Here is a 57,671-nt window from a genome sequence, read left to right on the forward strand (position 1 = left end):
ATGGTCGGGGTAGGGGGATTCGAACTCCCGACATCCTGCTCCCAAAGCAGCGCGCTCACCGGACTGCGCTATACCCCGATTTGAAATTGGCTCCGTGACCAGGACTCGAACCTGGGACCCAATGATTAACAGTCATTTGCTCTACCGACTGAGCTATCACGGAACTACATATTTCAAGTTACTGCGGTGAAACTTGCAGCTTCTCGACATCGTTTTCGCATCGCTGCGTTCGTGTGTCTGAGGCGCGCCATTCTACAACCTGGATCACCTTTGTCAACCCCCAAATCGCTTTCAAGTTAATGATTTGCAACTTGTTTCGGATTTCAGCTCAGTGAGCTGAGACCCTGTGGGTGACTGACTGCGGGGCGCACTTTACAAGCCTTTTCCTTAGAGTTCAACAGCCTGGCGAAAAAAAAGGCCTCGCAGTGCGAGGCCTTCCAGTTTCAGTATCAGTTGAACGTGATCTCGTCGTTCTCCACGACACCGGTTGCAGTTTCGCCAGGCAGGAAACGCCCCGACAGAATCAACTGCGCCAACGGGTTCTCGATCCAGCGCTGGATCGCACGCTTCAACGGCCGTGCGCCATAGACCGGGTCGTAGCCGACGGCAATCAGCTTGTCCATCGCCTCCGGACTGAGCTCCAGCTTCAGTTCGCGCTCGGCCAGACGGCTGCGCAGACGACCCAGCTGGATCTCGGTAATGCCCGCGATCTGATCCCGAGCCAATGGTTCGAAGATCACCACTTCGTCGACCCGGTTGATGAACTCCGGACGGAAGTGCGTGGAAATCGCATCCATCACCGCTGCACGTTGTGCCTCACGATCGCCGACCAGTTCCTGAATCTGCATCGAACCCAGGTTGGAGGTCATGACGATTACGGTATTGCGAAAATCCACCGTACGCCCGTGGCTGTCGGTCAGACGACCATCCTCCAGCACCTGCAGCAAAATGTTGAACACGTCCGGGTGGGCCTTCTCGACTTCGTCCAGCAGGATCACCGAGTAAGGCTTGCGCCGTACCGCCTCGGTCAGGTAACCGCCCTCTTCGTAACCGACGTAGCCTGGCGGCGCACCGATCAGACGCGCCACGGAGTGTTTCTCCATGAACTCGGACATGTCGATCCGCACCATCGCCTCTTCAGTATCGAAGAGGAATTCCGCCAATGCCTTGCACAGTTCGGTTTTACCGACGCCGGTCGGGCCGAGGAACATGAACGAGCCACTCGGACGGTTCGGGTCGGCCAATCCGGCACGAGAACGCCGCACCGCGTTGGCCACGGCGACCACCGCTTCATCCTGACCGATCACGCGTTGATGCAACAGGCTTTCCATCTTCATCAGCTTGTCGCGCTCGCCTTCGAGCATTTTCGACACGGGAATGCCGGTCCACTTCGAGACGACTTCGGCGATTTCCTCTTCGGTCACCTTGCTGCGCAGCAACTGGTTTTCGGCCTTGCCATGCTGGTCGACCATTTGCAGGCTGCGTTCCAGATCCGGGATCACCCCGTACTGCAACTCGGCCATGCGGTTGAGGTCGCCTTTGCGGCGCGCAGCTTCCAGTTCCTGACGGGACTGTTCGATCTTCTGCTGAATCTGCGCAGAACCCTGCACCTCGGCTTTTTCCGAGTTCCAGATTTCCTCCAGATCCGAATACTCACGCTCGTGGCGATCGATTTCTTCCTGGAGCTTTTCCAGACGTTTCTTCGCCGCGTCATCGCTTTCTTTCTTCAGCGCCTGGGATTCGACTTTCAGTTGAATCAGGCGACGCTCCAGACGATCCAGCACTTCCGGCTTGGAGTCGATTTCCATGCGGATGCGGCTGGCGGCTTCGTCGATCAGGTCGATCGCCTTGTCAGGCAGCTGCCGATCGGTAATGTAGCGATGGCTGAGCCTGGCCGCCGCGATGATCGCGCCGTCGGTGATCGCCACCTTGTGGTGAACCTCGTAACGCTCCTTGAGGCCACGCAGGATCGCGATGGTGTCTTCTTCGCTCGGCTCGTCCACCAGCACTTTCTGGAAGCGCCGCTCGAGGGCTGCGTCCTTCTCTATGTATTGGCGGTACTCGTTGAGCGTGGTCGCACCGACGCAATGCAATTCGCCACGGGCCAGAGCCGGCTTGAGCATGTTGCCGGCGTCCATCGAGCCTTCGCCCTTCCCGGCGCCGACCATGGTGTGCAACTCGTCGATAAACAGAATGATCTGCCCTTCCTGCTTCGACAATTCGTTGAGCAGCGCCTTCAGGCGTTCTTCGAACTCGCCGCGATACTTGGCGCCGGCAATCAGCGCCCCCATATCGAGGGACAACAGACGTTTGCCGCGCAGGCCATCCGGCACTTCACCATTGATGATGCGCTGGGCCAGACCTTCGGCAATCGCGGTTTTACCCACGCCAGGCTCGCCGATCAGCACCGGGTTGTTCTTGGTCCGGCGTTGCAGCACCTGAATGGTGCGACGGATTTCATCGTCACGGCCGATCACCGGATCGAGCTTGCCGTCTTCGGCACGTTTGGTCAGGTCGACCGTGTATTTATCCAGGGCCTGCCGCGATTCTTCGTGGTTGGCGTCGTTGACCGCCTCGCCACCGCGCAGGTTGTTGATGGCGTTTTCCAGCGCCTTTTTGCTCACGCCCTGGCCGAGCAGCAACTTGCCGAGTTTGCTGTTTTCGTCCATCGCGGCGAGCAGCACCAGTTCACTGGAAATGAACTGGTCACCTTTCTGCTGAGCCAGACGGTCGGCCTGGTTGAGCAGACGCGCCAGATCCTGCGACATGTTCACGTCGCCGGTCGGGTTCTGGATTTTCGGTAATTGATCGAGCTCTTTGGTCAGCTCTTTACGCAGGCTGTTGACATCGAAGCCCACCTGCATCAACAGGGGCTTGATCGAACCACCCTGCTGATCAAGCATGGCTTGCATCAAGTGCGCCGGCTCGATGGCCGGATGATCGTGGCCGACAGCCAGGGATTGGGCATCGGACAGCGCCAACTGTAATTTGCTGGTTAAACGGTCTATACGCATGGGTCACCTTCCTTTTGAGCAGGCCGGACCTAAAAAACCATCCTGAATAAAGAAACCTGCCAGATACCGCTATAGATGCGGTCGATTCTGGAAGATTCAAGCGTCAGGGAGTTGATGCAGATCAGACAAGCTTAGCGGGCGCCGGGCGACTCAAGCCAGATAAGGGAGGCGAAGCGACCGGTGCGCGATGCACGGCGATAAGAGAAGAAGCGCGGATCGGTCACGGTACAGAAACCGCCGCCATAAACAGCAGTGACACCGCGAACCGCCAGACGCAGCCGCGCCAGCTTATAGATGTCGGCCATGAACTTGCCCGCGTTGTGGCTCGGGACAAAAGCTGTCTCGGCTTCGGGCAGTTGATCGATGAAGACTTCCCGGACTTCCGGGCCGACTTCGAAGGCTTGCGGGCCGATGGCCGGTCCGAGCCAGACCAGAATGTCTTCAGTCGGCACATCCAGGCTATCGAGGGAGGCTTCCAGCACGCCGGCCGCCAGCCCACGCCAACCGGCATGCGCCGCAGCAACGCGAGTACCGTCACGGTCGCAGAACAGCGCCGGCAGGCAATCGGCGGTCATTGCCGCACACGCGATACCGGGTGTTGCCGTCCAGCTGGCATCTGCCGTGGCCACCACGGACGGATCGGCATGCGCCACGTCCGTTCCGTGGACTTGCTGCAACCACGCAGGTTTTATAGAGAAGTACTCGGTCAGACGCCGACGGTTTTCGGCGACCGCTTGGGGGCTGTCATCCACATGATCGCCCAGATTGAGACTGTCGAACGGCGCCTCGCTGACACCACCCTCACGGGTGGTGACACAGGCCTTGACGCTGGCCGGCGCGGGCCAGTCCGGCGTCAGCCAGTTCATCCGACGAAAGCCTCGCGATCCTGCTTGAGCAGGGTCAGCAGCCAGACCAGATCTTCCGGCAACGGCGATTCCCAGCTCATGCGCTCACCGGTGGTCGGGTGATCCAGCTCCAGGAACCGCGCGTGCAGCGCCTGACGCGGGAAGTGCTTGAGGGACTCGACCATGGTCGGGCTCGCCGCCGGCGGGATGCGGAAACGACCGCCGTAGGCCGGGTCGCCGACCAACGGAAAGTTGATGTGCGCCATGTGTACGCGGATCTGGTGAGTACGACCCGTCTCCAGCTTCACCCGCACGTGGGTGTGGGAACGGAAACGCTCCAGCACACGGTAATGGCTGACGGCAGGCTTGCCGCCTTCCATCACTGCCATGCGCTGGCGCTGCTGGCCGTGACGACCGATAGGTGCATTGATCTTGCCGCCGGCCGTCACCACGCCGATCACGATGCATTCGTAGATCCGGCTGACACTGCGGCTTTGCAACTGCGCGACCAGTTTGGTCTGCGCCTGGATGGTCTTGGCCACCACCATCAGACCGGTGGTGTCCTTGTCCAGACGATGCACGATGCCGGCGCGCGGGACATTGATGATGTCCGGCACATGGTGCAGCAAGGCGTTGAGCAAGGTGCCGTCGGCATGGCCGGCAGCCGGGTGCACCACCAGGCCTGCCGGCTTGTTGATGACCAGAATGTCGTCGTCTTCGTAGACGATATCGAGCTCGATGTCCTGGGCGACCCATTCACCCTGGGCCTCCTGCTCGGCGGTCAGTTCAAGGACGGCACCGCCATGAACGATGTCGCGCGGGCGGATGACCGCCCCGTCCACAGTCAGGCGACCTTCTTTGATCCAGGCGGAAAGGCGCGAGCGGGAGTGCTCGGCGAAGAGTTGGGCGGCGACTTGATCGAGGCGTTGGCCGCCCAATTCGGACGGCACCTCTGCGCGAAGTTCAATTTTATCGGACATGCTCGGACTGGGCGTCGGCTACAGCCTTTGGTTTCGGCTGCGCGCTTGTGGTTAAATACGGCGTCTTTTGCCCCGGGGCTTTTCAACGGGGCGCTCATCATAACAGGACGGCCCCGCCCAAGACAGCGGCCGTCATAGGGACGCAAGCCGCCATGCAAGTGAAACACCTGCTGCTGATCGCCATCCTCGCATTGACCGCCGCTTGCTCATCGAAGGAAGTCGTTGACGAAAACCTGAGCGAAACCGAGCTGTACCAGCAGGCTCAAAAGGACCTGGACAACAACAGTTATACCAGCGCCACCGCCAAGCTGAAGGCTCTTGAGTCGCGCTATCCGTTCGGTCGCTACGCGGATCAGGCACAGCTCGAACTGATTTATGCCAACTACAAGAACTCGGAGCCGGAAGCTGCAAAATCCGCTGCCGAGCGCTTCATTCGTCTGCATCCACAGCATCCGAACGTCGACTACGCCTACTACCTCAAGGGTCTGACCTCGTTCGACCAGGACGTCGGCCTGCTGGCGCGCTTCCTGCCGCTGGACATGACCAAGCGTGACCCGGGCGCTGCCCGCGACTCCTACAACGAGTTCGCCCAGCTGACCAGCCGCTATCCCAACAGCCGCTACGCGCCGGACGCCAAGCAGCGCATGATCTACCTGCGCAACCTGCTGGCCGCCTACGAAATCCACGTGGCCGACTACTACCTGACCCGTCAGGCCTACGTCGCCGCAGCGAACCGTGGCCGCTATGTCGTGGAAAACTTCCAGGAAACCCCGTCGGTCGGCGACGGCCTGGCGGTCATGACCGAAGCCTACCAGCGTCTGCATCTGGACGAGCTGGCAGCCACCAGTCTGGAAACCCTGAAACTCAACTACCCGAACCACCCGAGCCTGAAAGACGGCCAGTTCGTACCGTCGGTGGCCGAAGCCGACAACCGTTCGTGGCTGAGCAAGGCGACTCTGGGTCTGATCGAGTCCCGTCCACCGCTGCCACCGGGAGAAACCCGCGCCAACCAGGACGTGCAGAAGCAGTTCCAGGACGCGAAAGACGCGATCCCGAACGAGCTCAAGCCCAAAGACGAAAACGGCGAAGTGATCGAGCCGCCGGAAACCGAGTCGAGCAACACCGACCGTTCCTGGTTCAGCTACATGACCTTTGGTCTGTTCGACTGATCAACTCAGTGATGTTGAAAAAAGGGAGATCTTCGGATCTCCCTTTTTCATTGCCACATTTTATTACGCTGTGCGCCTGTCGAGTCCTTGGCTAAACTGCCGGATCATCAGCCAAAAAGCCGCCCATCATGCTTCGTTTACTCTTCTGGATCGCCCTGATCGCTGCCGCCGTCTGGCTCTGGCGCAAACTCAAGGCCCCCGTCGCACCTGCGCCCTCCTCCCGCGAACAGGATGCCGCACCGATGGTGCGCTGCGCCCACTGCGGCGTGCATCTGCCCCGCGACCGTGCGCTGAACCTGCAACAACAGTGGTATTGCAGCCAGGCTCATCTCGAGCAAGGCCCCGGCTCCAGTGCTCGCTGAGGCCACCAGCGCCACTCGCAAACAGGCCCAGCGACTGCTGCGCCTTTATCACCTCTACCGTTTAAGCGTCGGCATCACCCTCGTGCTGCTGATCTCCAGCAACATGGACAACCGCCTGCTGACGTCAGCCGATGACGAGTTGCTGCGCAATGGCAGCTGGTTGTACCTGGTGCTGAACATCCTGCTGGTGGTGTTTCTGGAAAACATCCGCCGCCCCGCCCAGCTGTTCGGTCTGGCACTGGTCGACATCCTGCTGCTGTGCGGGCTGTTCTACGCCGCTGGCGGCGTCGCGAGCCCGGTCGGCAATCTGCTGATCGTCTCGGTGGCGATCAGCAACACCCTGCTGCGAAGAAGAATCGGCCTGTTGATCGCGGCCATCGGCGCGCTCGGCATCGTCGGTCTGAGTTTTTTGCAGAGTTTCGACCATCCGTTGAGCGCCAATGACTATCTGCAAGCCGGCACCCTTGGCGCTCTGTGTTTTGCCGGTTCGCTCATGGTGCAGGGGCTGATCCGCCGTCTCGAAGTCAGCGAGACGCTCGCCGAGCAACGGGCCAGTGAAGTGGTCAGTCTCGAGGCCCTCAATGCCCTGATTCTGCAACGCATGCGCACCGGCATTCTGGTACTTGATGAGCAACGCCGGATACAACTGGCCAACCACAGCGCCCGGACGCTGCTGGCGCAGTCGCCTTTGGAAGGCCAGTTGATCGACGAGTATTCGACCGCGCTGGTCGAGCGTCTGAATCTGTGGCTGAACAATCCGGCCCTGCGCCCGCAAAGCCTGAAAATCGCAGCCAACGGCCTGGAGCTGCAACCGAGCTTCATCGCACTGGAACAGAGCCCGAACCGCCAGACCCTGGTGTTTCTCGAGGATCTCGCGCAGATCTCTCAACAGGCCCAGCAGCTGAAACTCGCCGCACTCGGGCGTCTGACCGCCGGTATCGCCCACGAGATCCGCAATCCGCTGGGTGCCATCAGCCATGCAGCGCAGCTGCTGCAGGAATCCGAGGAACTCGACGGCGCAGACCGGCGTCTGACGCAGATCATCCAGGATCACTCCCAGCGCATGAACCGAGTCATTGAAAACGTCCTGCAACTGTCCCGCCGCCAGCAGAGCGCGCCGCAGCGGCTGGACCTCGCGCCCTGGCTGACGCAGTTCGTCGCCGAAGCCCGGGAACAGGCCGGCGAACGTCAGCGGATTCATTTGCGGATCGACAGCGGGGACTTCCGCACGCTGATGGATCCTGGCCAGTTGACGCAAATTCTCGACAATCTGTTGCGCAACGGCTGGCGACACAGCGCCCTGCTGCACGATCCGGCCGAAGTCTGGCTGACACTGTTCATCGACCGCGAAAGCCAGCTGGCCGTGCTCGAAGTGCAGGATAACGGCCCAGGCGTGGCGCCGGATCAGCAGTCGCATCTGTTCGAACCCTTCTTCACCACCAGCAGCCAGGGCACCGGCCTTGGGCTTTATCTGTCCCGTGAGCTGTGCGAAAGCAACCAGGCCCGCCTAGACTTCAAACCACGCCAAGGCGGCGGCTGCTTTCGCATCACCTTTGCTCATGGACGGAAACAAAGTTGAACACGAGCCCACGGCAAAAAATCCTCATCGTCGACGACGAACCGGATATCCGCGAACTCCTGGAAATAACCCTGGGACGGATGAAACTCGACACTTTCAGCGCTCGCAACCTCGGCGAAGCGCAGGCCCTGCTGCGTCGCGACACATTCGATCTGTGCCTGACCGACATGCGCCTGCCGGATGGCACCGGGCTGGAGCTGGTTCAGCACATCCAGCAACGCCACCCGCAATTGCCGGTGGCGATGATCACCGCCTATGGCAGCCTGGAAACCGCGATCAACGCACTGAAAGCCGGCGCTTTCGACTTCCTCACCAAACCGGTGGACCTCGCTCGCCTGCGCGAACTGGTCACAACCGCGCTGCGCATGCCGGCGACAGGCAACGTCTGCACGTCAATCGATCGCCGGTTGCTGGGTGACTCGTTGCCGATGCGCAATCTGCGCAATCAAATCGACAAACTGGCCCGAAGTCAGGCGCCGGTCTACATCAGCGGGGAGTCCGGCAGCGGCAAGGAACTGGCCGCCCGCCTGATTCATGAACAGGGGCCACGTGCCAGCCGGCCATTCGTACCGGTGAATTGCGGGGCGATTGCTTCGGAATTGATGGAAAGCGAATTTTTCGGTCACCGCAAAGGCAGTTTCACCGGCGCGGTTGACGACAAGCCAGGGCTGTTCCAGGCTGCCCATGGCGGTACGCTGTTTCTCGATGAAGTGGCGGACTTGCCGCTGTCGATGCAGGTCAAGCTGCTGCGGGCGATCCAGGAAAAAGCCGTACGCAGCATCGGCGGCCAGCAGGAAACCGTGGTCGATGTGCGCATTCTCTGCGCCACCCACAAGGACCTGGACGCCGAAGTCGCTGCCGAGCGCTTTCGCCAGGATCTGTATTACCGGCTGAACGTGATCGAATTGCGTGTGCCTTCCCTGCGCGAACGTCGTGACGATATCGAGGCGTTGGCCAGCCATATGCTCAAGCGTCTGGCGAACGGTACCGGCCAACCGGCTGCGCGCTTGCATCCACAAGCGTTGGAGGCATTGAAGAACTACCGTTTCCCGGGAAATGTGCGAGAACTCGAGAATGTCCTCGAACGTGCGCACACCCTGTGCGAAAACCGCGTGATCGAGGCCGACGACCTGCGTCTGAGCGAGGGCAATTGCGCAGTCGAGGGCGGTATGGCCGATCTCACGCAGATCGACAACCTGGAAGCCTATCTTGAGAACGTCGAACGCAAACTGATTCTGCAGGCGCTGGAAGAAACCCGCTGGAACCGTACCGCAGCGGCCCAGCGGTTGAATCTGTCGTTTCGCTCGATGCGCTATCGACTGAAGAAACTGGGCCTGGATTAAGGGCCCCTTCGCGGGCAAGCCCGCGAAAGCGATTTGTCAGTCATCAGAAGAGAAACTGACTAGATACGCCCGGTCGGGGCATAAGGCGCCGGATCGATGATCGGCGCTCGCCCCAGCATCACATCGGCAAACAGCTGACAGGAGGCCGGTGCCAGCACCAATCCGTTGCGATAGTGCCCGCAGTTGAGCCACAAACCATCGAATCCGGGCACCCGTCCAATATAGGGAATGCCTTCCGGCGAGCCCGGACGCAACCCGGCCCAGTGCCCCACCACTTCGGCATCCGCCAGCGCCGGCAACAACTCGACCGCCGAGGCCTTGAGGCTTTCCAGTGCAGGGCCGGTCGGGGTCTTGTCGAAACCTTCGTGTTCCAGCGTACTGCCGATCAGGATATGCCCGTCCCGTCGCGGAATCGCATATCGCCCCTTGGCCAGCACCATGCTCGGAAGGAAGTCCGCCGCGCACTTGTAGAGAATCATCTGGCCCTTGACCGGCTCCACCGGCAGCGAAAGATTCAGCGTCTTGAGCAGCTCACCGCTCCACGCCCCCGCCGTCAGCACCACCTGATCGCCGTTGATCACGCCCTTCGAGGTATCCACACCGACAACCCGTTCGCCCTCCCGGACAAACCCGCTGACCTCGCACTGCTCGTGAATCGTCACGTTCGGCAGTGCCTGCAACGCCGCTTTCAAGGACTTCACCAACCGCGGATTGCGCACGTTCGCCACGTCAGCCATGTAGATCGCCCGGGAGAATCCACCGCCAAGCACCGGCACCGCATCATGGGCCGCGGAGATATCCACAGCCCGCAACGGACGTTTTTCCCGCTCGGCCCAGGCCAGCGCTTCGGCTTCGTCATCCAGATCCAGCCAGTACAGGCCGGTGGTATGAACTTCAGGATCGACGCCGGTATCGGCAAACAACCGCTCGCCCAGCTGTGGATAAAAATCCTGTGACCAGTGCGCCAGCGCCGTGACCGCCGGGCTATAGCGCCACGGATAAAGAGGGGAAACGATACCACCGCCGGCCCAAGAGGACTCCCGGCCCACGTTCGAACGATCCAGCAGCACTACGCTGCGTACTTCGGAGGCGAGGTTGTACGCGGTCAGCAGGCCAATCACCCCGCCACCGACGATCACCACTTGCTGTTGCCTGGTCATGTTTGTTCCAACTGTAAAAAAGACAGCGGGTGCAAAAGGCACCCGAATGAATGCGCCTCAGCGGCCCCAGCAATCCTTGGTGGCGAGCCCGGCTGTCGCGTTGACCATGCTGCGCACACCCGTGTTGGTGAGGGTGAAGTCGCCGCACTTGTCGCCGGCCATGGTCGTGCCGGCCTTGCGGGTAGCGGTCAGCAGATAAGTCTGGTCAGCGATGGTCGGGGTGATGGTATAGAAATCATTGCCCGTGCTGAGCCCGGTGACACCGGTGTAAACGTTGTTCCGGGTGTAGAAGCGTTCGAGGATCTGCGCCTGCTCGTTCAGCAGCGAGGCCACTTCGGCGCGGCGCCCCTTCTTCAGGTATTCGGTATAGCTCGGTGCGGCAATGGTGATGATGATCCCGATGATCGCAATCACGATCATGATTTCGATCAGGGTGAAACCTCGGATGGATCTGCGCATGCCTCAACTCTCGCTTACTGTATTTGTCGCCACATGATACGACGGCTGCCACCGCCGGATTTTTCCACCAGGGTGGTGATCCCGCCACTGGAATCGTTCACGATCTTGCGTGATGCGCCGTTGACGATGGCGTTCAAGGTAGGAATGCCACCACTGAACACCACACCGCTGGAAATCGTGTCATTGGTGTCGACCACGCCGTCGGCGTTGGTGTCGAGGACCGCATAGTTGAGCATCTTACCGCTGAATGCATCGAGTTCGACCAGTTTGCCGGTACCGAAGCTGGAACACGGGTCGGTGGTATCGACACTGGCGGTGGTGAATACGATGCGCCCCAGCACCAGGCTGGCCTGGTTGATCACCCGTTCGCCGGTCAATACGTTGTTGTACACCAATGGCAGATACCAGCCCTTCTCCGCAGGATAAGTGGTGTCGTTCTGGGTCGTGGTAATGAACTGCCCAGAACTGCCCGAGAACACACCGGTGATGGCCTGCGCCTGCAAACTGCTGACCGTCAGTTGTCCCGAGCCGCCATCGGCATCCCACACCGAGTAGAACGCCTGCAGATCCTTGTTGGTCTTGTCGGCGGTTTCGTTGAATTTGCCGGTACCGAAGAAGATCTGTTTTCCCCCCAATGAATTGTCCGCGAGCAACGGCTGCGCCGTGATCGGTTGCGTCGTGCCGCCCGCCGTGGTGAACAGTGGCTTGCCGGAAAACGCCACGCCCCAGCTGTCGGTGGTGGTCGCACTCAGGTCGAACTTCCACAGGCGGCCCTTCAAATCCCCGCCGTATGCAGCCTGCACCACGTTCTGCGAATTGACCTTGAGCTTCACCGAGGACAGTCCGTTGGTGGTTTCGGTATTGTCGATGACGATTTTCTTGATCAACGAACCGTCGCGCACGTCCAGTACATACAACGCTGCCACCCCCGAATTGCTGCCGTAGCCGTTGGCGATGAAAGCCGCCCAGCGACCATCGGCCAAGCGTGCCACTTCCGGACGGGCATAGGCATAACCCAGATCATTGAAAACGTTCGTGGTGCTGGCAGTGGCCGGTGCGCTGACTTCCCACAGTGCATTGAGAATGTTCCCCGCCGAGGCGTCGAACAATTGCAACGCATAGAACGTCTTGCCACCGGCCCCGGTGCCGCCGATGGCGAGGGTCTTCCAGGCTGTGCCGAATTGGGCGTCGTAGACACCGACCTGCCCGTCCACCAGAAACTTGTGGCTGACGCCGTTGATGTAGTTGGGGTCGGCGATCAATCGCAGCGACGGCAGGACGCTCGACGGCATGTAGGCATAACGCCGGGTGCCGTTGGCCGGGTTGATCACGCTGACGAACCCGTCGTTGCCGTTGACCACCAGATTGGCGTTCATGTTCGCAGCCTTGGTGGTCAGGTAGCTGGTGTAGGTGGTGTCGCCCGAGAGATCGGAAGCGGTCTTGTCCGAGGGCGAAGCCAGCACCAGCGGCGAATTGATGATGTCGCCCAGCAAAACACTGCGAACCTTGAGCCCGGTCTTGTTGGTGCCCTTGCTCCACTCCACCAGATCGTTGCCACTGATACCGGTGGGCAGACTCTGGCCCAGCGTTGTCTGCTGAGCCGCAGAGAAGTTGCCGTAAGCCAGCGTTACCGCCGCGTTGCTCAAGGTATTCCACGATTGATAGATCGGTGCCGTGGCGCCAGGGACGATGGCGGTGTCGGTCGTCCACAGCACCGTCGAGGTGTTGACCGTCCCGCTCGAGGTGAAACCGAAGGACTTGATGGTGCCGCGCCAGTCCCGGGGATCGTAACTGGTCTGGAAATAGCTGCTGCCGCTCACCAGCGTCGTACCACTGGTCACGCCACTGCCGCCGGAACCGGCCTTGGAAGTGATGTCGCTCAAGGCCGCCGACAGTGCGGTGTTGAGTCCGGCACTGTCGGTGGCCTGGTAGTACCTGCCCTGCCCGTACGCCGCCGCGTCCGACAGCATGTCGTTATCGGCGGTGAAACCGACGGTATAGGTGTTCATGTTCTGCTTGGGGAAATCCACCGCGTTCCAGCTCTTGCCAGCCGCATCCGTACCGGACGAACGCATGTCGATGTCGAAGGCGAACTTGGCGATGTCGTCCAGGTACAGCGTGTCACCCTCGTTGTCACCGTTGAGGTTGTTCCCGTCATTGTTGATACCGTCCCAGTTCGGCAGGCGGCTGCCGCCCAGCGGGTCGTTGGTGGGGAACGTGCGGTCGTAGGTCGGCAGACCGTCGGTAATCACTACCCCGTAGTTTTTCTGGCAGCGGTACTGGATCGGACTGGTGTAGGTGCTGGGCGTGGAGTTGTAGTACGGCGCCATGCCACGCATGTAGCGGGTGATTTCGTAATAGGTCTCCGCCAATGGCGTATTGGCCACGGCGCTCAAGCCGCTGATCGCGGAGATCAGTCCGTTGTAGTTGCTGTCGGCCTGAGCCTGGGTCACGCTGCCGCTGACGGGTGCCAGGTCGCTGATGGATCGGGCGATGTAGCCGCCGTTACCCGGGTTGTTGCTGGTGGCCGCGTTGAAGGTCGACAAGCCGAAACGCAGGTTACGGTTGCTGGTCACCAGGGCGGTGGAAACGTTGCGCGCGACGTTGATCCGGTAGTCGTTGGGAATCGCACCCGTGGTGAAGTCGCGGGTGCCGTTGCTGATGGCCAGGCCGACCACGTAGGAAATGTAATCCCCGTTGTATCGGGTATTGCCGCCTCCCACCGGATCCGGCAGCTTCAGGCACAGTGGCGTCAGGCTGTTGTTGTAGAACGCGAAGGCGCCACCGGAACAGCCTGAGGTCGGCAGGCTCGACAGAAATATCGGGTCGCCGGTGATGGCTGTGGAACTCAGGCACAAACCAATCACGGCGTTGCACTGTCGGGCCGGTGTGCGAGTGACCGTGGGATCGAAGCCCGCGGCGTAAATGATGCTGTTCATGCTGCCCGAGTCGTCGATCAGCAGGATGACATTCGGTGGCACGGCGGCGGCACTGAGCAAGGGCGAATCCGACGGCGTGAACGCATAGGCCGGTGCGGCCAGATATAACCCCGCAAGCAATCCCGCGAACCACGACCACCTGCCAGAGCGTCGTTCAGTACTTCGCATAGACACTCTCCACCACACTGCGTGAACTGCCGGCGATGCCGACCGCCGTGACCCGGTACAGCGTCGCCGAGGTATTGCTCGGGACGTTCACCGCAGTGAGCGTGGTGCCGATGTTCTGTACCCCGTAGAAACCGCTGCCGGCAGCGATCCAGGTCACCCCGGACGTCGAATTGAACCCCGCCGCACTGACCACCGATGACTCCGCCGGCGGTGCGCACTGGGTGACATTGGCACACACCGCCAGCGAATAGCTGCTCAGTTGCACCGCACTTTCACCGATTCGCAGCGCCGCCTCGGCGGTCTGGAACGACTGATTGCGCAGGCTCACGCTGCCGGCCATCTTTTCCTGCAGGTTGGCGCTCTGCATCGATGACAGGCCGATCACCGTCAGGAGCAGCAGAAACACCAGGCTGACCAGCAGCACCATGCCACGCTGGGTTCTTCGTTGATGCAGAGAAACATTCATCCGCCGGCCCTCACTGCAAGCGGTTGCGCAGAGCGGCAACCACATTGAAGGTCTGGTTGGCGACCCGGTTGTTCGGGTCGGTAAGGGTCAGGGTCAGGCGTACGCTGCGGATCCGTGCCGGATCGCCGGGGTTGCTGCTGTAGGTCGAGGCAGAGACATCCGTCGCCGAAGCGGCGAGCCCGAACATCACCGTAAATGCACTGACGTTGTTCACCAATACCTGCTGGGTCGGCGTACCGCTGCCGGTGCCCATCAGAATCTGGTTGTTGCTGAAGCTGTAGATCAGACGGCGGATCGGGAATGCGATTTGCCCGGCCGCCGGCGTCTGCAGGTTGCTGTAGGCCGTTGCGCTGTTGCGGCAATCGGAAACCACCGTCCAGGTCGGTGTTCCGCCGCCATTGCCGACGTCGGCGGTGACCAGCGTCAACTTGAGATTGGTGTTGTCCCAACTGATCGGCGTGATCTGTGCGGCGTTGAAATCACCGCCGGTGCTGGAGTCGGTAATGGTCCCGAGGCAGCCGAACATCCCGACCATGCGAATTTCCTGAATCATCTTGCTCAGCACGAACCGGGCATCTTCCTGCATGGCCGCAGAGGTGTTCTGGCTGACATAGGTGTTTTTCGCCGCCAGAAATGTCTGCACGACGCCCAGCACGATAATCAGCCCCAGCGCCAGGGCGATGAGCATTTCGATCAGACCGAAACCCCGGTTATGGCGCTTCATGGCGACGCCACCGGATCGACCGTGGCCCGGCTGGTCAGGACAAAACTGCGCGGGGCGCTCGCGGTGTTGGCGGCCCGCGAGTCACTCCAGTTGATGGTGATGGTGTACACCCGCTGGTTCAGGGTGATGCTGCCGGTGGCGGTCGGTCCGCCGAAATTGACGATATTGGTGGTGAAGTCATAGAGATCCTGATCCCGGGTGACGTTCAGGTTGCCCGCGGTCGGCGGCGTCACGGTGTAATCGGCGCCGGAGTTGGCACGAATGCGGTCCATCATGTCGTAGGCGATGAAACTGGCCTGACTGGTCATCCGCGAGCTGTCGGTGTATTTCAGCGCATTGAGCTGAACCGCCGCCGCCCCCAGCAAGCCGACCGTCAGCACCAGCAATGCCACGAGGATTTCGATCAGCGACATGCCTTCCTGTGCAACTCTGCTCCCTGCCCTCATCCGCAGCTTCCACCCGATTGAATTCGTCCGTTCAGACACACGTTCAGCGTCCTGCTTTGGGTTCCCAGCGTATAGCTGAACACCACCGCCGTGGACGGTGCCGCCAGCCCCCCCAGATTGTTGAAATCCAGCGCGTTTACTCCTGAGGTTAGCGTCAGAGTGGCGCCGCTGCTCATCGCTGGAACAACCCGCAATACATTGGCCGAAGTGCCAGTACTGTCGTAGACCGACAATTCGCCGGTCCAGACGCTGCCCCCGGCCGTCGGGCGCAAACGGATGGTGGTCCCGCGATCGATGGCCTCCAGTCGTGCATAGTTGAGCGCCCGCTGCAGGTCGCCGACTTCGGTATCGGCCTTGCTGCCCTGTATCGATCGGGTAAAAGCCGGTACCGCCATCGTGATCAGGATCACAACCAACGCGACCGCCACCAGCAACTCGATCAGCGTGAAACCTTTTGTACGATGATCCATCGATGCCCTCCGTTGCCGTCGGCTATACCTGCCCTGTAAACCTAGAACATTCGACCGGGTTACGTCGGTTGATTTGCCCTGCCCGGCGCACGGATCGCGTCGCACACCCCGCTTCAAGGAGGAAATGCTCATGCCGCAACAGGGATTCAGTCTGGTCGAACTGCTCATGGGACTGGCGATCGGCGCGATTGTTCTGTCACTGGTCAGTCCGGCGCTCGCCACGCTGAAGGAGTCGAACCATCGGCAGCAGGCCGCCGAGTCACTGATCAGCGGGATCCGCAATGCCCGCAGCCAGGCGATCACGCGCAATCAGAGCGTAGTGATTCACGGCATCGACGGGGATTGGAGCCGGGGCTGGCGGATCATTCTGGATGTCAGTGGCAAGGGGCCGGAAGACAGCAGCAATCCGCTGCTGGTCGAGCACGCCAGCGATGGGCGAATACCCATTGTCGGCAACTGGTTCGTCAGTCGGTACATACGGTTCAGCAGTCTGGGGCAACCGCTGATGCCCGGACGGGCGTTTCAGGCAGGAAAACTACATATCTGTTCGACCCGCGAGCCGGTCAGCCAGCTTCAACTGGTGCTGGCGGCGACCGGTCGCGTGCGCCTGACCAGCGAAAAGGCTGAACAGGCGCTGTGCCGAAAGGATAAAGCGTTCAGATCGAGCGGACGCGCAGCTCTTTAGGCATAGAGAAGGTGATGTTTTCTTCTCGCCCGGCCAGTTCGTCGGCACCGGTGGCCCCCCAAGCCTGCAATTGCTGGATCACGCCGCGCACCAGCACTTCCGGCGCAGAAGCCCCCGCGGTAATACCGATACGCTCGACACCATCGAACCAGCTCTTTTGCAGGTCTTCGGCGCCATCGATCAGGTAGGCCGGCGTAGCCATGCGCTCGGCCAGCTCACGCAGACGATTGGAGTTGGAGCTGTTCGGGCTGCCGACCACCAGCACCACGTCGCATTCGTCGGCCAATTGCTTGACCGCATCCTGGCGGTTTTGCGTGGCATAGCAGATGTCGTCCTTGCGTGGCCCGCCGATAGCCGGGAAACGCGTGCGCAGGGCATCGATGACCCGGCTGGTGTCATCCATCGACAGCGTGGTCTGGGTGACGAAGGCAAGTTTCTCCGGGTTACGCACCTGCAATTCGGCAACATCCTCTTCGTCTTCGACGAGGTAGATGGCACCGCCATTGCTGGCGTCGTACTGGCCCATGGTGCCTTCGACTTCCGGATGTCCGGCGTGGCCGATCAGGATGCATTCGCGACCGTCGCGGCTGTATTTCGCAACTTCGATGTGCACCTTGGTCACCAGCGGACAGGTGGCGTCGAACACTTTCAGGCCACGGCCTGCAGCTTCGGTGCGTACCGCTTGCGAGACGCCATGGGCACTGAAGATCACGATGACGTCGTCCGGCACCTGATCCAGCTCTTCGACGAAGATCGCGCCACGACTGCGCAGGTCTTCGACGACGAATTTGTTGTGCACCACTTCATGACGCACGTAGATCGGCGGCCCGAAGACTTCCAGGGCGCGGTTGACGATTTCGATCGCCCGGTCCACACCGGCGCAGAAGCCACGGGGGTTGGCGAGTTTGATTTGCATGCTGTGCCTCGTGTCTTGCGCGCAAGAAATAGCGAAAACGGTGGAAAACATTGTGGGAGCGAGCTTGCTCGCGAAAGCGGTGTGTCAGACAACATCTACGTTGAATGTCAGTCAGCATTCGCGAGCAAGCTCGCTCCCACAGTGGTTCTGCATTGTACTCAGATCGCTTTGACGTTGATGATCTCGACGTCAAAGGTCAGCGTCTTGCCGGCCAGCGGATGGTTGAAGTCGACGGTCACCTGCGCGTCGTCGAATTCCTTCACCACACCCGGCAGCTCAGTATTGGCCGCATCGTTGAAGATCACCAGCAGACCCGGCGACAGCTCCATGTCCGCGAACTGCGAACGCGGCATGACCTGCACGTTTTGCGGGTTCGGCTGGCCGAACGCGTTTTCCGGCTCGATGGTCAGCGTACGCTTGTCTCCGGCCTTGAAACCGAACAGTGCCGCTTCGAAACCCGGCAACAGGTTGCCATCGCCGACCTTGAAGGTCGCCGGGGCCTTGTCGAAAGTGCTGTCGACCGTGTCGCCGTTCTCCAGGCGCAATGCAAAGTGCAAGGTGACTTCCGTGTTCTGGCCGATGCGTTGCTCAGCCAATACCTGTTCAGTCATGAACGGTTTCTCCGGATTTCTTGGATTTGAACATGTCCAGTGCCAGCATCACCGCACCCACGGTAATAGCGCTGTCGGCGAAGTTGAACGCCGGGAAGTACCAGCGGTTCTGCCAGTGCACCAGAATGAAATCGATCACATGGCCGAGCGCAATGCGGTCATACAGATTGCCCAGCGCGCCGCCCAACACCAGCGCCAGCGCAATGGCCAACCAGGTTTCGTTGCGGCCCAGACGCTTGAGCCAGACCACTAGCACCACACTGACCACCACCGCGATCAGGGCGAACAGCCAGCGCTGCCAGCCGGAGCTGTCAGCCAGGAAGCTGAATGCAGCGCCGGTGTTGTAGGCCAGGGTCCAGCTGAAGTAATCGGGAATGATCACGATCTGCTGGTACATCTCGAGCTTGCCTTCGAAGTAGAACTTGCTGGCCTGGTCGATGACCAGTACCAGCACGCTCAACCAGAGCCAGCCCAGCCGTCCGAAACGGCCAACGGAATCAGGCATAGTGACGAACCTCGCCGGCGCCATCGATGTTGTCCACGCAACGGCCGCAGATTTCCGGGTGCTCCGGGTTCACGCCGACGTCTTCGCGGCAGTGCCAGCAACGGGCGCATTTCGGGAAGGCCGATTTGACGATCTTCAGCTTCAGGCCGCTGACTTCGGTGGCCACGGCATCGGCCGGAGCCTGCACGAACGGCGCAACGCTGGCAGTCGAGGTGATCAGTACAAAGCGCAGTTCGTTGCTCAGCCTGGCCAGGTCGGCGCTCAGGGCGTCTTCGGCGTACAGCGTCACTTCGGCCTGCAGGTTGCCACCAACGGCTTTTGCCGCGCGCTGGATCTCCATCTCTTTGTTGACCGCGACCTTCACTTCCATGATGCGATCCCAGTAGGCGCGACCCAGTTCGAAGCCTTCCGGCAACTCGGTCAGGCCTTCGTACCAGGTGTTGAGCATCACCGACTCGTTGCGCTCGCCCGGCAGGTATTGCCACAGCTCGTCGGCGGTGAAGGCCAGGATCGGCGCGATCCAGCGCACCAGCGCTTCGGAGATGTGGAACAGCGCGGTCTGGCACGAACGACGGGCCTTGCTGTCGGCACCGGTGGTGTACTGGCGGTCCTTGATGATGTCGAGGTAGAAACCACCCAGCTCCTGCACGCAGAAGTTGTGGATCTTCGAGTACACGTTCCAGAAACGGTATTCGCCGTAGTGCTCCTGCAGCTCGCGTTGCAGCAACAGGGTGCGATCCACCGCCCAGCGATCCAGTGCCAGCATGTCTTCGGCCGGCAGCAGGTCCTTGGACGGGTCGAAACCGGTCAGGTTGGAAAGCAGGAAGCGCGCAGTGTTACGGATGCGGCGGTAGGCGTCCGCGCTGCGTTGCAGGATCTGCTCGGATACGGCCATTTCGCCGGAGTAATCGGTCGAAGCGACCCACAGACGCATGATGTCGGCACCCAGGGTGTCGTTGACTTTCTGCGGCGCGATCACGTTGCCCAGGGACTTGGACATCTTGCGGCCGGACTCGTCCACGGTGAAACCGTGGGTCAGCAGCTCGCGGTACGGCGCGTGGTTATCGATGGCGCAACCGGTCAGCAGGGAAGAGTGGAACCAGCCACGGTGCTGGTCGGAGCCTTCCAGGTACAGGTCGGCACGCGGGCCGGTTTCGTGGCCCATCGGGTGCGAACCGCGCAGTACGTGCCAGTGCGTGGTGCCGGAGTCGAACCAGACGTCGAGGGTGTCATTGATCTTTTCGTACTGCGACGCTTCATCGCCCAGCAACTCGGCAGCGTCCAGCTTGAACCAGGCCTCGATGCCTTCGTTTTCGACGCGCTTGGCCACTTCTTCCATCAGCTCGACGGTGCGTGGGTGCAGTTCGCCGCTTTCCTTGTTCAGGAAGAACGGGATCGGCACGCCCCAGTTGCGCTGACGGGAGATGCACCAGTCCGGACGGTTGGCGATCATCGAGTGCAGACGCGCCTGGCCCCAGGCCGGCACGAACGAGGTCTCTTCGATGGCCTTGAGCGAGCGCTGACGCAGGGTGTCGCCGGATACCGGCTCCTTGTCCATGCCGATGAACCACTGCGCGGTGGCGCGGTAGATCAGCGGGGTCTTGTGGCGCCAGCAGTGCATGTAGCTGTGCTCGATGACCGTGGTGTGCATCAGCGCACCGACTTCGGTCAGTTTGTCGACGATGGCCGGGTTGGCTTTCCAGATGAACTGGCCGCCGAAGAACTCCAGCGACGGCACGTAAACGCCGTTGCTCTGAACCGGGTTGAGGATGTCGTCGTTGACCATGCCGTATTTCTTGCAGGTCACGAAGTCGTCCACGCCGTAGGCCGGAGAGGAGTGAACCACGCCGGTGCCCGCGCCCAGTTCCACATAGTCGGCCAGGTACACCGGCGACAGACGGTCATAGAACGGGTGACGGAAATTGATCAGTTCCAGCGCCGACCCCGGTGCGGTGGCCAGCACGGTGCCTTCTACGCCGTAACGGGTCAGGCAGGATTCGACCAGCTCTTCGGCCAGAACCAGCAGCTTGTCGCCGATATCGACCAGCGCGTAAGTGAATTCCGGATGAACGTTCAGCGCCTGGTTGGCCGGGATGGTCCACGGGGTGGTGGTCCAGATCACGATCGAGGCAGGCTTGCTCAGCGACGGCAGACCGAACGCAGCGGCCAGTTTGGCTTCGTCGGCGATCGGGAACGCCACGTCGATGGTCGAGGACTTCTTGTTCTCGTACTCGACTTCCGCTTCGGCCAGGGCCGAACCGCAGTCGAAGCACCAGTTCACGGGCTTGAGGCCCTTGAACACGAAACCGCCCTTGACGATTTCGGCGAGGGCACGGATTTCACCGGCCTCGTTCTTGAAGTCCATGGTCTTGTACGGGTTGGCGAAATCGCCCAGCACGCCCAGACGGATGAATTCGGTCTTCTGCCCTTCGATCTGCTCGGTGGCATAGGCGCGGCACAGCTCGCGGGTCTTTTCCGCGCCCAGGTTCTTGCCGTGGGTCACCTCGACCTTGTGCTCGATCGGCAGGCCATGGCAATCCCAGCCCGGGACATAAGGCGCGTCGAAGCCCGACAGGGTCTTCGAGCGGATGATCATGTCCTTGAGAATCTTGTTCAGTGCGTGACCGATGTGGATCGTACCGTTGGCGTACGGAGGGCCGTCGTGCAGGACGAACTTCGGACGATCCTTGCCAATCTCGCGCAACTTTCCGTACAGGCCAATACTGTCCCAGCGCTGCAGGATCTGCGGTTCGCGCTGTGGCAGGCCGGCCTTCATTGGGAAGGCGGTGTCCGGAAGGTTAAGCGTGGCTTTATAGTCGGTCATTTAAGGCTCTTCATTAGCGATGGGCGCTAGGTGCGGCTAGTGCACGGGCGGCGGCGACATCCGCGGCGATCGCCGCTTTCAATGCCTCAAGGGAGGCGAAACGCTGCTCTTCACGCAGCTTCTGGTGGAAAACCACCGTCAGACGCCGGTCATACAGATCGCCGGCAAAATCCAGAAGGTGTACTTCAAGGTGGGCCTTGCCATCACCTTGAACCGTGGGCCGTACGCCGATGTTGGCGACGCCGGGCCAGGTCTTGCCGTCGATCTCCACGTCCACCAGATAAACCCCGGTAAACGGCACGCGACGGCGCTTGAGTTGTATGTTCGCCGTGGGCGTACCCAACTGGCGGGCCAGTTTCTGGCCATGCAGCACGCGACCGGCAATCCGGTACGGGCGGCCCAGCAGACGCTCGGCCAGAGCAAAGTCGGCGGCGGCCAACGCGTTGCGCACCTGGGTGCTGCTGACGCGAATGCCGTCCAGCTCGACGGTTTGCGCGGCCTCCACGGTAAAACCGTGAACCTGCCCGGCCTGCAGCAGAAAATCGAAATCGCCGAGGCGGTCGCAGCCGAAACGGAAATCGTCGCCGACCTCCAGATGCTGCACGCCCAGGCCATCCACCAGAATCGTATCGACGAATTCACTGGCGCTGAGTTTGCTCAAGCGCTGGTTGAACGCCAGGCACAAGACCCGGTCGACACCTTCGGCGGCCAGCAGCTGCAGCTTGTCGCGCAAGCGGGCCAGACGCGCCGGCGCGGTTTCCGGAGCGAAAAACTCCCGTGGCTGCGGCTCGAATATCACCACGCAGCTGGGTACGCCCAACTCGAGCGCACGCTCACGCAGTCGGCCCAGGATAGCCTGGTGACCACGGTGAACACCGTCAAAGTTGCCAATGGTGGCGACGCAGCCCCGATGCTGGGGGCGCAAGTTGTGAAGGCCTCGAACCAGCTGCATAACGCGCTTCTTGCTCATAAAGTGGCCGATTATAACCACACACGACGGCCGACGACAGGCAACACCGTAACCCAAAGTGATCGAGCCGACAAAACTGCCGGCCCGCGCCCGCCAATCAAGGGTGAAATCTCAGTTCAACGCCTTGCGATTGAAGTCGCGCAATCGGAAACCGAGCGCCAGCAACATGCCGAAGTACGCAACGACGCCGGCAACCACCAGCACGCCCAGGCGCAGGAAGCGCTCCAGCATGTGGCCTTGATCCCACGCCGGCATGAAATGCATGCCGAGCAACAGCACCGCCGACATCACCGCCACTGCACACAACAACTTCAATGCGAACTTCAGCCAGCCTGGCTGCGGCTGATACATCCGCTGCTTGCGCAGTTGATAGAACAGCAACCCGGCGTTCAGGCAGGCACCGGCACTGATTGCCAGGGCCAGACCGGCATGGGCCAGCGGGCCGATCAAGGCCAGGTTGAACAACTGCGTGACGATCAGAGTGAAGATGGCGATTTTTACCGGCGTACGGATGTTCTGTTGCGCATAAAAACCCGGTGCCAGCACCTTGATCACGATAATCCCGAGCAGTCCGACAGAATAGGCAATCAGCGCCCGCTGGGTCATGGCCGCATCAAACCCGCTGAACTGACCGTACTGGAACAGTGAAACGGTCAGGGGTTCGGCCAGAATGCCCAGCGCCAGCGCACACGGAAGTACCAGCACGAAGCACAGGCGCAAACCCCAGTCGAGAATGCGCGAGTATTCGTGACGATCCTTGCTGGCGTAGGTCTTGGCCAGGGTCGGCAGCAGAATCGTGCCCAGCGCCACGCCCAGTACGCCGGACGGCAACTCCATCAGGCGATCGGCGTAATACATCCACGACACCGAGCCTGCCACCAGGAACGAAGCGAAAATGGTGTTGATGATCAGGGAGATCTGACTGACCGAGACACCGATGATCGCCGGCAGCATCTGCTTCATGACGCGCCAGACACCGGTATCGCGCAGGTTAAGCCGCGGCAGCACCAGCATGCCGATCTTTTTCAGGTGCGGCAGTTGATAGAGCAACTGCGCCAGGCCACCGACCAGCACCGCCCAGCCGAGGGCCATGACCGGTGGATCGAAGTACGGCGTCAGGAACAGCGAAAACACGATCATGCTGACGTTGAGCAGGGTCGGCACGAATGCAGGCACCGAGAACCGGTTCCAGGTATTGAGGATCGCCCCCGCCAGGGACGACAGAGAGATCAGCAATATATAAGGAAAGGTCACCCGCAACAGATCGGAGGTCAGCCTGAATTTTTCCGGCGTATCGGTGAAACCCGGTGCAGTGGCCCAGATCACCCAGGGCGCCGCGATCATGCCCAGCGCCGTCACTAGCGCTAGCACCAGAGTCAGAAGCCCGGATACATAAGCGATAAAGGTGCGGGTCGCCTCTTCGCCCTTCTGACTTTTGTATTCGGCCAGAATCGGCACAAATGCCTGGGAAAACGCCCCCTCGGCAAAGATTCTGCGCAGCAGGTTCGGCAGTTTGAAGGCAATAAAAAAGGCGTCGGTCGCCATTCCGGCGCCAAACGTACGCGCGATGAGCGTGTCGCGGACAAACCCGAGAACCCGGGAAAGCATCGTGATAGAGCTGACGGCGGCCAACGATTTGAGCAGATTCATTGAAGGAACTTGTGCCTGTCGATAAACAGCAGGCGAACAATGCGCCTACTTGTGCGATACTCCGCGCCGCAACAGCACAGAGCCAAAGCTCGCGAGTTTACAGGTCACACGCCGGAAAGAAATATCCCGTCGCACCACGCCTACCACTTAGCGGAACGTTTCAAGCGCCCTTGACAAGACTTCAACTCATCGGCATGATTCGCGGCCTATTTTGTTTGCTATTTCCTAAAAAGTCTTTCGAGGAGCTCGACGGTGGCCAACTCACCTTCCGCCAAAAAACGTGCAAAACAGGCTGAGAAGCGTCGCAGCCACAACGCCAGCCTGCGTTCCATGGTTCGTACCTACATCAAGAATGTAGTTAAAGCCATCGACGCAAAAGACGCTGAAAAAGCTCAAGCTGCATACGTTCTGGCTGTGCCAGTTATCGACCGCATGGCCGATAAAGGCATCATCCACAAGAACAAGGCTGCTCGCCACAAGAGCCGCCTGAATGGTCACGTCAAGGCACTGAAAGCAGCTGCCTGAGCGACGTAATCATGAAAAACCGACCCAAGGGTCGGTTTTTTATTGCCTGCAATCCGGCGAAACAGCAGCAAAAAAAGAGGAGTCACACGACTCCCCCTTCTGATACCGATTAATGGACCGACGCCCACGGCAGAATCGGAATCGCTGTCACCGCATTCTGCGGACTGCCCTCGATCAGACGATCACTGTAGACCAGATACACCAGCGTATTGCGCTTCTTGTCGAGAAAACGCACCACCTGCATGGTCTTGAATACCAGTGAAGTGCGCTCCTTGAACACCTCTTCACCATCCTTCAACTCACCTTTGAAGTTGATCGGCCCGACCTGACGGCAAGCAATGGACGCTTCCGCACGGTCCTCGGCCAATCCCAAGCCACCCTTCACACCACCGGTCTTGGCGCGCGAGAGATAGCAGGTCACACCCTCGACCTTCGGATCGTCGAACGCCTCGACCACGATCCGGTCGTTCGGCCCGACAAACTTGAACACCGTCGACACCCGACCGATTTCCTCGGCCGAGGCCAGCAATGGCAACGCCATCAGCAAGCCCAACAATCCTTTTGCCATGCGCATCGCGTTTTCCTTACACCAGAATCAGGTTGTCACGGTGAACCAGTTCCGGCTCAGCCATGTAACCCAGCAAACCGACAATCGCATCCGACGACTGACCGATGATTTTTTGTGCTTCCAGCGCGCTGTAGTTGGCCAGGCCTCGAGCGATCTCACGACCGTCCGGCGCCACGCAAACCACCATCTCACCGCGACGGAAACTGCCCTGAACCAGCTTGACGCCGACCGGCAGCAGACTCTTGTGACCTTCGGACAGCGCAGAAACGGCGCCATCATCCAATACCAGCGTGCCCCGGGTCTGCAAATGGCCAGCCAGCCACTGCTTGCGCGCCGCCAGCATGCCGCGCTCAGGCGACAACAGCGTACCAATGCGCTCGCCCGCCTTCAGACGATCGAGCACCCGATCCAGACGACCACCGACAATAATGGTGTGCGCCCCGGAGCGCGCCGCCAGACGCGCCGCGCGCAGCTTGGTCTGCATGCCGCCGCGCCCCAGTGCACCACCGGTACCGCCCGCCACCGCATCCAGGGTCGGATCATCGGCACGCGCTTCGTAAATCAGCTGAGCATCGGGATTGCTGCGCGGATCGGCGTCGAACATGCCATCACGATCAGTCAGGATGACCAGCAGATCAGCTTCGACCAGGTTGGCCACCAGCGCCGCAAGCGTGTCGTTGTCGCCGAAACGGATTTCATCGGTGACCACCGTGTCGTTCTCGTTGATCACCGGAATGACCTTCAGCTCGACCAGCGCACGCAAGGTGCTGCGGGCGTTCAGGTAGCGCTTGCGGTCGGACAGGTCATCATGGGTCAGGAGAATCTGCGCCGTGTGCCGGTCATGCTCGGCAAAGCTTGATTCCCACGCCTGCACCAGCCCCATCTGACCGATTGCCGCAGCAGCCTGGAGCTCGTGCATCGCACTGGGTCGTGCGGTCCAGCCCAAACGGCTCATGCCGGCCGCCACCGCCCCGGAGGACACCAGCACCAACTCGACGCCAGCCTCATGCAAGGCCACCATCTGCTCGACCCAGACACCCATCGCCTTGCGATCCAGGCCCTTGCCATCCGCTGTCAGCAAAGCGCTGCCGATCTTCACGACCCAACGCTGCGCACCTGTCACTTTGCTCCGCATCATCTTCAACCTTAGCTTGAGGGCAGCGCGACCCAGCGCTGCCCGTGACGTTATTCGTGGTTACTCGTGACCAACAATCGATTTCCAGATACCAAAACGCCGCTCGATTGAGCGCGCTTAAGTTTACTTCAACGAATCAGTCACGCACGTAAATGATTTCCGGACCGTCTTCGTCATCCACGTCTTCTTCATCCCAGTCATCGTCACCGATGTCATGGACCGACTTCACGCCACTGCGGCGCAGGGCACGCTTGTCATCCAGCGCCTGCAACTGTGCACGAGCCTCATCTTCGATGCGCTGATCGAGATCGGCCAACTCTTCCTTGTAGGCCGGATCACTGGCCAGACGATCTGCGCGATCTTCCAGATAACGCATGATGTCGCGCGTCAGGCGCTCGGTACCTTCTTTGGCAATGGCCGAGATCACGTAGACCGGGCCTTCCCACTGCAGACGCTCGACAATTTCCTTCACGCGCTCTTCGTGCTCTTCCTCGAGGATCTGGTCGCACTTGTTCAGCACCAGCCAGCGATCACGCTCAGCCAGGGACGGACTGAACTTGATCAGCTCGTTGACGATCACTTCAGCGGCGTCCGGCGCACTGCTTTCGTCCAGCGGCGCCATGTCCACGAGATGCAGCAACAGACGGGTACGCGCCAGGTGCTTGAGGAAGCGGATGCCCAGACCGGCACCGTCGGAAGCGCCTTCGATCAGGCCCGGAATGTCGGCGATGACGAAACTCTTCCAGCGATCGACGCTGACCACACCCAGGTTTGGCACCAGCGTAGTGAACGGGTAATCGGCAACTTTCGGCTTGGCAGCCGAAACGGAACGGATAAAGGTACTTTTGCCGGCGTTCGGCAGACCCAGCAGACCGACGTCTGCCAGCACCTTCATCTCCAGCTTCAGATCACGCTGCTCACCCGGCTTGCCAGGCGTCGTCTGACGTGGCGCGCGGTTGGTACTGGATTTGAAACGAGTGTTGCCCAGACCGTGCCAGCCGCCCTGCACCACCATCAGCTTCTGACCGGACTTGGTCAGGTCGCCAATGACCTCCTGGGTAGCCGAATCGATGATCGTGGTACCGACCGGTACGCGCAGGATCAGGTCTTCGCCCTTCTTGCCGGTGCAGTCGGTGCTGCCGCCGTTGGAACCGCGCTCGGCCTCGAAGTGACGGGTGTAACGGTAGTCCACCAGGGTGTTCAGGTTTTCGTCGGCCATCATGAAGATGGAACCGCCGTCGCCACCGTCACCACCGTTCGGGCCACCGTTTTCAATGAATTTTTCCCGACGGAAACTCATGCAGCCATTGCCGCCGTCGCCAGCCTTTACGCGGATCGATACTTCATCAACAAACTTCATAACCAACGCCTCTCGCCGTACGGACGAGCCGAAAAACAATCAAGACATAAGACTCTTGCAAAAATGAGCGCAGCGACCCCAAACCACGACCTGCATCGCACGCCGGCAGCCCATACAAACAGCTTTGCAAGAGACTCACCCCACAAACGAAAAAGCCCCGTCGCAAGACAGGGCTTCTCCAGCACTCTCGCAGTTAGGCTGCGACAACGCTCACGTAACGACGACCGAAGGCGCCTTTCACTTCAAACTTGATCACGCCTTCGATTTTCGCGAAGAGGGTGTGATCCTTGCCCATGCCAACGCCGTAGCCAGCGTGGAACTGGGTGCCGCGCTGACGCACGATGATGTTGCCGGCCTTGATGGCCTGGCCGCCATACATCTTCACGCCAAGGCGTTTGGCTTCTGAGTCGCGCCCGTTACGGGTACTACCACCAGCTTTTTTGTGTGCCATGAGTTCAATTCTCCTAGTGAGGAATTAGGCTGTATTAAGCCTGAATACCGGTGATTTTGATCTCGGTGAACCACTGGCGGTGGCCCATACGCTTCATGTGGTGCTTGCGGCGACGGAACTTGATGATGCGGACTTTATCGTGACGACCTTGGGAGATCACTTCAGCCTTGACGGTTGCGCCAGCAACAACAGGTGCGCCGATGTTCACGTCGTCGCCATTGGCGACCAACAGAACGCGGTCAAAAGTCACGGATTCGCCAGTAGCGACTTCCAGTTTTTCGATCTTCAGGTATTCACCTTCAGCGACCTTGTATTGCTTACCGCCGGTAACGATTACTGCGTACATGGTATTTCTCCGATAATCCTGCTCACCCAGCTCTTTATAAGAAGAGGTATTGGCTGGCATGGCTGCATGGGGCTGGAACGGCCCAAGTGCAATTGCGTAAGGCAGGTGCTGCCCAGGAAGTTCAGGGTGCGCGATTGTACGCAAGCTGCAAGAGTCACGCAAGGGGCCGTCCATCGCGCCTTGACAGGCCCGGATGTGGGTCCTAGCATGCCGCGCAACCCTTCTGGAGCACCTGTCGCTGATGCAACCCCAAGCTTTCTACCGCGCGGTGGCGGACGATTTTAGCGCCGTCGACGGCATCATCAAGAAGCAGCTGACTTCCCGAGTGCCGCTGGTATCGAAAATCGGCGATTACATCACGTCGGCCGGCGGCAAACGCCTGCGTCCTTTATTGGTGCTGCTGTGCGGCAAGGCCCTGGGTCGCGAAGGCGACGACCTGCGCCTGCTGGCTGCCACCATCGAATTCCTGCACACCGCCACCCTGCTGCATGACGACGTGGTCGACATGTCCGGCATGCGCCGTGGCCGTTCGACCGCCAACGCCATGTGGGGCAACGCCCCGAGCGTGCTGGTCGGCGATTTCCTGTACTCGCGCTCGTTCGAGATGATGGTCGAACTGGGCTCGATGCCGGTGATGAAGATCCTGTCCCAGGCCACGCGCATCATCGCCGAAGGTGAAGTGCTGCAACTGTCCAAGGTCCGTGACGCCAGCACCACCGAAGAAACCTACATGGAAGTCATCCGCGGCAAGACCGCGATGCTTTTCGAAGCCTCGACCCACAGCGCTGCGGCGCTGGCCGGTGCGACTGCCGAGCAGAGCGAAGCCCTGCGCACCTTCGGCGATCACCTGGGCGTGGCGTTCCAGCTGGTCGACGACCTGCTCGACTACAAGGGCGACGCCGAAACCCTGGGCAAGAACGTCGGTGACGATCTGGCCGAAGGCAAGCCGACCCTGCCGCTGATCTACACCATGCGTGAAGGCACACCGGAACAGGCCGCACTGGTGCGCCAGGCGATTCAGAAAGGCGGGATCGAAGACCTGGAAAGCATCCGCGTTGCCGTGGAAGCGTCCGGTTCGCTGGGATACACCGCACAACTGGCCCGCGACTATGTGGCCCGCGCCATCAAGTGCCTCGAAGCACTGCCGGCCAGCGAGTATCGTGATGCCCTGGTTGAACTGAGCGAGTTCGCGGTCGCCCGCACGCACTGATCAACACTGCACCATCAAGAAACCGCAGCCTCCACTGGAGCCTGCGGTTTTTTGTTGCCTGCCATCCGGGACTAAAACCCTATACAATGTGCGACTTTTAGCGATTCCCTCTTCAAGGAGCCTTAGTGAGCACGTTGCCACCCTGCCCGAAATGCAATTCCGAATACACCTACGAAGACGGCACCCAACTGGTGTGCCCGGAGTGCGCCCACGAGTGGTCTGCCGCCGGTGAAGCCGAAGTGGCATCCGATGATGCCGTGAAGAAAGACTCGGTCGGCAACGTCCTGCAGGACGGCGATACCATCACCGTGATCAAGGACCTGAAGGTCAAAGGCACTTCGCTGGTGGTCAAGGTCGGTACCAAGGTCAAGAACATTCGCCTGTGCGACGGCGATCACGATATCGATTGCAAGATCGACGGCATCGGTCCGATGAAACTCAAATCCGAATTCGTCAGAAAAGTCTGATCCCGCTGTCTTCCATCCCGCGTCCGTCGCGGGATGGAGCTTCACCTCCTTTCGCAATCCCCCGCAAATACCACGCAATGGCCAACCGCCAGCCGTTTTGACCTTACGCAATCTTTACCCACAAAAAGTCACGAACCGCCAATAGGCGCTTGCTATTTGACGAATAAGAATTATTCTCATTGAACCCCTTTTCAATGGAGATGAGAACCATGACTTATTTGATCGACGCCTGGCTGGATCGCCCGCACCCATACCTCAGGATCCTGCATCGGGAAACCGGTGAAGTCTGCGCAGTACTGGAAGAAGAAGCCCTGCACGAATTGCAGGATCAGGGGGATCTGGACGTCAGCGGCCTGAGCTCCAGCGAACCGTTGGTACTCAAGGAGCTGGTGCGCAATCTGTTCCTGTTCTGCTATGCCCGGGCGTTGCGCCCGACCAGTGAACTGCAGCACAGGATCGAAGTATGAGAACGGCGAAGAAACCCTGCACAAGCCACGCTTGTGCAGGGTAACGGGATTACAGAACGTCGAGCAGCTCGACGTCGAACACCAGAACGCTGTGCGGCGGGATGCTGCCAACGCCTTGAGCGCCGTAAGCCAGTTCGCTCGGCACGTACAGACGCCATTTGCTGCCGGCGTTCATCAGTTGCAGAGCCTCGGTCCAGCCGGCGATCACGCCGCCAACCGGGAATTCTGCAGGCTGGCCACGCTCGTAGGAGCTGTCGAACACGGTGCCGTCGATCAGTGTGCCGTGGTAGTGGGTACGCACGTTGTCTTCACGGGTTGGCTTGGCGCCTTCGCCTTGAGTCAGCACTTCGAATTGCAGACCGGAAGCCAGGGTGGTGATGCCTTCTTTCTTGGCGTTTTCAGCCAGGAACGCACGACCTTCGCCGGCGGCGGCTTCAGCCTTGGCAGCGGCTTCGGCCTGCATGATCTCGCGGATCACCTTGAAGCTGGCGGACAGTTCTTCCTGACCCACACGGCTTGGCTTGCCGGCGAATGCGTCGGTCAGGCCCGCCAGGATGGCGTCCAGGCTGACACCCGGTGGCGGGTTGTCGCGCAGCTGGTCACCCAGCTGACGGCCGATACCGTAGCTGACGCGGGTTTCGTCGGTGGACAGATTTACTTCGGACATGACACTGCTCCGCTGTGCGGACGGCCTCAGGACATGCCGTGCGTGCACAGCGCGTCCCGGCGCGCCCGGAACCAAAAAGGGCAAGCAGACTAGCACAGATGCCCGCTTATTGGCCTACAGTGCCGAGCGCCACGCCAACGGGACCTTCAGGCTTTCTTCAGCGCTGGCGCCAAGACCGCACATTTCATCGTGCACCGAGGTATGAACCAGATTGAATGGCAGCACCGGAAAGTTATGCAGGATATCCCTGGCATGCTCCACCGACCGCAGCGTCAGCAACTTGCCCTGGGGATCGCTCAGCGGGTAAGCCGCGCCATGCATGCGCGCCTCGAGCAGATAGATGCCGCCTTCCATGGAGATCAGGTTCAACTCATCGACCTTCCTGGCGATGGCAAACGCATTCAATTCTTGCAGGTTCATGAACGCACCTCACGCGGTAGCGGACCGGGACACTTACAGGGATATGCCTCGGCGCCACAAAGCACAAGCCACAAACGACACCGCCCGTCTGTTTCGCAACGGACGGGCGGTTTTTGTTACAGCTGTCGACGGCTCATCAGTGCTTGGTGAGCTTGTCCAGGTATCCCATGGCGAATGCCGAAACCACGAAGGTCATGTGGATGATCACGTACCACATCAGATGCTGGGGATCGACGTTCTTGGCGTCCATGAAGATCCGTAGCAGGTGGATCGAGGAAATCGCCACGATCGACGCCGCCACTTTCATCTTCAGCGAAGAGGAATCCATGGTGCCCAGCCAGCTGAGCTTCTCCTTGCCCTCATCGATGTTCAGCTCGGACACGAAGTTCTCATAGCCGGAAATCATCACCATCACCAGCAAGCCGCCCACCAGCGCCATGTCGATCAGCGACAGCAGCACCAGAATCAGTTCGGACTCGGCCATGGAGAAGACGTTGGGAATGACATGAAACACTTCCTGGAAGAATTTCAATGCCAGCGCCAGCAGCCCGAGGGACAGCCCGATATAGATCGGCGCCAGCAGCCAGCGCGTGGCGTACATTGCATTTTCGATAAAGCGTTCCATTGACTCTCACACAAGGGGGGGTTGTAATCGGCGGCGAGTATATCAGCCCCCCATGACAGCCAGAAACCGCCGGGAAATCCGCTACCTGCGTGTGTGTGTCAAAGTTTTTCTGCTAGTGTCCAAACCATTGACAGCCCAGCGACAGTGGACAGGACGACTGGAAATGGATGTGCGATTGCCGTTAATGACTGCCGGAATCTGCTTCGCCTTATCGATCGGCGGCTGCTCACCCGGTGAAGAAAAAAAACACCCGCTCAGCCTCGAACAGAGGACCGCGCAGTTCGAACAATCGCTGGACGCCATCACCGACCCGAAACTCAAGGATGCCGTGACCGAACTCGGCGGCTCTTTGTTGCTGCTGGAACGCGCGCAACAGCGACTCGACAGCAAGCCCCCCAGAACCGAATACGGTGAAGACGCTCTCGGCGTACTCAAGCATTATCCGACGCCCCAGGCGCTCGTCGACACCTTCATCAACGGTCTGTTCGTGCTGCACAAGGACGCCAGCTCCGATTACCTCACCGACCTGCAGCCGGTATTCCCCTTCAATCTCAACATTCCGGGCGGGTTCCTGTTTCCCCATGGCGTGGAATGGCAATCGGTGACCCTGAGCAACAAGCGTGTCATCGCCTACCAGCCGGAATGGTCGGAAACCGATCCGGGCATTCAGTTGAGCCCTTCCAGCTCCAACGTCACCAATCCTGACGACCTGACCGTGACCTACCCGTTCATCGAAGGTCTGGACGTCGACAAGAAAACCCGACCGCGCCCGGTGAGCCTGCAAGGTCAGGTGGAAGTCATCGCCCCGAAACGCCTGCACAGCTTCGATCTGGGTCAAAAGGACATCGGTCAGACCCGCACCGATGCCAACCTCAGCGTGAAACTGCTGAAGCTGGAAAAGAACTACGCCGAAGTCGAATTCAGCAACAGCCTGCCGCTCGCCCCGGAAGTCGCCAGCACGCCGCTCAATCCGCTGATCGTCCAGGCCCGTGACACGACCGGCCAGTACCTGGTGCGCGCCGGCGCCATCAATGAAAGTCCCGAGCAGATCGACTTCTACCGCAAACAACTGGCGCACCTGCAACAGCAAAAGGCCTGGAGCGAAGACCTCGAAAAACAGCTGAACGACGAACAGCGCACCTTCGAGCAACAGCATTCGCGCCGCTATAACAAGGTCTACTTCAACGGCCCGATCGACACCCTCGAAGTCAGCCTTCTGGATTTTTCCGAAGCGGCTGTCACCCGCAGGCCGCTGGACCTGCCGATCCGTGAATTCGACGCGCACACCACGGCAAAGACCGTGCAGCCGCTGGATCTGTCGATCACCGTCTACGACGACCAGGCTCCCAACTGGCTCAAGGGAGCGTCACTGACCGAGGATGACCTGAAAAAAAGCATTCACATTCGCCAATCGGTCGAAGAGCCGAGCGCTGCGCGTATCGAGTTCGATCATCGCAAGACCTTCAATGACGAGCTGTTGGGCGACGATCTGAATCCCGGCGAAAGCCCGGTGACATTCTTCACCGAAAAACACAACGGTAAACTCGACGAGCCCATCGAGCTGCCTGCGGAGGCGTATCAGGTGGATCCGCTGCAAGCGACCATCACGTATGACTTGAACCTGTTCCCGGAAACCCCGGCAGTGGCTGTCGGTTCGATGCCCTTGTTCCTGGCCACCGTGGCGAAACAGTCCTATGAAGCCAAGGCATTGCCCAAAGGTCTGGAAATCAGGAATAACGAACTGGTGGTGGACCTTAAACGGTTTCCCGCCAGTGAATGGCGATTCTTCGTCAAGGACGATAGCGGCAACTACCTCAAGCAGATTCTCTCGGTCAGCCACGACGCGAGCGCAGAAGGCCCGGCGTTGTTTGGCGTGCACTATTTCTACGGCCATCCGACGCACGTGGAAACCTATCAGCGCACCGACCTCGCCACCGTACAGTACGGCTTTGAGGTCAAGCTCGAGAAAGCGCAGAGCCAGGGTGCAGCGCCATGACCGGTGCTAATGATCGAAAATGCCGGGATTGCGTCCGCGTCCGCCGTTGATCTGCCGTAACTGGGCTTGCAGGTGCAAGGACCAGATCTGCGGATCGTTGGCCAGTTCGTAGCCATGCATCGTCAGGCTTTCGACAATGGTATCGAGGATCGATTCGGCGGCGACCGGCCCGTGAAACGGCCCCTGGGCCTTGATGGCGGAAGGTTGTTCACCGGCCATGCCGGCGGCGAAGAGCAACGTCCACATGCCGGTATCGCCGGCCAACGGCTTGACGGCGCATTCGATTCGGGTCACGAGACCCAGGCACTGACGGGTGAGGCAGAGGTTGCGCGACATGGCGGCGACCCTCGGTAAAGCTGGTGTTCAGCCCTTGCTGAAGGACTGTTTCGATCCCGTGATACTGTCGATGTCCTTGAGCTGAGAATAGAAGAAAAGTCCGCCGCGCCAACCGAATGGAACCAGAAGGCGCCGAATGGTCATTGTGTGAATATTGACGCCAGAGTGATGGCACTTTTGCCGAAGTTCGCGACAAAACAAAATGGGAGCACGAGGCTCCCATTTCTTTGACGGCTGTCTGACTTACGCCGGTTTGGCCTCGGCCAGCGCCTCCTGCGCCAGTTCCTTCTCGGCTTCCTTCAGATCGTCTTCGCTGATCATCTCGGCAATCACCCGCAGACGCTCCACCACCCGCGCGTTGACGCTGCCTTCGGGGAATTCGCCCGCTTCGTTCGGCTCGCCGGCAGGTTCGCCCACCAGCAGGCTCAGTGCTTCATCCGCCTGACGCACTGCATAAACGTGGAATTGCCCGGCCCGTACGGCGGCCAGCACTTTCTCGTCGAGCATCAGCGTGGCCACGTTGGCTTGCGGAATGATCGCGCCCTGTTCGCCCGTCAGCCCGCGCGCTTCACAGAGACGGAAGAAGCCTTCGATTTTCTCGTTGACCCCACCCACTGCCTGCACTTCACCGAACTGGTTGATCGAGCCGGTGATGGCGAAGCATTGCTTGAGCGGTGTCTTCGACAACGCCGAAATCAGTGTGCATGCCTCGCCCAGCGATGCACTGTCGCCATCGACATAACCGTAGGATTGCTCCAAAGCGATGCTCGCGGAAATCGCCAGCGGAAATTCCTGAGCGTAACGGCTGCCCAGATACCCGGTGAGAATCATCACGCCCTTGGAGTGGATCGGCTGACCGAGGTTGACCTCACGCTCGATGTCGACGATGCCGCTACCGCCCGGGTACACCGTGGCGGAAATCCGCGCCGGCACGCCAAACGCCGAGTCGCCGACCTCAAGCACCGTCAGGCCGTTGCACTTGCCGACCGCCGCACCGTCGGTGTCGATCAGGATGATCCCCGCCAGCATGTCGTCGAGAATCCGCGCCGACACACGACCGGTGCGCGTGGCCTTGGCTTTGAGGGCGCGCTCGATGTGGCCGGCGTCGGTCATTTCATCATTGGCCAGGTGCCTGATGAAATCCGCTTCGCTGACCAGCTGGAACAGATCGCCGATCCGCGCCGACAACCGCCCCTGATGCTCCGCCAGACGCGCACTGTAGGTCGCCAGACGCGCCACGGCGTCGGCGGTCAACGGCGCCATGCCCTCCTCCGAGGTTCGGGTTTTCAGCAGCTGGGCGAACTGCTCCAGGCTTTCGTCGACCATCGGGATGTCTTCGTCGAAATCCACCAGGACGCGGAACATCTCCTGGAAATCCGGATCGAGGTCCTGCAGCGTGTAATACAACTGACGCGCACCGATGATGATCACTTTGACCTGCAGCGGAATGTGCTGCGGATTGAGTGTCACGGTGGCGAAGCGCCCCATCTCGCTCAGCGGCGATTCCATTTTCAGTTTGCGCGATTGCAGGGCACGCTTGAGTGCATCCCACACGAACGGCTCGCTGAGCATTTTTTCCGCTTCAAGGATCAGGAAGCCACCGTTGGCGCGGTGCAGCGCACCGGGGCGCAATTGACGATACGTGGTGTAGAGCGCGCCCTGATCGGTGGTGTATTCGATCCGGCCAAACAGGTTTTCATAAGTCGGGTGCGGTTCGAACACCACCGGTGCGCCGCCACTGGCCGGATGACCGACCACCAGGCTCGGCGCGTATTGCTCCTCCAGCAGTTTGCGCGCTACCGCATCGGTCTTGCTGTCGTCCACCAGTTGCTCGACCACGGTCTTCAACAGGTAGACCTGCATCGCCTGCAGGTAACCGCAGACCCCGGCGTTTTCCGCGTACTTTTCCGACAACGGCGCAAGCAATGGCTGCAGCGCCAGGGTGATGGTTTCTTCGTTGAGCTGGCGCAACTGGTTGCTCGACTCGCGCTTCCATTGCGGCAGGCTCGCGAGTTCTTCATTCAGGCGCTCTTCGAGGCCGGAAATGTCATCGTGAAAACGTTCGCGCTCGGCTTCCGGCAATTGCGCGAATTCGGCTTCGTCCAGCGCCTTGCCTTCGAGCATCGGCGTGAAGGCGATGTTGCTGCTGTCGCGATACAGGGCGACGTCTTTTTCCAGAGCCAGACGCTCGATGACGTCCAGCGCCTTGTCGTAACGCTGATTGAAGGCGCGGTCGATGGCGCTTTTTTTCTGCTGGTAGGACGGGTGTTCGAACACTGCGGGAAACGTCACCAGCAAGTTGTCGATCAGGCCGCTGATGTCGCTGGTGAAAGCGGCGGCGCTGCCCGACGGCAGCTCCAGGGCGCGTGGTTCGCGCGGCTCATCGAAGTTGTTGACGTAGACCCAGTCCGCCGGGGTCTGCAGGCGCTTGCCTTCGGCCTTCAGGTAGCGTTTGACGAACGAGAAACGGCCGGTGCCGGGCTCGCCCATGACGAAAACGTTGTAACCGGGGCGTGGCATCGCCACACCGAACTGCAAGGCTTCGACCGCACGTTCCTGGCCGAGCACACCGCGAAAGGGCTCCAGATCATTGGTGGTAGTGAAGCTGAACTGTTCAGCGGAAAACGGACGGGTCAGCGCTTCGGGCGCAAGACGCAAGCTGGCAGCAACAGGATCAGGCATCGGGCTTCCTTAACAATCAGGCGGGGCAGATAGCGGCATTCTGGCGCTGCCCGTGCCCCACTGGCAAGGCGCCACCCGACAAAGCATAGACAACCGGTCATTCCCGCGGCCGGTCCGGTGGTGTGGGGTTTATTCCAGATATTGTGTAAAAAATCACGGAACCGCCGGAACGTGCCTAAACTCCAAACTGCGCGGCTGGAACTAATACCGGCCCACTGGCGCCAGAAGGTCTGTACAGAACTCGCCAAGCGGCGTTTTGACGTAGAGAGCGGGGCCAGAACCCTGTCCATTGGTACGCACATAAAAGAGAACAAAGCTATGAAACGGATTCTTCTCGGTACTCTCTTCACCGCTGTATCCATCAACGCCATGGCTCAGGCGCCAGGCGGTCCGGATTGCGGCTGGGGCAACATGCTGTTCGAAGGCCAGCGTGGCACCCCGGCTCACTTCCTGGCATCCACCACCAACGGCACCTCCGGCAACGCCACGTTCGGCATGACCTCCGGCACCAACGGTTGCTCCACCAACGCAGCGCTGACCTACGGCGGCAAATCCTGGTTTGCCATGAATGGCATGATGAACGAGCTGTCCGAAGACATGGCCAAAGGCAACGGCGAAGCGCTGACGACCTATGCCGTGGTACTGGGCGTGGCGCCGGAAGACCGTGCGCATTTCGCCGCCGTCACTCACGAGCACTTCCAGCAGATCTTCAGCAAGGCTGACGTGACCGCCGAAGACGTGCATACCAACACCCTGGCCGTGCTGAAAGCAGACCCTCGTCTGGCCAAGTACGCGACTCAGGCTTAAGCTCGACCCCACCCGCTTCTTTCGGGAAGCGGGTTTTGTTTTTTATGACCCGCCCTTTTTGAGCGATGCCGGATCAGTTGTGACACGCACTGGATCCTGTGGCGAGGGAGCTTGCTCCCGCTGGAGTGCGCAGCGCTCCCTCTTCTGAAGATCGGGGTCGCTTTGCGCCCAGCGGGAGCAAGCTGCCTCGCCACAGGGTGGGTGCAGATCGACTGTTCGGTATTACATCTGGGGCCTTTGTTTTTCTTTCGACTTAAGTTGCCATTTATGCTCAAACGCCTTGCCTGGCTGGCGCTGTGTGTCTGCGCCCCGCTATCCGCCGCGCCTCACATCGACCCTCAACGTTTGCAGCAACTGGCCAACGACCGTTTCTGGATTTCCCTCGGCCATTACGAAACCGCCAAGCTCGGCGGCTGGCGTAGCTACGTCAGCGACAAAAAGTTCTTCCTCGCCCCCGACGGCAACGAACACCCCGACCATGAACTGGCGGCCACCGTCCAGGCGCTGTACGCCCCCGCCAGCCTAGGTGAGCAGCACGCCCAGTGCGTTTACCCGGCGCGCACCCGCTGGCTGAAAGAGCGACTCAACCTTCAAGACCTGCCGACGCCAGACTGCGCCGAATTCAAGAAATGGTTCAAGGACGTCTCGCCCCACAGCACGGTGATGATTTTCCCGGCGGCCTACCTCAATAGCCCATCGTCGATGTTCGGCCACACACTGTTGCGCATCGATCAGGCCGACGTGCAAAGCGACAAGACTTCGCTGCTCAGCTACGCGATCAACTTCGGCGCCTACATCGAAGGCTCCGACAACAGCATCCTGTATGCCTGGAAAGGCCTGATGGGCGGTTATCCGGGACTGTTCGCGCTGGTGCCGTACCAGGAAAAGCTCTCGGAATACCGCAGCCTGGAAAACCGCGACCTGTGGGAGTACCGGCTCAATCTGACGCAGGCGGAAACCGCACGGATGGTCGAACATGTGTGGGAGCTGAAGCAGATCAAGTTCGATTACTTCTTCTTCGACGAAAACTGTTCCTATCGCCTGCTCGAACTGTTGCAGGTCGCGCGCCCGAGCCTGCGCCTGACCGAGCAATTCCCGCTGACCGCAATTCCCACCGATACCGTCAAGGCCGTGAAGGAAGCCGGGCTGGTCGAGCACATCGAATATCGCCCGTCCCGCGAGCGTGAGTTGCTCAGCCGCGCGGAACCTTTGAACAATGACGAACAGCAATGGGTGCTGAAAGCCAGCGCTGATCAACAGGTGTTGCAGGACCCGGCCTTCAAGGCCCTGCCCCGCGACCGGCAAGCGCTGATCATCGACGCCGCGTATCGGCTGGAGCGCTACCGCGCCAACGGCCAGGAACGTGATCCGCAACGGGCGCAGCGCAGTTTCGAATTGCTGCGAGCGATCAACAAGAATCCGGCGCCGGAGCTGCAGATTCCGCAACCGGGCCTGCCCGAAGACGGCCACGAGTCCCGCACATGGCAGGCCGGTCTCGGTACTCGTGGCGACCGTGCTTTCGGCGAATACGGGCTGCGCATGGCCTATCACGACCTCAATGACAACGCCGAAAGCTTTCCCCTCGGTGCGCAGATCGAAATCCTGCAGATGAAGCTGCGCCAGTACGAAGGCAATCACTGGCAATTCCAACAACTGGATCTGGCGACCATCCGCTCGCTGACGCCGCGCAATGCGCTGTTGCAGCCACTCTCATGGCAAGTCACCGGTGGCCTGGAGCGGGTACCGGGCAAGCATGACGATGAAAATCTGGTCAGCCATGTCAATGGCGGCGGTGGCGGCACCTGGCAATTGGGTGACGACGTACTCGGTTTCGCCCTTGGTACGGTGCGGATCGAACACAACAATGACTTCGCCGAATTCGTTTCCCCCGCAGGCGGTTTCAATACCGGCGTGTTGTGGAAAAACCCGTTGGGCAATCTCAGTGTGGAGGCCAAGGGCGATTACTTCTTCAACGGCGAAGTGCGCCGCAGCCTGAGTCTGAACCAGCAATGGGAGTTGTCCCGCAACCTGGGTGTGCGCCTGAGTGCGCAGCGTGAATTCAGCCATCTGGCAACGCCGGAGACCGAAGTGATGCTCGAAGTGAAGTGGTATCACTACTGAGGTTTTGATCTTCCTTTCACACCCCGTCGACGAATCCGCTTCTAGACTTTCCCTGTAAGCGGAGAACGGCGCGGGAGATTCAGATGTGGCGGTATGCGAGTTTTGTGGGCGCATTGTTGTTGCTGTGTGGTTGTCAGAGCACCCACGAGGATCTGATCGCCAGGGGTTATCCACCGGCGTTCGCCGACGGTTTCGATGACGGCTGTATCAGCGGTCGCCAGGCGGCCGGTTCGATCAGTGGCGAATTTCGCAAGAACGTGCCGCGCTATCTCAAGGATCCGCAATACGCCGAGGGCTGGAGCGATGGTTTCCGCCAGTGTCAGGCGATGCTGGAAAACAAGGATCGCGAGGAGTATCGCAACGAACACTGGGACGAGCGCGAGCGAGCCTGGCAGCAACGGAAGGATCAGGACGCCGCCCGGGCTTATCGTTCGCAATAGGTCGCATCCAGACATCCGGTGAAACCAAATGCCTGAGACCATGGCCCAACGGTTGTCACAGGAGGTCACCATGAGCCGTGCTTTCGTCAACGAAGATAACGCCGCCGCGCAGGCCGATCAGCCGGTCGAACGGCAGGTCAGCAGCCAGCCCAATTACGTCACGCCGCAGGGGCTTGCCCAGTTGCAGGCAAAAGTCGCCGAGCTTCAGGCCCTGCACACCGCGCAGACCGGCATGGGCGAGCAGTCCGACCCGCAGCGGCTGGCCGATCTGGAACGGGATCTGCGTTATTTCAACCAACGGGTCGGCAGCGCGCAGGTTGTGCCGATCCCGACATCCAACGAAAAAGTTCAGATCGGCAGCTGGGTGACCTACGCCGACGAGCACGGCACCGAGCGTCGGGTACAGCTGGTCGGTGAAGACCAGGCTGATGCCGCCAACGGCCTGATCAACTGGGCCTCGCCACTGGGCCGCGCTCTGCTTGGCGCACGGCTCAATGACGAAGTGCTGTGGCAACGCCCGGCCGGCAATCAACTGATCGAAGTGATCCGTATCGATCGCTCTTGAACCGAGGGGCTTAAACCACGCCCTGCGCCAGCATCGCGTCGGCGACTTTGACGAAGCCGGCGATGTTCGCGCCTTTGACGTAGTTGATCCGCCCGTTTTCCTCACCGTAATGCACACAGGCGTGGTGGATCGACTGCATGATCCCGTGCAGCTTGCTGTCCACCTCGCCCGCCGTCCACAGCAGGCGCATGGCGTTCTGTGACATCTCCAGACCGCTCACCGCCACGCCACCGGCATTGGATGCCTTGCCCGGGGCGAACAGGATCCCCGCCTCGATAAAGATATCCACAGCCTCCAGAGTGGTCGGCATGTTCGCGCCTTCGGCCACACAGATGCAGCCGTTGCGCAACAAGGTGCGAGCCGCTTCGGCGTCGAGTTCGTTCTGGGTGGCGCACGGCAGCGCAATGTCGCACGGCAACGCCCATGGCAACTGCCCGGCGCGGAACTCAAGACCGAATGCTGCGGCCAACTCACTGATCCGCCCACGCTTGACGTTTTTCAGTTCCAGCAGCGCCAGCCACTGTTCTTCGCTCAGGCCGGCCTCGCAATACAGCGTGCCTTCGGAGTCGGACAGCGAAATCACTTTGCCGCCCAGATCCATCACTTTGCGGGCCGCGTATTGCGCAACGTTGCCGGATCCGGAAATCGCCACGCGCTTGCCTGCGACGGTCTGCTCGCGGCGCTTGAGCATTTCCTCGGCGAAATACACGCAACCGAAACCCGTGGCTTCCGGACGGATCAGGCTGCCGCCATAGGTCATGCCCTTGCCGGTCAGCACGCTGGTGAACTGGTTGCTCAGGCGTTTGTACTGGCCGAACAGGAAACCGATCTCCCGGGCACCGACCCCGATATCACCCGCCGGCACGTCCACGTCGGCGCCGATGTGGCGGTACAGCTCGCTCATGAACGCCTGACAGAAACGCATGACTTCGGCGTCGCTCTTGCCCTTCGGATCGAAGTCCGAACCGCCCTTGCCCCCCCCCATGGGCAGCGAGGTCAGGGAATTCTTGAAGGTCTGCTCGAAGGCGAGAAATTTCAGCACACCCATGTTCACCGAAGGATGGAAACGCAAACCGCCCTTGTAGGGGCCGATGGCGCTGTTCATCTGGATGCGGAAACCGCGATTGACCTGCACCTTGCCCTGATCGTCGACCCACGACACCCGGAACACCACCGCCCGCTCCGGCTCGCAGATGCGCTGCAGAATCCCCGAGGCCAGATAGTGCGGATGGGCTTCGAGAAAGGGCCACAGGCTGCGCAGGACTTCTTCGACGGCCTGGTGGAATTCGGGTTGATCCGGATCGCGTTTTTTCAGACGGGCGAGGAAGGAGTCGACGGATTCGATCATGGGAAAGTCTCGGCAGATTTGTTGTCGTTGGATTGAGCCGGACTGTAACAAACGATATGTACACAGTAACAGACAAAAATGTCGCACTTATGAAATCAGATAGTACACATTTCATAAATCAAGCCAGATTGCAGGCAAAAAAAAACGGAGCCCGAAGGCTCCGCTCTTTCATGCAACCGGCCTGAAATCAGGCCAGTTTCTTGTGGCGTACCCGGTGTGGCTGGGCCGCTGCTTCGCCGAGGCGTTTTTTACGATCGGCTTCGTACTCGGTGTAGTTGCCTTCGAAGAACACCGCTTGCGAGTCGTCTTCGTACGCCAGGATGTGCGTCGCGACGCGGTCAAGGAACCACCGGTCGTGAGAGATCACAATGGCGGCGCCCGGGAAGTCCAGCAGGGCTTCTTCCAGGGAACGCAAGGTTTCGACGTCGAGGTCGTTGGACGGTTCGTCGAGCAGCAGAACGTTCGCGCCCTCCTTCAGGGTCAGCGCCAGGTGCAGGCGACCGCGCTCACCACCGGACAGGTCCTTGACGAACTTCTGCTGATCGCCGCCCTTGAAGTTGAAGCGACCGACGTAGGTACGCGACGGGATCTCGTAGTTGCCGATGCGGATCTGGTCGGAACCGTCGGAGATCTGCTGGAACACGGTCTTGTTGCCGTCCAGGTCTTCGCGGCTCTGGTCCACACAGGCCAGTTGCACGGTTTCGCCGATCTCGATGCTGCCGGAGTCCGGGGTTTCCTTGCCCATCAGCATGCGGAACAGGGTCGACTTACCGGCACCGTTACCGCCGATCACGCCGACGATGGCACCTTTGGGCATGGAGAACGACAGGTTGTCGATCAGCACGCGATCGCCGTAGCCCTTGGTGACGTTCTTGAATTCGATGACCTTGTCGCCCAGGCGCGGACCGGCCGGGATGTAGATCTCGTTGGTTTCCGACCGCTTCTGGAATTCCTGCGACTGCATTTCTTCGAAGCGCTGCAGACGTGCCTTGGATTTCGACTGGCGGGCCTTGGCGCCTTTGCGCACCCACTCCAGTTCTTCCTTCATGGCTTTTTCGTGAGCCGACTGCTGCTTGGATTCCTGGGCCAGACGCTCGGATTTGGCTTCCAGCCAACCCGAGTAGTTGCCCTCGTAAGGAATGCCCGCACCGCGGTCGAGTTCCAGAATCCAGCCGGCGACGTTGTCCAGGAAGTAACGGTCGTGCGTGATCGCGACCACAGTGCCCGGGAAGTCGTGCAGGAAGTGTTCGAGCCACGCGACGGAGTCGGCGTCCAGGTGGTTGGTCGGTTCGTCGAGCAACAGCATGTCCGGGGCGGACAGCAGCAGACGGCACAGGGCCACACGACGTTTTTCACCACCGGACAGGTGTTCGACCCTGGCGTCCCAGGCCGGCAGACGCAGCGCATCGGCGGCGACTTCCAGTTGACGCTCCAGGTTGTGACCGTCGCTGGCCTGCAGGATCGCTTCAAGCTTGGCCTGTTCGGCGGCCAGCTTGTCGAAGTCGGCGTCCGGGTCGGCGTAGGCGGCGTAGACCTCGTCCAGGCGAGCCTGGGCATCCTTGATCACGCTGACCGCTTCCTCGACCACTTCGCGCACGGTCTTGGTCGGATCAAGTTGCGGCTCTTGCGGCAGATAACCGATGTTCAGTTCCGGCATCGGGCGCGCTTCGCCTTCGAATTCGGTGTCGACGCCGGCCATGATTTTCAGCAGCGTGGACTTACCCGAACCGTTGAGGCCGAGTACACCGATCTTGGCGCCCGGGAAGAAGGACAGCGAAATGTTTTTCAGGATTTCCCGCTTCGGCGGAACAACTTTGCCCAGCCGATGCATGGTGAAGACGTATTGAGCCATGGAGAACCTTGGGTCAGTGACAGATGAATGATTGAAGCGCAGGCGATGCCCGGCCAGACCGGTGCGCGTCGTTCATTTGATGGTCATCAATGCGTGCGCGCGGAAAAAGTCTGAGTCTAGGAGCTGGGCCAGACGCTGTTAAAACGTAACGAGCGAAGGAAAGACAAGGCGGAAACAGGCGAGGACGCGGAGTTTACGGGTTGTAAATGAGCAGTCCGAGCCTGTTTTCAACGCAGTATTTCCGAGCGCAGCAGTTTTAACAGTGTCTGGGCTCCCGCGTAACCGGCAAAGCTACCTTAATGACGGAAGGCAGTCCAGCCGAGCGGGGCTGGCACTTCGCCACAACTCAAGGCATGCTAGCCGCCCTTTGGGCGCCCGGCTTATAGTGCACGTCGCGCCAGTCCAGCCAGACCGCAGGATTACAGCTTGTCCAATGTCACTCCGCCAGCCTCTGTGAGCAGCACCCAACCGGCGCCCGGCTCGTCCCTGCGCGGAACATTGAAGGGCGCGCTGGCAACATTGGTGCTGATGCTGCTGGCGTTGCTGTTCTGGCAATTGCTCGATCAGTTGCGCGAGACCCAGAAAAACCAGCGCCAGTACACCATCGACTACACCGCCGATCTCGCTTCGCAAGTCAGCCTCAACATGTCGCTGAACGCGCAGATCGCCCTCAATCTGCTACCGATCGTCGAACAGCCACAGTCCGCCGACGAACAGCAGGCGCTGCTGCGCAAGCTGCAGAAGTCCCTGCCGGACCTGCAAAGCCTGGCCTTGCTCAGCCCCTCGGGGAAAGTCCTCAGCGACAGCGCCACAGACAGCAAGGACGCCGACTATCTCAGCGATCTGGTGCGTCGCAGTCATGCCCAGGCGCACTATTTCAGCAACGCCGACGACGGTTCGGTGGTGCATCTGTTGCTGCATCAGGCCAGTGGCAGCACGCGCGGTTACTGGGCGCTGCGCCTGACACCGACATTCTTCTCTTCGCTGACCAAACAGGGCGACACCGGCATCCGCCCGCTATGGCTGGTGGAAAATCGCATCAACCATCAGATCATCAGCCGCGACGAAGGCCTGCCGTCCATCAAGGCCAGCACCCTGACGCCTGAGGATCTGGCCAACAGCGTGCTGACCGTGCCCCTGAGCAGCAGTGACTGGCAACTGCGCGGACTGTTCGACCGGCAACATGTGCTCGAAGAGTTGTTGCCGGCGTTTATCGGCAAATGTCTCTTGGGCCTGGCGCTGTCCCTGCTGCCGTTCATCGCCTTGCTGAACATGCGCCGCCGCCAGCGCCAGGTGCATGAGGGGCGTCGTCGCTATCAGGATATTTTCGAAGGCACCGGCGTGGCGCTGTGCGTGCTGGATCTGTCGGGGCTCAAGCAGGTTTTCGAAAGAGCCCGGATCCAGACCGGCGATCAGCTCAAGGCCTGGCTCGACCAACCGTCACAGCGCCTGCAACTGCTGCAGGAATTGAGGGTCACCGAGGTCAATCAGGTGGCGCTGCAACTGCTCAACGTCAATTCCTGCGAGCACGCCTGGCAATTGCTGATCGACGGCCGTCCGCACAGTCAGTGCGCCATCGGCAATCAAGTGCTCGACGCCGTGCTTCAGCAACAGGAACAGCTGGAACTGGAAATCCGACTGCCGGACATCAATGGCCGCGACCAGCACCTCTGGCTGGTCCTGCGCCTGCCTCGGGAACAGCACGACTACAAGGCCGTGATCCTGAGCATCAACGACATCACCAGCCGCAAGCTGATCGAACTGTCGCTGCTGGAGCGCGAAGGGTTCTGGTCGGATGTGGTGCGCACCGTGCCGGATCACCTGTACGTGCAGGATGTGATCAGCCAGCGGATGATCTTCAGCAACCACCACCTGGGCCAGACGCTCGGTTACAACCGCACCGAACTGCATCAGATGGGCGAGTATTTCTGGGAAATCCTCCTGCACCCGGAAGACGCCGACTACTACCATCGTTCGCGACAGATGCAGCGCCACGCCGGTTACAGCCAGTTGCTGCAATGCCAGTTGCGCTTCCGTCACCGTGACGGCAAGTGGCGGCGTTTCGATATCCGCGAGCAGGCGCTGGCCCGGGACAAGCAGGATCAGGTGACGCGGATCATCGGCGTGGCCAAGGACATCACCGAGCAGATCGAGGCCAGCGAATCCCTGCGCGACAGTGAACAGCGCTACCGGATGCTCGCCGAAAGCATCAGCGACGTGATTTTCTCCACCGACAGCAAACTGTCGCTGAACTACGTCAGCCCGTCCGTGCAAGCAGTGCTGGGCTATGACGCCGAGTGGATTTTCCAGAACGGCTGGCAATCGACCATCGCCAACCCGCAGCAACTCAACGGCATCTATCAGTTGATGGATCGGGTCAGCAAGGCCCTGGACAAGCCCGAGCAACTGGCCATCCTGCGCAGCCAGGTGCAGACCCAGATGTTCCTGTTCGACTGCCTGCGCGCCGATGGCCGCAAGATCCCGATCGAACTGCGCTTGGTACTGGTGTGGGATGAACATGGTGCATTCGAAGGCGTGCTCGGGGTCGGTCGCGACATCAGCCAGCAACGCCGTGCCGAAAAAGACCTGCGCATGGCGGCCACGGTATTCGAGCACTCGACGTCGGCGATTCTGATCACCGACCCGGCCGGCTATATCGTTCAGGCCAACGAAGCGTTCAGCCGGGTCAGCGGCTACGCGGTGAGCGAGGTGCTCGACCAGTTGCCGAACATGCTCACCGTCGACGAACAACAGGACGCGCACCTGCGCTACGTGCTCAAGCAATTGCATCAGCACAGCACGTGGGAAGGCGAAGTCTGGCTCAAGCGGCGCAATGGCGAACACTACCCGGCGTGGGTCGGCATCACCGCCGTGCTCGATGATGAAGGCGACCTCGCCAGTTACGTGTGCTTCTTCAGCGACATCAGCGAACGCAAGGCCAGCGAGCAGCGGATTCACCGCCTCGCCTACTACGACGCCCTGACCCATCTGCCGAACCGTACGCTGTTCCAGGATCGCCTGCACACCGCACTGCAAGCGGCCGAACGGCAGAAGTCGTGGGTGGTGCTGATGTTCCTCGACCTCGACCGTTTCAAGCCGATCAACGACTCCCTTGGTCACGCCGCCGGCGACCGCATGCTCAAAGACATGGCCACCCGGTTGCTGGCCTGCGTCGACGATGACGACACAGTGGCACGGATGGGCGGCGACGAATTCACCTTGCTGCTGCAGCATCGCTCCAGCCGCGAGATGGCGCTGAACCGGGCGATCCATGTGGCCGAACAGATTCTGGGCAGTCTGGTGCGACCGTTCGTGCTGGAAGGTCGCGAATTCTTCGTCACCGCCAGTATCGGCATCGCCCTGAGCCCGCAGGACGGCAACGAACTCAGCCAGCTGATGAAAAACGCCGACACCGCGATGTACCACGCCAAGGAGCGCGGCAAGAACAACTTCCAGTTCTATCAGGCCGACATGAACGCCAGTGCGCTGGAGCGTCTGGAGCTGGAAAGCGACTTGCGCCATGCCCTCGAGCAGAACGAATTCGTGCTGTATTACCAGCCGCAGTTCAGCGGCGACGGCAAACGCCTGACCGGCGCCGAAGCCCTGCTGCGCTGGCGTCATCCGCGTCGCGGGCTGGTGCCGCCGGGGGATTTCATCCCGGTACTCGAAGAACTCGGACTGGTGGTGGACGTCGGCGACTGGGTGATCAGCGAAGCCTGCCGTCAGCTCAAGACCTGGCACCAGAGCCGCGTGCGCGTACCGAAGGTCTCGGTGAACATTTCTGCCCGGCAGTTCTCCGACGGCCAGCTCGGCACGCGGATCGCCACCATCCTCAAGGAAACCGGCCTGCCGCCGGCGTGTCTGGAGCTGGAGCTGACCGAAAGTATCCTGATGCGCGAAGTCAGCGAGGCGATGCAGATCCTCGCCGGCCTGAAGAACCTGGGCCTGAGCATCGCGGTCGACGACTTCGGCACTGGTTATTCGTCGCTGAACTACCTCAAGCAATTCCCGATCGACGTGCTCAAGATCGACCGCACTTTCGTCGACGGCCTGCCATCCGGCGAGCAGGATGCGCAGATTGCCCGGGCGATCATCGCCATGGCCCACAGCCTCAACCTGGCGGTGATCGCCGAGGGCGTGGAAACCCATGAACAGCTGGACTTTCTGCGCGAGCACGGTTGCGATGAGGTTCAGGGTTATCTGTTCGGGCGTCCCATGCCGGCCACCCGCTTCGAAGCGCAGTTCAGCAATGATGCGCTTTTCATGTTCGACTGAAAATCAGCGGCGCGGTCTTCGCGAGCAGGCTCGCTCCCACAGGGATTGACGTCGATCACGGAATCCTGCCGCCAACCCGGCTATTGTGCGAACCGGCTGGCCAGGAAAAGGCCGGCACGGACGCCACATATCTGGTCATGAACGCCACTTGTCTGCGACATGATGTCGTTTCATATGCCATCCAAAACCCGTTGGGTTAGAATGCCCCCCTTTTCTGCCCCCGATCCTTGAGGACCGCCATGTTCAGCCGTGATTTGACTATTGCCAAGTACGACGCCGATCTTTTTGCCGCCATGGAGCAAGAAGCCCGGCGCCAGGAAGAACACATCGAGCTGATCGCTTCGGAGAACTACACCAGCCCAGCGGTGATGGAAGCTCAAGGCTCGGTACTGACCAACAAGTACGCCGAAGGCTACCCGGGCAAGCGCTACTACGGTGGTTGCGAGTACGTCGACGTCGTTGAGCAACTGGCCATCGACCGCGCCAAGGAACTGTTCGGCGCCGACTACGCCAACGTTCAGCCACACGCCGGTTCCCAGGCCAACGCTGCTGTTTACCTGGCCCTGCTGTCGGCCGGTGACACCATCCTGGGCATGAGCCTGGCTCACGGCGGTCACCTGACCCACGGCGCCAGCGTTTCCTCCTCCGGCAAGCTGTACAACGCCATCCAGTACGGTATCGACGCCAACGGCCTGATCGACTACGACGAAGTCGAGCGTCTGGCGGTAGAACACAAGCCGAAGATGATCGTGGCCGGTTTCTCTGCCTACTCCCAGGTTCTGGACTTCCCGCGCTTCCGCGCCATCGCCGACAAGGTGGGCGCCTACCTGTTCGTCGACATGGCTCACGTGGCCGGTCTGGTCGCCGCTGGCGTCTACCCGAACCCGGTTCCATTCGCTGACGTCGTCACCACCACCACTCACAAGACCCTGCGCGGTCCACGTGGTGGCCTGATCCTGGCTCGCGCCAACGCCGACATCGAGAAGAAGCTGAACTCCGCAGTATTCCCGGGCGCCCAGGGTGGCCCGCTGGAGCACGTGATCGCCGCCAAGGCGATCTGCTTCAAGGAAGCACTGCAGCCAGAGTTCAAGGCTTACCAGCAACAAGTGGTGAAAAACGCCCAGGCCATGGCCGGCGTGTTCATCGAGCGCGGTTTCGACGTGGTGTCCGGTGGTACTCAAAACCACCTGTTCCTGCTGTCGCTGATCAAGCAGGAAATCTCCGGTAAAGACGCCGACGCCGCTCTGGGCAAAGCGTTCATCACCGTGAACAAGAACTCCGTGCCAAACGATCCACGTTCCCCGTTCGTCACCTCCGGCCTGCGCTTCGGTACTCCGGCTGTGACCACTCGTGGCTTCAAGGAAGCAGAGTGCAAGGAACTGGCCGGCTGGATCTGCGACATCCTGGCCGACCTGAACAACGAAGCGGTGATCGACGCCGTTCGTGAGAAAGTCAAAGCCATCTGCAAGAAACTGCCGGTATACGGCGCTTAACAAGCCCGCACTACCGCACAAAAAAGCCCGATCAGAAATGATCGGGCTTTTTTATAGCCGAACAAAAAGCGAAGGACACATAAAACTTCGGAGCAACAAAAATACTGCATCAAACAGCATCAGAACCATTAAACAATTTGATGCACAAACCTCCTCCCCAACCGACTCTCGAACAGCACATCATCCATGCCCTGCGCATGAGCAACGAAGCACTTGCTGCCGGAAAAAAACAATATGGATATTGAGAGAGCAACATGAGTACCGACCGACAAAAATCCTTTATTGCAACTATTGGCATCCCGACTGATCTGGTGCACTTCCTTGAAGTGGTAAACGGCAAGAAGGCCACTGTTGCCTCGCCCTTGTTCAGTGGCGGGCACTTCAGTGGAAGACCGCAGTCACGTGATGACTCACACCTCCTTGGCTTTCGCCCGGAACCCCGCCTGACCTTGTATTTCAGGCATTCCGAACGGGGTTACAGGCTCTATATCCGAACGCCTGGCCCCTATTACGGAAAGTGCCTGAGCCTCGACAAAAACGGGATCCTGGGAGCATTCGCTCCCGAAGGATCGAACGTTTTCAAACTTATCGGAAAGCAGGGAGACACGCTCTCAATTGATAACCATCAATCAAATAGATTGGAGGCATATCTACAGACCTCAGGGTCGCCAGGTTTATTGCATACGCACCAACTACATGACTCAACGTTTACTTACTTCGCCGACAAAGGCGGAAAACCCTTTAAATTTCGTTTTACAATCCTTGAGCGAAACGCCTCATACATTGATCACCCTGATGAAATCTGATCAGTAAAACTTTGTAGCCGATCCAGTATTGATCGGCTACAGGGAACTACATCAGAACCCCCACTCTCTTCCCACCACCACTCATGGCTTTTGCAGTAGCACCGAGCAAAAAACGCTCGGCCTCTGCAATCGATCTCAAACCTTTCAACCCGTTCGCGCTTGGACGACGACCAATCACCACTGGTCAGACCGGTCATGCCAATTCGTCATTTTTCACTTGCGATCCGTAAAAAACAGCGCCTAGACTGCACCCGCACTGGACATACCGGTAAGACCACAATAATTAAGTCCTGAATCTGATGCGCCCCGCGCACGGCAGCCAGGACACCGACCAGGATTCCTCCCATGCTCAGATGGTGCTCGCGTTCAATCTTTCTCCAAGTGGTTCTCGGCCTGATGCTCGGCATCGTCTGCGGGCTGACCCTTCCTGAATACTCGGCCCAGCTCAAACCGCTCGGCGACGGTTTCATCAAACTGATCAAGATGCTCATCGGCCTGATCGTGTTCTGCGTGGTGGTCAGTGGCATCAGCGGCGCGGGCGATCTGAAGAAGGTCGGGCGCATCGGCCTCAAATCGGTGATCTACTTCGAAGTGCTGACCACCCTCGCGCTGGTGATCGGTCTGGTGTTCGCGTTCAGCACCGGAATCGGCAGCGGCGCCAATATCCATCTGGAGCAACTGTCCGCCGCCGACATGGGCGACATCGCCGAGCGTGGACAGCATATGCACACCACCACCCAGTTCCTGATGGACCTGATCCCGACCTCGGTACTGGGCGCCTTCGCCGACAACAACATCCTGCAAGTGCTGCTGTTTTCGGTGCTGTTCGGCAGCGCGTTGAATCTTGTGGGCGAAGCCGCTTCCGGGATCTCGCGACTGATCAACGAGCTGAGCCATGTGATCTTCCGGATCATGGGCATGATCGTGCGTCTGGCACCGATCGGCGTGTTTGGTGCCATCGCCTTCACCACCAGCAAATATGGCCTGGACTCCCTGCAACATCTGGGTAGCCTGGTCGGTTTGTTCTATCTGACCTGCATGGCCTTCGTCGCGCTGATTCTCGGCCTGGTGATGCGCCTCTCCGGCCTGCGCATGTGGCCATTGCTCAAATACCTGCGCGAAGAACTGCTGATCGTCATGGGCACCGCGTCCTCCGACGCCGTGCTGCCGCAGATCATGCGCAAGCTGGAACATCTGGGTATCGGCAGCTCCACCGTCGGACTGGTGATTCCCACCGGTTACTCGTTCAATCTCGATGGCTTTTCGATCTACCTGACCCTGGCGATCGTGTTCATCGCCAACGCCACCGGGACGCCGCTGGCCATGACCGACCTGCTGACGATTTTGCTGGTGTCGCTGATCACATCAAAAGGTGCCCACGGTATTCCCGGCTCGGCCCTGGTGATCCTGGCGGCGACGCTGACGGCCATCCCGGCGATTCCGGTGGTCGGTCTGGTGCTGGTGTTGGCGGTGGACTGGTTCATGGGCATCGGTCGGGCGCTGACCAACCTGATCGGCAACTGCGTCGCCACCGTGGCCATCGCTCGCTGGGAAAGGGACATCGACGTGCAAAGGGCAAACAAGGTGCTCAGCGGTCAGCAGGGCTATACCTTTCAACCAAGAAAAACGGTCGCTCAGGCAGCGGCCAAAGAATTCTGAATGACCGCCGTGCCTGCGCAAATGCAGGCACGGCGCATGGAGCGAATACGTGATTACTACATCAACCGTCGTCAACTCAGTGGTAGAAAAACTCCGGGCCGCCCTCGCCCGCGGCCAATGGCGCTCCGGCGAGATGCTGCCGGGCCAGCGCGAACTGGCCGAGCAACTGGGCATCAGCCGCCCGAGCCTGCGTGAAGCGGTGATCGTGCTGGAAACCCTCGGTCTGGTGCGCTCGATGCCAGGCAAAGGCGTGGTGGTTCTCGACGCCCAGGCCAGTGACAGCCAAAGCCACGACAGCGCCATGGCCGGCGCCAGCCTCGAAGACCTGTTGCAACTGCGCTACACCCTCGAGCCGTTCATCGTCGGCCTGGTGGCGCAGTCGATCAGCAGCAAGGAAGTCGGCCAGTTGCGCCTGACCCTGATGGACATGCGCGAAGCCCTCGAAGCCGGCGACAGCGAGGCCGGCGTCAGCGCCTACATCGCCTTTCATGAAGAGCTGTTCACCCTGACTTCGAACCCGATTTTCCAGAGCGTGGTGCAACAGACCAGCAACGCCCTCAAGCAAAGCGCCGAAGTGCTGCGCAATTCGCCGCAACACCTGGCCGAACGCCTTGAGGAAAACGAAGCCGTGGTGCGCGCGATCCGCAGCAAGAACAGCGCTCAGGCCAGCGCCGAGATGCGTCGGCACATCCTGCGTGAAGGCCAGCGAATGGGAGTCGAGCTGAATATTCCGGATGACCACCTGAACCACTGAAACACTTCACACTGGAGACCGGCCATGAACAGTCTTGCCACGCCGTCACATCCTCGCCAGTCCCCGGCGGCCCGGTCCTTCTCCCGGCTGCAAGTGCCGATGGATGAGCTGTATCCGCGATTATTCGATGCAATCCTTGAACAGCGGCTCGATACCGCCAGCCGTTTCACCGAAGAAAGTCTCAAGCAGATGTTCGGTGTCAGTCGTGCGGACGTGCGTCGGGCGCTGACCCGGTTGTCTCACGAACAGATCATCGTGCTGCGGGCCAACCATCGGCCAAGGGTGGCTGCACCGGACGCCGAGCAGACACGTCAGGCGCTGCACGCCCGGCGCCTGGCCGAGACCACGCTGGTGCGACTGGCATGTCAGCATGCTCAGGCTGAAGATCTGAAACGCCTGCACGCCCTGATCGAGCGTGAGCGCCAGGCTGTGGATAAAAGCCAACGGGGCGCAGCGATCCGCCTGTCCGGGGAGTTTCATTTGCAGTTGGCCAGAGTGGCGGCCAATGCACCGTTGGCGCATTTTCTCGGCACGTTGGTGCCGTTGACCTCACTGGCGATTGCGCGATGCACTGAAACCACGCACAGCTGTTGCGGCTGGCAGGAACACGCCCGGATCGTCGAGGCGATCGAGCGTGTCGACACTGTCCAGGCTGTATCGCTGATGAACCGTCATCTGGATCATCTGGAACAGACAATTCTCAGCGGCTCCGCACATTGAAACAGCGGCGGACTCAGTTCGCCGCCACCCTGGCAAACCCCGCCCGAATCTTCTCTTCCGGCAACTCGTCGGCGATGAACACGATCACGCTTTCCCGCGCCTCGCCTTCGGCCCACTCCGTATCCCAGTCGAAGCCGTAGAGTTTCAACACACCCTGAAACACCAGCCGCCGATCCTCACCCGCGATGTTCAACACGCCTTTGTAGCGCAGCAATTGCTTGCCGTGCGCTTCCAGCAATTCGTTCATGAATTCGCTGAGCCGGTCGATATCCAGCGGCTGATCGGTACGCAGCACCAGACTGGAAATCCGGTCGATGGACGGTGCCTTGCTCACCGGCCGCAGACTCACCCCGCCACCGAGATCGGCATTCAGGTTGAAACCGCGCACATCGAGCAATTCAGCCAGGTCGATGTTGCCGTGTTCCACCACGCGAATTGGCGCCCGGCGGTTGATGCGGGTCAGGCGTTCACTGAGCGCAGTGAACGCGGCTTGGTCCACCAGATCGGTCTTGCTCACCAGCAAGCGGTCGGCAAAACCGATCTGCGCCTGGGCGATGGTCTGGGTCAGGTGCAACTCGGCATGAGCCGCGTCGACCAGGGTAATGATGCCGTCGAGCAGGTAACGCTCGCGCAATTCTTCGTCGATGAAAAACGTCTGCGCCACCGGGGCCGGATCAGCCAGACCAGTGCATTCGATGACCAGTCGATCAAACGCGATTTCACCGCTGTCCAGGCGCTCAAGCAGCAGATACAGGGCTTTGGTCAGATCGGTGTGAATGGTGCAGCAGACGCAGCCGTTGGCCAGGGTCATGACTTGCACCGGCTCGTCGCCCAGCAGTTGGGTGTCGATGCCGGCGTCGCTGAACTCGTTTTCGATCACGGCGATTTTCAGGCCGTGCTCGGCTTTCAACAGATGACGCAGCAAAGTGGTCTTGCCGGCGCCGAGAAAGCCGCTGAGCACCGTTACCGGTATTGGAGAAGACAACTTCGATCCCCTTTACAAAATGGATGAACAACACAAAACAAATGTGGGAGCGAGCCTGCTCGCGAAAGGGGCGTGTCAGTCGACGTCATTGCTCGATGACACACCGTTTTCGCGGGCAAGCCCGCTCCCACAGAGGGATTGCATCAACCTCGGGCTGTCAGATCAACAGCACTTCGGCCCACCCTTGCCACCGTAACGAGCTTCCTGACGTTCGCGAAAGAACATCTCGTAGCTCATCACCGGCTTGTCCGGGTGTTTGGTTTGCATATGCTCGACATAGGTGTCGTAGTCGGGCATGCCGACCATCAGGCGCGCAGCCTGACCGAGGTATTTACCGAGGCGACTCAGGTCATTGAACATGGTGCAATCCTCTGGTTACGCGTCCGACAGCGCCTGGAACGGCGATTCTTTATCCGTACGCTCTTTTTTGCCCCAGGCGGCGATGCCGACCTTGAGCGCATAGAACAGGATGCTGAAGACCACGAACAGGAACAGCGCGGTCAGCGTTGCGTTGGTGTAGGCGTTGAAGATCACATGCTGCATCTGCTCGACGCTCTTGGCCGGCGCGACCACCTGGCCCGCAGCCAGTGCATCGCTGTACTTCTTGGCCAGCGACAGGAAGCCGACGGCCGGGTTGGCATCGAACAGCTTGATGAAGCCTGCGGTCGTGGTGCAGATCAGCAGCCAGGCCGCCGGCAGCAGGGTGACCCAGATGTAGCGCTGGCGCTTCATTTTGATCAGGACCACGGTGCCGAGCATCAGCGCAATACCGGCCAGCATCTGGTTGGAGATACCGAACAGCGGCCACAAGGTGTTGATGCCACCCAGCGGATCGATCACGCCCTGATACAGCAACCAGCCCCACATCGCCACACAACCGGCGGTGGCGATCAGGTTGGCGGTCCAGGATTCCGTACGTTTCAGCGCCGGGACGAAGGAGCCAAGCAGATCCTGCAGCATGAAGCGCCCGGCACGGGTGCCGGCGTCCACCGCCGTCAGGATGAACAGCGCTTCGAACAGGATCGCGAAGTGGTACCAGAACGCCATGGTGTTTTCACCCGGCAGGACACTGTGCAGGATCTGCGCGATACCGACCGCCAGGGTCGGTGCACCGCCAGCGCGGGCCAGGACGGTGGTTTCGCCGATGTCATGGGCCACGGCCTGCAGGGCATCCGGGGTAATCGCGAAGCCCCAGTTGCTGACCGCGGTCGCTACCGCCACCACATCACCACCCACCACGGCAGCCGGGCTGTTCATGGCGAAGTACACGCCCGGCTCGATCACCGAAGCGGCGACCATGGCCATGATTGCCACGAACGACTCCATCAGCATGCCGCCGTAACCGATGTAGCGGGCGTTTGTTTCGTTATCCAGCAGTTTCGGCGTGGTGCCGGACGAGATCAGCGCGTGGAAGCCCGATACCGCACCGCAGGCGATGGTGATGAACAGGAACGGGAACAGACCGCCCTTCCATACCGGGCCGGTGCCGTCGACGAATTGGGTCAGCGCCGGCATTTTCAGCTCCGGCATGGTGATCAGGATGCCGATCGCCAGGGCGATGATGGTGCCGATCTTGAGGAATGTGGACAGATAGTCACGTGGCGCGAGGATCAGCCAGACCGGCAGTACCGCCGCGACAAAACCGTAACCGATCAGCATCCAGGTGATTTGCACGCCGGTGAAGCTGAACGCCTTGGCCCACACCGGATCGGCGGCAATCTGCCCGCCCAGCCAGATCGAACCGAGCAGCAGCACCACACCGATCACCGAGATCTCGCCGATGCGGCCCGGACGGATGTAGCGCATGTAGATGCCCATGAACATCGCGATCGGGATGGTCGCCATGACGGTGAAGATGCCCCACGGGCTCTCGGCCAGGGCCTTGACGACGATCAGCGCCAGCACCGCGAGGATGATGATCATGATCAGGAAGCAGCCGAACAGCGCGATAGTGCCGGGGATGCGGCCCATTTCTTCACGCACCATGTCACCCAGGGAACGGCCGTTGCGACGGGTGGACATGAACAGGACCATGAAATCCTGCACTGCACCCGCCAGCACCACACCGGCGATCAGCCACAGCGTGCCGGGCAGATAGCCCATCTGCGCCGCCAGTACCGGGCCGACCAGCGGTCCCGCGCCGGCAATGGCCGCGAAGTGGTGTCCGAAGAGAATGTGCCTGTTGGTCGGAACGTAATCCAGACCGTCGTTGTTGAGCACGGCGGGGGTGGCCCGGCGTGGATCGAGTTGCATCACGTTGTTTGCGATGAACAGGCTGTAGTAACGGTACGCAACCAGATAGATGG

Annotated in this window: 51 protein-coding genes and 2 tRNA genes (1 of these 53 running past the window's edge); 20 read left to right on the forward strand and 33 right to left on the reverse strand. The window is 60.3% G+C overall.

What is annotated here, in order from left to right:
- Position 1: 1 nt before the first annotated feature.
- From BBF94_RS02515 to rluD, 5 genes are all read right to left on the reverse strand, one after another.
- A tRNA-Pro gene (locus BBF94_RS02515) sits at positions 2-78 on the reverse strand.
- Positions 79-87: 9 nt separating this feature from the next.
- A tRNA-Asn gene (locus BBF94_RS02520) sits at positions 88-163 on the reverse strand.
- 286 nt (positions 164-449) lie between these two features.
- A complete protein-coding gene (clpB, locus tag BBF94_RS02525) occupies positions 450-3,014 on the reverse strand; it encodes an ATP-dependent chaperone ClpB (protein ID WP_065257483.1) in 2,565 nt (854 codons plus the stop codon).
- A gap of 131 nt (positions 3,015-3,145) precedes the next feature.
- Positions 3,146-3,880, reverse strand: a complete 735-nt coding sequence (gene pgeF, locus BBF94_RS02530; protein WP_065257484.1) for a peptidoglycan editing factor PgeF — start codon at positions 3,878-3,880, stop codon at positions 3,146-3,148.
- On the reverse strand, positions 3,877-4,839 hold the full coding sequence (gene rluD, locus BBF94_RS02535; protein ID WP_065257485.1) for a 23S rRNA pseudouridine(1911/1915/1917) synthase RluD: 963 nt from the start codon (positions 4,837-4,839) through the stop codon (positions 3,877-3,879). The genes pgeF and rluD overlap by 4 nt, the downstream gene beginning before the upstream one ends.
- 152 nt (positions 4,840-4,991) lie before the next feature.
- Between rluD and BBF94_RS02540 the strand changes: the two genes are divergently transcribed.
- The 4 genes from BBF94_RS02540 (at position 4,992) to BBF94_RS02555 (ending at position 9,292) form a co-directional block, all read left to right on the forward strand.
- Positions 4,992-6,008 (forward strand): outer membrane protein assembly factor BamD, encoded by a 1,017-nt coding sequence (locus BBF94_RS02540; protein WP_065257486.1) that lies wholly within the window; start codon positions 4,992-4,994, stop codon positions 6,006-6,008.
- Positions 6,009-6,136: 128 nt separating this feature from the next.
- Positions 6,137-6,370 carry a PP0621 family protein gene (locus BBF94_RS02545; RefSeq protein ID WP_065257487.1) on the forward strand — a complete coding sequence of 78 codons (234 nt, stop codon included), beginning with the start codon at positions 6,137-6,139 and terminating at the stop codon, positions 6,368-6,370.
- Positions 6,360-7,949, forward strand: coding sequence for a sensor histidine kinase (locus tag BBF94_RS02550; RefSeq protein WP_065257488.1), 1,590 nt, complete (start codon positions 6,360-6,362; stop codon positions 7,947-7,949). The genes BBF94_RS02545 and BBF94_RS02550 overlap by 11 nt, the downstream gene beginning before the upstream one ends.
- Complete coding sequence (locus BBF94_RS02555) at positions 7,946-9,292, forward strand: sigma-54-dependent transcriptional regulator (RefSeq protein WP_065257489.1); 1,347 nt, start codon at positions 7,946-7,948, stop codon at positions 9,290-9,292. Before BBF94_RS02550 ends, BBF94_RS02555 begins: the two co-directional genes overlap by 4 nt.
- Before the next feature lie 59 nt (positions 9,293-9,351).
- Here the strand turns inward: BBF94_RS02555 and thiO are convergent, their stop codons facing one another.
- The 7 genes from thiO to BBF94_RS02590 are packed head-to-tail and all read right to left on the reverse strand — an operon-like array spanning position 9,352 to position 16,124.
- On the reverse strand, positions 9,352-10,452 hold the full coding sequence (thiO, locus tag BBF94_RS02560) for a glycine oxidase ThiO (protein WP_065257490.1): 1,101 nt from the start codon (positions 10,450-10,452) through the stop codon (positions 9,352-9,354).
- A gap of 57 nt (positions 10,453-10,509) precedes the next feature.
- Positions 10,510-10,911, reverse strand: a complete 402-nt coding sequence (locus BBF94_RS02565; RefSeq protein WP_065257491.1) for a type IV pilin protein — start codon at positions 10,909-10,911, stop codon at positions 10,510-10,512.
- Positions 10,912-10,925: 14 nt separating this feature from the next.
- A complete protein-coding gene (locus BBF94_RS02570) occupies positions 10,926-14,018 on the reverse strand; it encodes a pilus assembly protein (protein ID WP_065257492.1) in 3,093 nt (1,030 codons plus the stop codon).
- Positions 14,005-14,484, reverse strand: coding sequence for a pilus assembly PilX family protein (locus BBF94_RS02575; protein WP_065257493.1), 480 nt, complete (start codon positions 14,482-14,484; stop codon positions 14,005-14,007). Before BBF94_RS02575 ends, BBF94_RS02570 begins: the two co-directional genes overlap by 14 nt.
- A gap of 10 nt (positions 14,485-14,494) precedes the next feature.
- The gene (locus BBF94_RS02580; protein ID WP_065257494.1) at positions 14,495-15,208 is read right to left on the reverse strand and encodes a PilW family protein; all 714 of its coding nucleotides are present in this window, start codon (positions 15,206-15,208) and stop codon (positions 14,495-14,497) included.
- Positions 15,205-15,654: a type IV pilus modification protein PilV gene (pilV, locus tag BBF94_RS02585; protein ID WP_065257495.1), complete on the reverse strand. Its 450-nt coding sequence runs from the start codon at positions 15,652-15,654 to the stop codon at positions 15,205-15,207. The genes BBF94_RS02580 and pilV overlap by 4 nt, the downstream gene beginning before the upstream one ends.
- Positions 15,651-16,124 (reverse strand): GspH/FimT family pseudopilin, encoded by a 474-nt coding sequence (locus tag BBF94_RS02590; protein WP_065257496.1) that lies wholly within the window; start codon positions 16,122-16,124, stop codon positions 15,651-15,653. Before BBF94_RS02590 ends, pilV begins: the two co-directional genes overlap by 4 nt.
- A 130-nt stretch (positions 16,125-16,254) precedes the next feature.
- On the opposite strand from BBF94_RS02590, the gene BBF94_RS02595 reads away from it, so the two are divergent.
- Positions 16,255-16,809 carry a GspH/FimT family pseudopilin gene (locus BBF94_RS02595; RefSeq protein ID WP_065257497.1) on the forward strand — a complete coding sequence of 185 codons (555 nt, stop codon included), beginning with the start codon at positions 16,255-16,257 and terminating at the stop codon, positions 16,807-16,809.
- Here BBF94_RS02595 and ispH read toward each other — a convergent pair.
- From ispH to murJ, 6 genes are all read right to left on the reverse strand, one after another.
- The gene (gene ispH / locus BBF94_RS02600; RefSeq protein WP_065257498.1) at positions 16,781-17,725 is read right to left on the reverse strand and encodes a 4-hydroxy-3-methylbut-2-enyl diphosphate reductase; all 945 of its coding nucleotides are present in this window, start codon (positions 17,723-17,725) and stop codon (positions 16,781-16,783) included. The two genes, BBF94_RS02595 and ispH, sit on opposite strands and share 29 nt — an antisense overlap.
- A gap of 158 nt (positions 17,726-17,883) precedes the next feature.
- Complete coding sequence (fkpB, locus tag BBF94_RS02605) at positions 17,884-18,321, reverse strand: FKBP-type peptidyl-prolyl cis-trans isomerase (protein ID WP_176704402.1); 438 nt, start codon at positions 18,319-18,321, stop codon at positions 17,884-17,886.
- A 7-nt stretch (positions 18,322-18,328) separates the two neighbouring features.
- A complete protein-coding gene (gene lspA / locus BBF94_RS02610; protein ID WP_065257500.1) occupies positions 18,329-18,841 on the reverse strand; it encodes a signal peptidase II in 513 nt (170 codons plus the stop codon).
- Positions 18,834-21,665 carry an isoleucine--tRNA ligase gene (gene ileS, locus BBF94_RS02615; protein WP_065257501.1) on the reverse strand — a complete coding sequence of 944 codons (2,832 nt, stop codon included), beginning with the start codon at positions 21,663-21,665 and terminating at the stop codon, positions 18,834-18,836. Before ileS ends, lspA begins: the two co-directional genes overlap by 8 nt.
- A 13-nt stretch (positions 21,666-21,678) precedes the next feature.
- A complete protein-coding gene (gene ribF, locus BBF94_RS02620; protein ID WP_065257502.1) occupies positions 21,679-22,617 on the reverse strand; it encodes a bifunctional riboflavin kinase/FAD synthetase in 939 nt (312 codons plus the stop codon).
- Between the two features lie 129 nt (positions 22,618-22,746).
- Positions 22,747-24,285: a murein biosynthesis integral membrane protein MurJ gene (gene murJ, locus BBF94_RS02625; RefSeq protein WP_065257503.1), complete on the reverse strand. Its 1,539-nt coding sequence runs from the start codon at positions 24,283-24,285 to the stop codon at positions 22,747-22,749.
- Positions 24,286-24,537: 252 nt separating this feature from the next.
- On the opposite strand from murJ, the gene rpsT reads away from it, so the two are divergent.
- A complete protein-coding gene (gene rpsT, locus BBF94_RS02630) occupies positions 24,538-24,810 on the forward strand; it encodes a 30S ribosomal protein S20 (protein ID WP_011336008.1) in 273 nt (90 codons plus the stop codon).
- Between the two features lie 109 nt (positions 24,811-24,919).
- Here the strand turns inward: rpsT and BBF94_RS02635 are convergent, their stop codons facing one another.
- The 5 genes from BBF94_RS02635 to rplU form a co-directional block, all read right to left on the reverse strand.
- Complete coding sequence (locus BBF94_RS02635) at positions 24,920-25,384, reverse strand: CreA family protein (protein ID WP_065257504.1); 465 nt, start codon at positions 25,382-25,384, stop codon at positions 24,920-24,922.
- Positions 25,385-25,394: 10 nt separating this feature from the next.
- Positions 25,395-26,513: a glutamate 5-kinase gene (gene proB / locus BBF94_RS02640; RefSeq protein ID WP_065257505.1), complete on the reverse strand. Its 1,119-nt coding sequence runs from the start codon at positions 26,511-26,513 to the stop codon at positions 25,395-25,397.
- 136 nt (positions 26,514-26,649) lie between these two features.
- Entirely contained in the window at positions 26,650-27,873 is a 1,224-nt protein-coding gene (gene cgtA, locus BBF94_RS02645) for an Obg family GTPase CgtA (protein ID WP_065257506.1), read from the reverse strand.
- Positions 27,874-28,066: 193 nt separating this feature from the next.
- Complete coding sequence (gene rpmA / locus BBF94_RS02650) at positions 28,067-28,324, reverse strand: 50S ribosomal protein L27 (RefSeq protein ID WP_053134655.1); 258 nt, start codon at positions 28,322-28,324, stop codon at positions 28,067-28,069.
- A 34-nt stretch (positions 28,325-28,358) separates the two neighbouring features.
- Positions 28,359-28,670 (reverse strand): 50S ribosomal protein L21, encoded by a 312-nt coding sequence (gene rplU / locus BBF94_RS02655; protein ID WP_003228361.1) that lies wholly within the window; start codon positions 28,668-28,670, stop codon positions 28,359-28,361.
- Positions 28,671-28,911: 241 nt separating this feature from the next.
- On the opposite strand from rplU, the gene BBF94_RS02660 reads away from it, so the two are divergent.
- The 3 genes from BBF94_RS02660 (at position 28,912) to BBF94_RS02670 (ending at position 30,814) form a co-directional block, all read left to right on the forward strand.
- A complete protein-coding gene (locus BBF94_RS02660; protein ID WP_065257507.1) occupies positions 28,912-29,880 on the forward strand; it encodes a polyprenyl synthetase family protein in 969 nt (322 codons plus the stop codon).
- 125 nt (positions 29,881-30,005) lie between these two features.
- Positions 30,006-30,347 carry a zinc ribbon domain-containing protein YjdM gene (locus BBF94_RS02665; RefSeq protein WP_065257508.1) on the forward strand — a complete coding sequence of 114 codons (342 nt, stop codon included), beginning with the start codon at positions 30,006-30,008 and terminating at the stop codon, positions 30,345-30,347.
- A gap of 209 nt (positions 30,348-30,556) precedes the next feature.
- On the forward strand, positions 30,557-30,814 hold the full coding sequence (locus BBF94_RS02670) for a PA4570 family protein (RefSeq protein WP_065257509.1): 258 nt from the start codon (positions 30,557-30,559) through the stop codon (positions 30,812-30,814).
- A gap of 49 nt (positions 30,815-30,863) precedes the next feature.
- On the opposite strand, the gene BBF94_RS02675 is transcribed toward BBF94_RS02670, so the two are convergent.
- The 3 genes from BBF94_RS02675 to BBF94_RS02685 all read right to left on the reverse strand — a co-directional run bounded on the left by BBF94_RS02675 (position 30,864) and on the right by BBF94_RS02685 (position 32,526).
- Positions 30,864-31,481, reverse strand: coding sequence for an FKBP-type peptidyl-prolyl cis-trans isomerase (locus BBF94_RS02675; RefSeq protein ID WP_065257510.1), 618 nt, complete (start codon positions 31,479-31,481; stop codon positions 30,864-30,866).
- 114 nt (positions 31,482-31,595) lie between these two features.
- On the reverse strand, positions 31,596-31,901 hold the full coding sequence (locus tag BBF94_RS02680; protein WP_065257511.1) for a DUF6482 family protein: 306 nt from the start codon (positions 31,899-31,901) through the stop codon (positions 31,596-31,598).
- 136 nt (positions 31,902-32,037) lie between these two features.
- Positions 32,038-32,526 (reverse strand): TIGR00645 family protein, encoded by a 489-nt coding sequence (locus BBF94_RS02685; protein WP_065257512.1) that lies wholly within the window; start codon positions 32,524-32,526, stop codon positions 32,038-32,040.
- 163 nt (positions 32,527-32,689) lie between these two features.
- On the opposite strand from BBF94_RS02685, the gene BBF94_RS02690 reads away from it, so the two are divergent.
- Positions 32,690-34,522, forward strand: a complete 1,833-nt coding sequence (locus BBF94_RS02690; RefSeq protein WP_065257513.1) for a hypothetical protein — start codon at positions 32,690-32,692, stop codon at positions 34,520-34,522.
- Between the two features lie 6 nt (positions 34,523-34,528).
- Here BBF94_RS02690 and BBF94_RS02695 read toward each other — a convergent pair whose 3' ends face one another.
- Positions 34,529-34,858, reverse strand: coding sequence for a PA4575 family protein (locus BBF94_RS02695; RefSeq protein WP_065257514.1), 330 nt, complete (start codon positions 34,856-34,858; stop codon positions 34,529-34,531).
- Positions 34,859-35,101: 243 nt separating this feature from the next.
- A complete protein-coding gene (locus BBF94_RS02700; protein ID WP_065257515.1) occupies positions 35,102-37,540 on the reverse strand; it encodes a Lon protease family protein in 2,439 nt (812 codons plus the stop codon).
- Between the two features lie 318 nt (positions 37,541-37,858).
- On the opposite strand from BBF94_RS02700, the gene BBF94_RS02705 reads away from it, so the two are divergent.
- From BBF94_RS02705 to BBF94_RS02720, 4 genes are all read left to right on the forward strand, one after another.
- On the forward strand, positions 37,859-38,347 hold the full coding sequence (locus BBF94_RS02705; protein ID WP_065257516.1) for a DUF3015 domain-containing protein: 489 nt from the start codon (positions 37,859-37,861) through the stop codon (positions 38,345-38,347).
- Between the two features lie 267 nt (positions 38,348-38,614).
- Positions 38,615-40,468, forward strand: coding sequence for an Lnb N-terminal periplasmic domain-containing protein (locus BBF94_RS02710; protein ID WP_065257517.1), 1,854 nt, complete (start codon positions 38,615-38,617; stop codon positions 40,466-40,468).
- 83 nt (positions 40,469-40,551) lie between these two features.
- Positions 40,552-40,908, forward strand: a complete 357-nt coding sequence (locus BBF94_RS02715; protein WP_065257518.1) for a hypothetical protein — start codon at positions 40,552-40,554, stop codon at positions 40,906-40,908.
- Positions 40,909-40,978: 70 nt separating this feature from the next.
- Positions 40,979-41,473, forward strand: coding sequence for a GreA/GreB family elongation factor (locus tag BBF94_RS02720; protein WP_065257519.1), 495 nt, complete (start codon positions 40,979-40,981; stop codon positions 41,471-41,473).
- A 10-nt stretch (positions 41,474-41,483) separates the two neighbouring features.
- Here the strand turns inward: BBF94_RS02720 and gdhA are convergent, their stop codons facing one another.
- Positions 41,484-42,821, reverse strand: a complete 1,338-nt coding sequence (gdhA, locus tag BBF94_RS02725; RefSeq protein WP_065257520.1) for an NADP-specific glutamate dehydrogenase — start codon at positions 42,819-42,821, stop codon at positions 41,484-41,486.
- Positions 42,822-43,008: 187 nt separating this feature from the next.
- Positions 43,009-44,673, reverse strand: a complete 1,665-nt coding sequence (gene ettA, locus BBF94_RS02730) for an energy-dependent translational throttle protein EttA (protein ID WP_065257521.1) — start codon at positions 44,671-44,673, stop codon at positions 43,009-43,011.
- 426 nt (positions 44,674-45,099) lie between these two features.
- Here ettA and BBF94_RS02735 point away from each other — a divergent pair, with 426 nt between their 5' ends.
- The 6 genes from BBF94_RS02735 to BBF94_RS02760 all read left to right on the forward strand — a co-directional run bounded on the left by BBF94_RS02735 (position 45,100) and on the right by BBF94_RS02760 (position 54,380).
- Positions 45,100-48,948, forward strand: coding sequence for a bifunctional diguanylate cyclase/phosphodiesterase (locus BBF94_RS02735; RefSeq protein WP_065257522.1), 3,849 nt, complete (start codon positions 45,100-45,102; stop codon positions 48,946-48,948).
- A 239-nt stretch (positions 48,949-49,187) separates the two neighbouring features.
- The gene (glyA, locus tag BBF94_RS02740; protein ID WP_065257523.1) at positions 49,188-50,441 is read left to right on the forward strand and encodes a serine hydroxymethyltransferase; all 1,254 of its coding nucleotides are present in this window, start codon (positions 49,188-49,190) and stop codon (positions 50,439-50,441) included.
- Between the two features lie 254 nt (positions 50,442-50,695).
- The gene (locus tag BBF94_RS02745) at positions 50,696-51,247 is read left to right on the forward strand and encodes a hypothetical protein (RefSeq protein ID WP_065257524.1); all 552 of its coding nucleotides are present in this window, start codon (positions 50,696-50,698) and stop codon (positions 51,245-51,247) included.
- Positions 51,248-51,592: 345 nt separating this feature from the next.
- Positions 51,593-52,906, forward strand: coding sequence for a C4-dicarboxylate transporter DctA (locus tag BBF94_RS02750; protein ID WP_065257525.1), 1,314 nt, complete (start codon positions 51,593-51,595; stop codon positions 52,904-52,906).
- A gap of 49 nt (positions 52,907-52,955) precedes the next feature.
- The gene (locus BBF94_RS02755) at positions 52,956-53,660 is read left to right on the forward strand and encodes a FadR/GntR family transcriptional regulator (RefSeq protein WP_065257526.1); all 705 of its coding nucleotides are present in this window, start codon (positions 52,956-52,958) and stop codon (positions 53,658-53,660) included.
- Positions 53,661-53,684: 24 nt separating this feature from the next.
- Positions 53,685-54,380 (forward strand): GntR family transcriptional regulator, encoded by a 696-nt coding sequence (locus BBF94_RS02760; RefSeq protein WP_065257527.1) that lies wholly within the window; start codon positions 53,685-53,687, stop codon positions 54,378-54,380.
- 13 nt (positions 54,381-54,393) lie between these two features.
- Here the strand turns inward: BBF94_RS02760 and yjiA are convergent, their stop codons facing one another.
- From yjiA to BBF94_RS02775, 3 genes are all read right to left on the reverse strand, one after another.
- Entirely contained in the window at positions 54,394-55,365 is a 972-nt protein-coding gene (yjiA, locus tag BBF94_RS02765) for a GTPase (RefSeq protein ID WP_065257528.1), read from the reverse strand.
- Between the two features lie 162 nt (positions 55,366-55,527).
- On the reverse strand, positions 55,528-55,725 hold the full coding sequence (locus BBF94_RS02770; protein WP_003228401.1) for a YbdD/YjiX family protein: 198 nt from the start codon (positions 55,723-55,725) through the stop codon (positions 55,528-55,530).
- A gap of 15 nt (positions 55,726-55,740) precedes the next feature.
- A protein-coding gene (locus tag BBF94_RS02775; RefSeq protein WP_065257529.1) for a carbon starvation CstA family protein crosses the window boundary here: on the reverse strand, positions 55,741-57,671 show its 3' portion. 136 nt of this gene lie beyond the right edge of the window; 1,931 of the gene's 2,067 nt are visible here — the last part of the coding sequence; the start codon falls outside the window, past its right edge; its stop codon occupies positions 55,741-55,743.

It is taken from the genome of Pseudomonas bananamidigenes, assembly GCF_001679645.1.
Classification (GTDB): Bacteria; Pseudomonadota; Gammaproteobacteria; order Pseudomonadales; family Pseudomonadaceae; genus Aquipseudomonas; species Aquipseudomonas bananamidigenes.

Coding starts and splice junctions, on each gene's coding strand:
- BBF94_RS02685 (WP_065257512.1), bottom strand. CDS start 32,526: ATGGAACGCTTTATCGAAAATGCAATGTACGCCACGCGCTGGCTGCTG.
- rpmA (WP_053134655.1), bottom strand. CDS start 28,324: ATGGCACACAAAAAAGCTGGTGGTAGTACCCGTAACGGGCGCGACTCA.
- BBF94_RS02760 (WP_065257527.1), top strand. CDS start 53,685: ATGAACAGTCTTGCCACGCCGTCACATCCTCGCCAGTCCCCGGCGGCC.
- BBF94_RS02565 (WP_065257491.1), bottom strand. CDS start 10,911: ATGCGCAGATCCATCCGAGGTTTCACCCTGATCGAAATCATGATCGTG.
- BBF94_RS02745 (WP_065257524.1), top strand. CDS start 50,696: ATGAGTACCGACCGACAAAAATCCTTTATTGCAACTATTGGCATCCCG.
- ispH (WP_065257498.1), bottom strand. CDS start 17,725: ATGCAAATCAAACTCGCCAACCCCCGTGGCTTCTGCGCCGGTGTGGAC.
- BBF94_RS02690 (WP_065257513.1), top strand. CDS start 32,690: ATGGATGTGCGATTGCCGTTAATGACTGCCGGAATCTGCTTCGCCTTA.
- ribF (WP_065257502.1), bottom strand. CDS start 22,617: ATGCAGCTGGTTCGAGGCCTTCACAACTTGCGCCCCCAGCATCGGGGC.
- rplU (WP_003228361.1), bottom strand. CDS start 28,670: ATGTACGCAGTAATCGTTACCGGCGGTAAGCAATACAAGGTCGCTGAA.
- murJ (WP_065257503.1), bottom strand. CDS start 24,285: ATGAATCTGCTCAAATCGTTGGCCGCCGTCAGCTCTATCACGATGCTT.
- clpB (WP_065257483.1), bottom strand. CDS start 3,014: ATGCGTATAGACCGTTTAACCAGCAAATTACAGTTGGCGCTGTCCGAT.
- ettA (WP_065257521.1), bottom strand. CDS start 44,673: ATGGCTCAATACGTCTTCACCATGCATCGGCTGGGCAAAGTTGTTCCG.
- BBF94_RS02545 (WP_065257487.1), top strand. CDS start 6,137: ATGCTTCGTTTACTCTTCTGGATCGCCCTGATCGCTGCCGCCGTCTGG.
- BBF94_RS02695 (WP_065257514.1), bottom strand. CDS start 34,858: ATGTCGCGCAACCTCTGCCTCACCCGTCAGTGCCTGGGTCTCGTGACC.
- glyA (WP_065257523.1), top strand. CDS start 49,188: ATGTTCAGCCGTGATTTGACTATTGCCAAGTACGACGCCGATCTTTTT.
- cgtA (WP_065257506.1), bottom strand. CDS start 27,873: ATGAAGTTTGTTGATGAAGTATCGATCCGCGTAAAGGCTGGCGACGGC.
- gdhA (WP_065257520.1), bottom strand. CDS start 42,821: ATGATCGAATCCGTCGACTCCTTCCTCGCCCGTCTGAAAAAACGCGAT.
- pilV (WP_065257495.1), bottom strand. CDS start 15,654: ATGAGGGCAGGGAGCAGAGTTGCACAGGAAGGCATGTCGCTGATCGAA.
- BBF94_RS02710 (WP_065257517.1), top strand. CDS start 38,615: ATGCTCAAACGCCTTGCCTGGCTGGCGCTGTGTGTCTGCGCCCCGCTA.
- rluD (WP_065257485.1), bottom strand. CDS start 4,839: ATGTCCGATAAAATTGAACTTCGCGCAGAGGTGCCGTCCGAATTGGGC.
- BBF94_RS02715 (WP_065257518.1), top strand. CDS start 40,552: ATGTGGCGGTATGCGAGTTTTGTGGGCGCATTGTTGTTGCTGTGTGGT.
- BBF94_RS02590 (WP_065257496.1), bottom strand. CDS start 16,124: ATGGATCATCGTACAAAAGGTTTCACGCTGATCGAGTTGCTGGTGGCG.
- ileS (WP_065257501.1), bottom strand. CDS start 21,665: ATGACCGACTATAAAGCCACGCTTAACCTTCCGGACACCGCCTTCCCA.
- BBF94_RS02595 (WP_065257497.1), top strand. CDS start 16,255: ATGCCGCAACAGGGATTCAGTCTGGTCGAACTGCTCATGGGACTGGCG.
- BBF94_RS02675 (WP_065257510.1), bottom strand. CDS start 31,481: ATGTCCGAAGTAAATCTGTCCACCGACGAAACCCGCGTCAGCTACGGT.
- BBF94_RS02660 (WP_065257507.1), top strand. CDS start 28,912: ATGCAACCCCAAGCTTTCTACCGCGCGGTGGCGGACGATTTTAGCGCC.
- BBF94_RS02540 (WP_065257486.1), top strand. CDS start 4,992: ATGCAAGTGAAACACCTGCTGCTGATCGCCATCCTCGCATTGACCGCC.
- thiO (WP_065257490.1), bottom strand. CDS start 10,452: ATGACCAGGCAACAGCAAGTGGTGATCGTCGGTGGCGGGGTGATTGGC.
- BBF94_RS02570 (WP_065257492.1), bottom strand. CDS start 14,018: ATGCGAAGTACTGAACGACGCTCTGGCAGGTGGTCGTGGTTCGCGGGA.
- lspA (WP_065257500.1), bottom strand. CDS start 18,841: ATGCCTGATTCCGTTGGCCGTTTCGGACGGCTGGGCTGGCTCTGGTTG.
- BBF94_RS02700 (WP_065257515.1), bottom strand. CDS start 37,540: ATGCCTGATCCTGTTGCTGCCAGCTTGCGTCTTGCGCCCGAAGCGCTG.
- BBF94_RS02750 (WP_065257525.1), top strand. CDS start 51,593: ATGCTCAGATGGTGCTCGCGTTCAATCTTTCTCCAAGTGGTTCTCGGC.
- BBF94_RS02720 (WP_065257519.1), top strand. CDS start 40,979: ATGAGCCGTGCTTTCGTCAACGAAGATAACGCCGCCGCGCAGGCCGAT.
- BBF94_RS02580 (WP_065257494.1), bottom strand. CDS start 15,208: ATGAAGCGCCATAACCGGGGTTTCGGTCTGATCGAAATGCTCATCGCC.
- BBF94_RS02575 (WP_065257493.1), bottom strand. CDS start 14,484: ATGAATGTTTCTCTGCATCAACGAAGAACCCAGCGTGGCATGGTGCTG.
- BBF94_RS02670 (WP_065257509.1), top strand. CDS start 30,557: ATGACTTATTTGATCGACGCCTGGCTGGATCGCCCGCACCCATACCTC.
- BBF94_RS02680 (WP_065257511.1), bottom strand. CDS start 31,901: ATGAACCTGCAAGAATTGAATGCGTTTGCCATCGCCAGGAAGGTCGAT.
- pgeF (WP_065257484.1), bottom strand. CDS start 3,880: ATGAACTGGCTGACGCCGGACTGGCCCGCGCCGGCCAGCGTCAAGGCC.
- BBF94_RS02705 (WP_065257516.1), top strand. CDS start 37,859: ATGAAACGGATTCTTCTCGGTACTCTCTTCACCGCTGTATCCATCAAC.
- BBF94_RS02770 (WP_003228401.1), bottom strand. CDS start 55,725: ATGTTCAATGACCTGAGTCGCCTCGGTAAATACCTCGGTCAGGCTGCG.
- BBF94_RS02635 (WP_065257504.1), bottom strand. CDS start 25,384: ATGCGCATGGCAAAAGGATTGTTGGGCTTGCTGATGGCGTTGCCATTG.
- proB (WP_065257505.1), bottom strand. CDS start 26,513: ATGCGGAGCAAAGTGACAGGTGCGCAGCGTTGGGTCGTGAAGATCGGC.